This window comes from Chryseobacterium sp. C39-AII1 (assembly GCF_039672645.1).
Taxonomy (GTDB): Bacteria; Bacteroidota; Bacteroidia; order Flavobacteriales; family Weeksellaceae; genus Chryseobacterium.
The window spans coordinates 8,190-65,860 of the sequence record NZ_JBDFPQ010000011.1 but is presented as its reverse complement, the minus strand read 5'-3'; the positions used below and the strand labels follow the sequence as shown (position 1 = coordinate 65,860).

Sequence of the window (57,671 nt, the reverse complement as noted above, 5' to 3'; positions counted from 1 at the left end):
ATATTTCTTCAAAAGAGAAATATAAGCATAAGGACTTTAAAATTATTAAGGCATATATGGAATCTTATAGAACACAAGCTACTGATTATCTTGATAAATGGAACATCCAATTTCTATATACAAATAATGGAACCTTAAAATATCTTTCTAAAGAATCAACAGAAGGTGATCAGTCATTAGAGAAAAAATTAATACTAAATAAAAATAATACGTATAAATATTCTATAAATAGAAATACTGAAAGTAGGTTAATTACTAATACTCAACAGTCATTTACTACTGATAACAAATATTATGTAGATAAAATATCTTCTACACAGGTCGGTCTGGGAAAGGAAACTAATTATGAAATCATACGAACTAATTATAAAATATTTTTATCGGATCAATTAAATTTGAATTCAAAAGTAATTTCAGAAATAAATTCCTCTAAATAAACTTTAAAAAGATTTATCAAAATATTCAAAGTATTTGAGTGTACAAAAAAACTATGAAGCATATTTTCTTATTGATTCAGCTTTTCTTTATACATACTTTTTCGCAAAATTTAGATAAAAAATATGTATTAGAACAAACTCAATATCATATTTATAAAAATGTGAAGACTAAGTTTTTTATCTATAAAGACACTTCAAATATTGAAAAAAGGCTTTTACGGATAGTATTTAAGGATAATAAGATTAGAGAAAATGATAACATTATAACAGGAATTGATAGCAATTGTAGTTACGATGATACTTTACAAGACATAATATTCAAAAATGAGTTTTTTACTATCGAAAGTATCTACTGTTCATCTGATTATTTTAGAAACTGTTATATAACATTTAAATATGACATTAAATATAATAACTATTTTTTATACAAATATTGTGAAGTTTATACTTTTAAAAATAACCCAGATCATCAAAAGAGTTCGAAAGTACTAACTAAAAAAGATTTTGGAAGAATCAAGATTGAAGATTTCAATAGAAAAATATTAGAAGAAATTTTATATAAAACAAATAAAAATCCGAAGTGAGTATCGTTGTACAAAAATTTATTCACACTGAAAATATTAAAATAAGTTTATTGTAAAAAAGTAAAATTTAATGATGGTTAACTTTTTGAAAATAAGTTGTTTAATTGTATTGTTCCTTTCTATCTTTCTATCTGCTCAGAAACAGATAAAAACAGATGCAGTAGTTCAAAGTTCAAATGGCTTATTTACAATTACTTCGAATAAGATTGTGGCTCCCTTTAAAATTAATTTTGAAGATTTACCCATGGAAAATTTAAAAGATAGAATGGGTGAAACATTCGATGGAAAAGATATATATTTTTTGAATGGAGATATAGTTGCATTAGGTAGTTGTTGTGCTTTTAAGGCAAAAGAATTTTTGTATTATAAATATTTGCCTGTATATAAAAATTGGGTATTGTATAAAAGCTACTATGAAGATATAGAGATTGTAGATGGTATAACAGATATTAAAGTGACTTACTATCCTTACTCATTGGGTATTAATAGTAAAGAATATACTCCAAATAAAAAGCTTTATTTACAAGATTCTATAAAAAATAAAACAACAATTGAAACTATTTTTAATAATGAATATGAAAAAATGAGAAATACGAAAAATTTAAAGAGTTATAACTTTAATTATTCGTATGAAAATCTGTTTCTTTTAATAAAAGAAAAGCCTATAACTAATAATACATTAGATAAGTATAATAATCTGGCATTCTATATTGCTCAGACTAAAGAAGGAAGCTTTAAAGCTATTTATTTATATAATGAAATACTAGATAAATTTCCGACAAGAGTTGTGACTTATCTTAATCTTGGAGATTGTTATTGGAATATCGGAATTGAAGATTTAGCCAAAGAAAATTACAAAAAATACATTGCTTTAATGAAATCTCAGAATAAGGATTTGAAAAAAACTCCCCAGCAAGTTTGGGAAAGAGCTAAATAAAGATGAAATATTTATTATTAATTCCTGCCTTCTTTTTATTAAATTTTGAAAAAGACAATTCAGTTACAGGTTTATATAAAACTACCGAAGATAGTTTTTGTAATCCTAAAATGAGTATTAATATCAAAAAGAATCAGAAGGGTTATTATTTTACCATATACAGAAATAGAAAAAATATTACTAGTGGAAAACTTACTATTCGTATTAATGATGATGACGAAAAAGTTTTAAAAATGAAGAACAGTGTTGGAATATTAAGAAGTGACAGTATTATTATTCAAAATTCAGGAAATGAGACGAATCAATATAATAATTTCAAAAATTGTAGTGCAAAATATTTAATCTTTTTAAAAGAAAAATAGAGTTTTAATATTAAGAAAATTTAAATATGAAAAAGGAGGGATAGGGAAAATGCAAAGATTAAATCTCATACTAATAATTTTTCTGTTACAATCATGTAATGGAGACGCCCAAACAAAAGAATTGCACAAAAAAAGTGAAATTGATTCTCAATATTCAATCAGGATGATTGATGATAAGTTATTAATTAAATCTACAGATTCTACAATTATTTATAATAGTAGTAATTTGATTAGAAATGCAGATTTATTTAATACCTATTTTTATAAAGGTACTTCTAAAAATGACTTTTTTCTTGTGTATCAAAACAATGCAAGTGCTAATAAAACCGAGAGTAGTTATCATTTGTTTATTAATAAGAAAGATTTGTTTTTAATAAGTAAGGAACAAGTTGATTTAAATTCAGAAGGAATTTTCATTGCTAGAAATTATATTATTCCTATTAGAGTTACAAACATTGATTATGAAACTATGGATGATAAAATAGTTTTTGCAAATAAGAAAAAATCAGTTGTTTCAAATAATAAATTGAAGAATAATATTTTTTTTAATAATAAAACAGCTTTTGAATTAACTTTCAGTTCTAAAGTGGATGATTTTTTCATAAATTATCCTGTGAATACGTTTGAAATAGTCACGTCTACTGTACTCGATGTAAAGAATAGTAATGACATTGCATATTATTTAGAACAAGCTGGAATACATGAAGAATCCATTTTTATATTAAAAAGTATCATACAAAAAGTGCCGACTCGAGCTGTTGCTTACCTTAATCTAGCGGATAATTATTGGGCAATAAATAAGAAAGATTAGCCAAAGAAAACTATAAAAAATACATTGCTTTCATGAAATCTCAGAACAAAGATTTGAAAAAAATACCTAAGCAAGTTTGGGAGAGGGCTAAATAAAAAATCAAAAAAAATCCGAAGAAGAAAATCTCCGGATTTCAATAATCATTCAAAAATTAAAGACAAGGAATCTTATTAATTATTATTGTTCAGTCTTGTAATTCTGAAATATTTGGTATAATCTTCGGTTGCTTTTTTCAGAATTCCGGAGTTGCTTCCGTAGGCTGGGGCAGACGTTCCGGGTTTTGTAATGACGATTTTAATCCTGTCATTGGCGTTGAAACGCAATATCGTTCTCGGTAAAATAACCGTTTGAAGCTGATTAGAAGTGCCTATATCGTATGGCATGGCCGAACCCGCAACGGCCGTCCATGTAGAACCATTATTGGTAGATTTCATTACGGTAATTGCCACATAAGTGTAATTCGAATTGTCTGTCGTGACACTTCTTTGAGGATTAAAACTATAATTCGAAAGTATTCTGTAATTTCCTTCAGTTTTTATTCTGAAAGTATCGTTGGTGCTTAATAATTCAATATCGGCGGCGTTGTCAATAGAAATTTCATTAGAAGACCAGATCACGGGAACTTCATAACTTTCACTATTGTTGATGCCTGTTACTTGAGCAGCGGTAAAAGTCTGAGCCGTCGTAGACCTCATCACATATTGATTAGACTGTTTGAAAACTGTAATTTCAGACAATGCTGTAAATTTTTGCCATGTCGAGCTTTGCCAAAAATAAATGGAATTTGCGGCTACGGCATCAGTTCCGGTTCCGTTGGCGGTAAGGTTTACAACCATTAATCCGTTTGCCGGGTTGGCAATAGTAGTTACATCATTTCTTCCTGTTAAATTAAGTCTGGGTAAAAGAAATCCTTTATTGGTAGCAGAAACATCTAAAATAGCCGACGGATGTGGAGAAGTAGTTCCTATTCCCACTTGCCCGTAGCAGAATGTGCTTAAAAAGAAAAGGATATATGTGCTTGTATTGTAAATTTTCATGTCGTTTAAATTTTATCGATTCTTTTTAATTCAGTTTTTGGAATCTTAAAAGGCGAGAATAAGCCAATCCTGTGCCCGATTCAATATTCAGAACGCTTGTGGTAGATACCGTTCCGTGATTTACAGTCGATCCTTTCGCAATAACAGCACGTACAAGGTTATTGGCGTTGAGGTTTACGATAAATGGTGCAATCATGACAGATCTGTTTCTGTCTCCCGTTCCCACACCCCACGTAGAGCTGGATTTTGAAATATTCGTCCACGTACTTCCGTTGTCTGTTGAAACTTGAACCATCAGATCTAGCGCAGCAATACAGTTAGCTTCCGTTGCCTGAGTTGTACACGTTGTAGAAACCCACGGATTGTAGCCTACATATCCGGTGATTTCATATCTTCCGGATGATAATATTTTAAAATTATTATTAGCCAGCGAAACACGATTTCCTACATCTACGTTCATCGCTCCTGATGATGCGGAATTAAATGTCACCACAGCACTTTGTCCGTTATTGAAGTTCGTTTTGTTAAGCTCTTGATTTCCCGTGTTTCCTACAATGAAAACCTGCGGATAAAGCTCGGTTTCAAAGGTTTGAGAAGTGGCAAGATCAATCCAGCTGGTTCCCGTCCAATAATAAAACGTATTTGCCATTATTAATGAATCAGATGCGGAATTTGTTGTGTTATAAACCAGCAAACCCACTGCCGGATTAGGAATGGTAACCACATCTGTTCTGTTTTGTAAAGCCACACGAGGAAGCAACAATCCTTTTTTAGCATTACTGGCAAGAGAGCTTACGTCTACATCCAGCATGGCAGAAGGATTAGGGCTGCTGGTTCCAATTCCGACGCCTGGCCCGTTTGTATTTTGAGCCGAAATCATACTTGCGGTAAAGAGAAAGGTTGCCGAAATATTCTTCAGTAGAGTTTTTTTGTATTGTTTATTGTTGAATATCATAGTCTAAAAGGGTTAAGGTTAGGTTTTTTGATATCGGAGTTCTTGCTGATGCCGTAATAGCCGGAAGCGGAGCACTTGGACTGGTCGTAGGATTTTCCCCATGAATACTCGAAGTATCACTTACATCAAACGGATTTTGAACAACCATTCTTAGCGTTTGTCCTGCAGTAAGATTAATGGGTGTTGAAATAAGCGTTGCCGTTTTCAGGAAGCTGTTGGTTCGTACACCCCAGGCAGTTCGGTTCCCGATAACATCCGTCCATGTAGTGCCATTATTGTTAGAAAGCTGAAGTTTAAGATTCAGAAAACAACCTCTTTGTGGTGAGCCGATGGAAGTACGATTCGGATTATAATTCACATATCCCGAAATCTCATAAAGCCCCGTAATGTTAATTTTAAACGTATTCCCGGTTTTTGTGGCAATATTTCCGGTGTTTACTGCAATATCAGAATCGGCAAACGAAACAGGAATTCCACCATTGGCAGCGCTTGTAGAATTAATAGTGCTATACGTAAAGGTTTGACTTGAAGTAGCGTTTAAGCTAATGACTCTATAAGCCAAAAAGCTTTGTAAAACGGTAGTTACTCCAAAATCTACCCATTCTGTCCCGTTCCAGTAATAATAACGGTTAGGATAAACATCGTCCGGAAAAGTTCCGGCGGTTGAAAGATTATACACCAAAAGCCCTACAGCAGGTGATGGAATCGTTTGCACATCTCTCGAGCCGGTGAGGCTTACACGCGGTCCCAGAAAGCCTTTTTTATTCCCTGTTGGTAAGCTTCCCGTATTCACTTCCAAAATAGCGGATGGATGAACTTGTGGTGTTTGAATTCCAACTTGAGCATTTAGGTAAAGACTAAAACATAATAATGAACTTGAGAAAAATAATTTACCCATAATTTAAATTTTACGATAATTGCTTTAATGGTAATTTGAATTTTGGTGGAAATGGTGCGTAAAAACTAGTCGAATGTATAAAATCATATAAGAAGCAGGGGTCTTCTTAACATAGCTTAACAGAAATTATCATTATTGATACTATCAATTATGATTATAGTTTAAATGGAATAATACTTGAAGTATTCAAGAATTTTCCTGATGTAGAAATGTTAATAAAAAGAAATTTTTTATAATCATTTCCAACCTTTTTTCACTTTCTCACATCTTTATCAATACAAACATTGTTCAACTAAAAAAGCATAAGGATATGAGAAGTGTTTATATAAAACTATTGTTGTTTTTCCCTGTTTTGTGTTTGGCACAAATTCCGGTGATCGAAACTCCTGATAAAAAAGGTGGTTTTGAAAAAGATAAAAACGTTATTCTTCAAAGATTAAATATCGAAACCAAAATCACAGGTGGAATTTCCACCAATGTCGTAACGATGGTCTTTAAAAATAATTCTAAAAGAATAATGGAAGGTCGCGTGACGTTTCCGCTTCCGGAAGGGGTAAATGCGAGCGGTTATGCATTGGATATTAATGGTAAACTGCGAAATGCCGTTCCTGTAGAAAAAACGAAAGCTAAAGAAGTTTTTGAAACCATTGAAAAACGCAGAGTAGATCCGGGAATTCTGGAAAAGGTGGAAGGAAATAATTTTAGAACTCGTATTTACCCTATTAATCCCAATGGCGGCGAGAGAACGATTCAGGTAACGTATAATTACGAATTGAAAAAGTCAGGAAAAAATTATCAATATTTTTTACCGTTAAATTATTCGACTGAAATTCCTCAATTCAATGTTAAAACAACAGTTTACCAAAATGCTAATGCTCCTGAGTTAATTGAAAAACCCGACGGAAGTTTTGATTTTACTAAAAAAGGAGATGTCTGGATGGCAGAAACTCATAAGGTGAATTATAAACCTTCTGAAAATTTAAGAATTAATTTTCCTCAGGAAGAAGAAAGTCAAAATATTTTATTGCAAAAAGCTTCAAACGATTCATCTTATTTTTTAGCAAGTATCGGCTTAAATGCCCAGGAAAAACCGAAAAAACTGACCAACAAATTAGCCATTGTCTGGGATAATTCCTTGAGCGGTTCTAAAAGAAATCATAGTAAAGAGTTCGAATTATTAAACGAATATTTTAAATCAAATAAAGATCTGTCCGTAAAAGTTTACTTTATTAACAACGCTTTTGAAGAAGGTAAAAACTTTATAATCAATGATGGAAACTGGTCGGAATTAAAAGCGTATCTGTCTAAGGTTGTTTACGATGGTGGAACAGATTTCGGGCAACTAAAATCCGTTAAAGAACGTGAGATTTTATTTTTTACGGACGGACTTTCTTCTTTTGGAGATTTAAAGTTAAGCTGGAAACAGCCTGTTTATACTATTTCGGCTTCCAATAATTCCAATTTTAGTCAATTGAAATTTATCAGCAATAAAACGGGCGGCGAATTTTTAAATATCAGCGAAAACGAACCGAAAAAAGAGGTGAGAAAACTATTGTTTCAGCCTTTACGATTTTTAGGGATTGAAGATAATACGGAAGTTACAGAGGTATATCCTTCTTTGCCGCAAGCTGTTTCGCAGGACTTTGTTTTAACGGGGATTTTGAAAGGTCAAAAAACGACTTTACATTTAAAATTTGGTTATGGAAATGACGTTTCAGAAACAAAAACAATCGATTTAAATACGAATGAACAAACGGTAAAAGATTGGGAAATCTCACAATTTTGGGCTCAGAAAAAGCTGAACGAGCTGGAAATTTTTGAAAAAGAAAATAAAAATAAGATTAAAGATCTCAGCCGACAATTCGGTTTGGTGAGCAATAATACAAGTTTGATGGTGTTGGAAGATATCGCAGATTATGTGCGCTATGAAATTACACCGCCTTCAGAATTACGCGCAGAATACGATCGATTGGTTAAAAATAATCGGGTTCAGAAAGATCAGAGAGTAAATGATTTGATGCAGAGAGCCGAAAATATAACGGCTAATCTTAAAAAATGGTGGGAAACAGATTTTGAAAACAAACCAAAATCCTATCCAAGAACGAGACGTTCCCAAAACGATACCATGAATCGAGAACTACAGATTGAAGAAGTGGTGATGGTAGGTTATGGGCAGGCAAAGAGAGTTGCTCCTCAGGCTTTGGCTTCAAATTCTGTACAGGCAGAGCAGGTGCTACAAGGCAGCGTGGCAGGATTGAATATCAGAAACAAAGACAAGAAAGTAGATGAGGTTTTAGTAGAAAGTGATATCATCAACAGCGGAAGAATTATCCTGGCTGATATTAAGTCTGATGCAGAATACATGAAATTTTTTGATAATGCTAAATCTTCTGAAGAAATTTATCAGTTATATCTTAATTATAGAAAAGATTACAAAGATTTACCACGATATTATTTTGATATTTCTCAATTGCTTTTCAAACAAAATGATAAAATTTTAGGCTTAAAAGTTTTGAGTTCAATCGCAGATCTTGACCTTGAAAATGAAGAATTATATAAATTATTGGCTTATAAATTGAAGCAGGCTGAGGTGTTTGACAAAGAGCTTTGGATCAGTCAAAAAGTATTGGAATGGCGACCTTTCGATCCTCAAAGCTACAGAGATTATGCTTTGGCTTTGGAAGATAACGGGCAATATCAGGCGGCTTTGGAGAATTTGTACAAAATTTTAAATCAATCTTATACAAGAGAATTGGCGGCTCGCGATTACGGAATTGAAGAAACGATTATCATGGAAATCAACGAATTAATCAGCCGTCATAGAAAAGATTTGAATCTGAAGAAAATCAATCCTAAAATTATGGCAGATCTTCCGGTAAACATTCGCGTGGTCATCAACTGGAATAAAGATAATACCGATATTGATCTTTGGGTAACCGACCCGAATAACGAACGTTGCATGTATTCTCACAAAGAAACGGTGATTGGCGGAAGGTTGAGTAATGATTTTACGGGCGGTTTTGGTCCTGAACAGTTTTTACTGAAAAAAGCAATCAAAGGAAAGTATAAAATTGAAACCAATTTTTATAATGAAAACCAAGTAAGCATTGCAGGGCCAACGGCGATTATGGCTGAGATTTATATCAATTATGCCAGCGGAAAACAGGAAAGAAAAGTAGTTGTTTTTCAGAATAAAAGTGAATCAGACACTCGAAATAGAGATGGTGTGCTTGTGGGCGAATTTGAATTTTAAGTTAGTGAAAGTAAGGGCAGAAATTTCTGCCCTTATTTTTATGAATTGATATAAAATTAGAATTATTTCTATACAGCTTCGATTTCTTTCTACCTATAATTTTTCGTGAAGTGCCTGCAGAAGGGTATTTTTACAACACAAATATTGTTGGATGTCATTCCGAGACAATACATGAGATTATTAGAGTTCGATTGTCGTACTTTTATAATCCTTAATTTTTAAGTTAGGTTTCAAGTCTGTTCATCGAGCAGGCTTTATTCTTTCTCTTATTTCCAATTTCCTTAAAATATTGTTAAATCATTATCTTCAAAGCGGGTTTTTTACATTTAAATAAAATTTATGTTTACTTTTGGAATATTAACTCAACTGAATTAAATTATGTTTATAGTTAAAAATAGGATAACTGGATTGATTTGTGCAATCGGTTGCATTGCTTCCGCTTCTTTGTACGCTCAAAAAACAATTCAGATTACCAATCCATCAGATTTTCCCAGAAATGAAGTCGTTTCAATTCCCGTTTCGGATTTGAGAGCTTTTTTAAAGAAAACGAAAGAAACAGACCTTAGAATAAAAGATGGAAATAATAAATTCATCACCATTCAATGGATTGATTATAACGGAGATAAGAAAAATGATGAATTGCTTTTTCAAGTCAATATAGAAGCAAAAGCGACCAATACGTACACTTTGGTTTCAGATCCTAAGACTCCGGTTCCGGAAAGTAAAATCACCACTTATTCCCGATTAGTTCCTGAAAGAGTAGACGATTATGCTTGGGAAAATGATAAAGTAGCTTTTAGAGTATATGGCCCAAAGGGGCAGGAAGAGGCGCTGGCGGGTGTAAAAGGAAGTACCCTTTCGAGCGGTGTTGATATTTGGTTTAAAAGAACAGATCAGCCCGTAATTAATAAATGGTACAAAGGATATCTTACAGACCCGATGTATTATCACAAAGATACACGCGGTGAAGGTTACGATCCTTATCCGGTGGGCGACAGCCGTGGAACGGGAGGAATAGGAATTTGGTATCAAGATAAACTAGAGGTTTCCAGAAACTTTATTTCTTCTAAAACGATTGCTGAAGGGCCTTTAAGAACTGTTTTCGAATTGACATATAAAGGTTTCAGTACTTTTGATGTAAAGGAAACAAAAAGAATTTCTCTGGATTTAGGATCTAATTTTTCTAAGTTTGAATCTAATTTTAAAAGTGAATTAGGCGCTCCGAATTATACCATCGGAATTTCATTACATAAAAATGAAGGTGAAACAAAACTGAATGACAGAGCTGGATATTATCTTCATTGGGAAAAAATTGATGATGCGTACGTAGGCGAAGGTATTGTGGTGAATCCTAATATTGTTCAAAAATCGTTTGCTTACAGAACGGAAGTTCCCGATCAAAGCAATTTGTTGGTGGTTACGACACCTCAACCTAAGTTAACGTATTATGCGGGATTTGCCTGGGAAAAAAGTGGACAGATAAAAACGAAAGACGATTGGGAAAATATGCTGCAGAAACAGGCTAAAATTGTTGCCAATCCTTTGGTGATTGAACTTAAATAATTTAAAACTAAGAATGAATTTAAAAATCTGCACATTAGCTTTAAGCTTAGTGACTTCGAGTTTTTCGGCTCAGGTAAAAGATACTTTGGCGGAAAAAATCTTGTTGTATCAGCTTCCCATCGGTGGTTGGGGAAAACAATTGGAAGATAAATCTGTGGTAAATTATAATTTGCCGATTGATAAAACGCTTTTAAAAAAGATAAAATCAACAGGAGACGATCACGCTACAATTGATAATAATGCCACTTCAAGAGAAATTAATGCTTTAATTAAAGCATATTCCACCACAAAAAATCCTGAATATCTGAAATCTGCGGAAAAAGGAATCGCTTATCTTTTGTTGATGCAATATAAAAACGGTGGTTTTCCGCAATATTATCCGAATACGGGATTGTACAGAAAGCAGGTGACTTATAACGACAATGCGATGATTAATGCTTTAACGGTTTTATACAACGCTGCTGAAGGGAAAAATGATTTTGATGTTATTGATCTAAAACTAAAAGAAAAATCAAAAGTTGCCGTACAGAAAGGTATTGAATGTATTTTGAAAACTCAGGTTTTACAAAAAGGAAATCCTACAATTTGGGCAGATCAGTATAACGAAATTACCCTTCAACCTGACAAAGCAAGAGCTTTTGAACCGATTTCTTTAGCCACCGGAGAATCTGTAGGAATTGTAAGATTTTTAATGTTACAGCCTTTGAATCCAACAATCGAAAAGTCGATTAACGCGGCATTAGAATGGTTTAAACAAAATAAAATTGAAGGTTATAGTTACAACGTTTCAAAAGTAGATGGAAAAGCAGTACGAACATTAGCAGAAGACAAAAACTCTGTGATTTGGGCAAGATTTTATGACATAAATACCAATAAACCTCTTTTCGGAGATCGCGATGGAAGCGTGAAATACAATTACTACGATGTTTCTGAAGAAAGACGAAACGGCTACAGCTGGTACGGTGATTTTGCTGAAAAACTGATTGCTAAAGAATATCCGAAATGGCAGGAGAAGAATAAGATTGGTAAATAGTGTTTGAGGTTCTAGAGTTGGAGAGCTGTAGAGTAATAGAGTAATAGAGTAATAGAGTTTTGAAAAAAAATAATACAGTCTATATAGTCTTTTATAAGTGAAACGGCTTTGTGAAACTTAAAGAATTAATATTCAATAAAAACTTAGTGGACTTGGTGTTCAAAATTTAAGATTTGTAATACTATGCTTAGATCTCTACTGGGATGACAAATTGTATGGATATAAACTTAATGGTTTCTAACTCCTGTACTTGACCCTAAAAAATCTAAACTAAATTAAAAGACTTTTTCAAAAGCATAAAAAAACGACCGAGATTTCCTCAGTCGTTTTTTTGATCAATAAATAGTATTTAAATTCTTTAGAAAGAATCACACACATTGCCTGTTAATGTAGCTCCAGCATTGGCTGTAACATCAGATTTTACAGAAGATAAAGAAAGGGTTCCGATAGAATAAGGCGGCGTAAATGCCGTTCCGCTTCCCACTTTATTTCCGGTAGTGTTGGTAAATGTATTGTTAGAAGTTACCGTTACTGCGGTGTAACCGCTCATTAAATTGATCGGTTCTTTCACGTTTTCAAAGACGTTTCCATCAACACGAATGTTCGCTTGAACGCCTGCTGCAATACATTTGTTGCTTACAGTACTGTTGAAATAACTGTTCAGAATATGAATTTTTCCAAATCTCACTCTCGGCATACGTTCTCTACATCCCGGCGCCCACCAGCAACGAACAAAAGTGACGTTAAGTTTTCCTGCATCGGCTGTTGCACCATCACTCGAACCGATTAGATTTGAGAATCTGTGATCGTCCGTTCCTCCTGAACCTCCTGCTTTTGGAGCTTTTAGGTAATGGAATTTCGTGTAAGAAACTGTAATAAAATCAGATTTATTTTTAATATCAAAATTTCCGTCTACGCCATCTCTGAATTCACAGTGATCGATCCAAACATTTCTACAATCATCCAAAATAGCATTGTCCCAACCATCGGTATCATACGCTCCCGGGCCTTCAAAGATCAGGTTTCTGATGATGATATTGTTACATCTTTTAATGTTGATAATTCCAGAACCGTCTTTTGTCTGGTCTGTTGAAACCAATTTAGCACCGCTTGCTCCATAAATCGTTTTTCCGGTTTGATCCTGAAATGATAAACGTGTTGTTATGGTAATGGTTCCGGTAACTTTTATCACTTTCACGGCTGTATTTTCAATCGCCGCTTTTAGCTGAGCATAGGTGGAAACCGTAGTTTCTGCTGCAGTTCCGCCACCGGTTGTACCTCCATTTTGAGAAGCCCATCCCGGAGCCACGCAATCTGCCAATGGAATAATTTTACCTGCAATAGAAGTTTTTGATCCCGGTTCAGAAGTGGTTTTATCTGTGTTGATTTCTTCCTGACCGCACCCGATCAAAGCAAAAGTAGAACTTAGAGCTACCGTAAGAAAGGCAGCTTTAAATGTTGTCTTCATAGTTTATATTTTGTGATTTGTTCGGGTGTAAAATTATAAAGTTAATATTAAATTAATTTATATTTTAATATATTAATATTTATATAATTTTAATGTTAAATATTTTATTTATTCAATCGGTTACATATTGTATTATGTGTAAAATAATATTTCTTTTATATTTTAATGAAATTTGAATCAATTTATTAATTGAGAATTTTAACCAATAAAAATCCCACAGATTTCAAAAATTCACAGAAATAAATCTGATGAAATATAAAATCTGCGGGAAACATATTTTTTGAATATTCAATTCAAATTATTTAACGTCAAAAGTATACGTTTTACCTGCTTTTGTATCGATATCAAAAAGCTGAGTTTCAGGAACAGCATATCCTTTCAATTCTGCTTTTTCTGAAATTAAAGGTGTCTTGATTGCATTGACCTGATAATATTCGTTCGGGTTTTCTCCACTTGCTTCCGTAAGTTTAGATCTGAATTGAAGATCCTTTGCCACTCGGATTCTTGCATTGCCACCTAAAGCAGATTTTATGGTCAATTTTTTTAGTTTAGAATCTTTCCAGTCGATATCAATTTCAAAACCGCCTCTCGCTTTTAATCCTTTAACAGAACCTTTCGGTAAAGCATCCGGAAGTGCCGGTAAAATATAAAGATCGCCGTCATAACTCTGAAGCAGCATTTCTGCAATTCCCGAAGTGCAGCCAAAATTTCCATCGATCTGGAATGGTGGATGCGCGTCTAACAAATTCGGATAAGTTCCTCCCGATTGCCCTTTTGTTTCCATTGGAGCCGGAGTTAGTTGATCTGAAATTAATTTATAAGCACGGTTTCCGTCAAGCAATCTTGCCCACCAATTCACTTTCCAGCCCATCGACCAGCCTGTGGATTTATCACCACGATAGATCATAGAATTTTTAGCTGCTTCCGTAAGATCAGGATTTCTGAAAGGTGAAATTTGTCCTGAAGGAAACAAACCGTATAAATGTGAGATATGTCGGTGTTTATCGTCCGTTCTGTCCATATCAGTCAGCCATTCCTGCAATTGCCCGTATTGCCCGATCTGCATCGGCGGAAGTTTATCCAAAGCTATTTTCACTTCATCTGAAAGATCCTGATCTTCATTAATTAGCCTTGAAGCATGAATGAAATTGTTGAAAACATCAAAAACCAACTGATTATCCATTGTGGTTCCTGCAGTAATTCCAACGCCTTTCATATAGGTGTTTTCCGGCGACATGGAAGGGGAAACTACGAGATATTTTCCCGAAGGATCAGGTTGAAGCGTGTCTAAATAAAATAAGGCACAACCTTTTAAGGCTTCGTAGTTTTTCTTTAAAAATTCTAAATCTCCGGTGTATAAATAGTGATTCCAGATATGCTGAGTCAGCCAGGCGCCGCCCATTGGCCACATTCCGTAGAAACCGCCGTCTACAATTCCTGTAATTCTCCACAAGTCGGTATTATGATGCATATTCCAACCTCGTGCGTGGTACATTTCTTTGGCAGATTCCTGTCCGGTTACCGATAGATCCTGAATCATATCAAACAAAGGCTCATGCATTTCGCTGAGGTTGGTATTTTCCGCAGGCCAGTAATTCATTTCAGTGTTGATATTCACCGTGTATTTACTATCCCAGGCAGGATCCAGCTGATAATTCCAGATTCCCTGTAAATTTGCAGGCTGTGTTCCTTGCTGTGAAGACGAAATCAACAAATAACGTCCAAACTGAAAATATAAAGCCACCAAATCCGGATCGCTTGCAGTTGCAAACTCCTGAATTCTGACATCGGTTGTTTTCTTCGTCTGATCCGTTGTCCCTAAATCCAGATTCACACGCTTGAAATATTGTTGATATTTTTCAACATGCGCTTTTAATTCTTCATTAAAACTTTTCTTCAGTGCGCTGTTTAAATATTCCGTAACTCTCGTATGAGGATTTCCCGAAAGATCATCGTATTTTTTGAAATTTGTCGCGGTAGAAACATACAAAATAACTTCATTGGCTCCGGAAATCGTGATTTTACCTTTTGATGAGGTTACTTTTCCGCCTTTCAAAACAGGAACTGCCACGGTTTTAAATTTAACCCTGCCAATTTTATTATCCACAGAACCACTGGTTCCGTTAATAATCAGCTGATTACTTTGTGTGAAAACCGATTGTACTTTGTGTGGAGTCGTGGCACTGATCGAAAAATTTAGATTTCCTCTCTTGCTGGAAGTTAGCCTGATCACCACTACATTATCGGCAAAAGATGTAAAGATCTCGCGTTTGTAAGTCGCCCCTTTTACTTTGTAGGAAACGGTGCTTACTGCATTTTCAATATCTAAAGTTCTCTGATAATGACTGAAATTTTCATGACCTTTAAAATCAATAAACAGATCGCCCATCGTCTGATATGGCATCCCGTAATTCAGATCTTTGGTTGCTTTTCTTGGGTACGTTCTGTTGGAAACATTTTGTGCTTCCTGAAACTGACCGTCATTTAATAATTTTCTGATTTTCTGAATACTGTCAAAGGTATTTTTCGGAACGTTATTTCCTGGTTCACCCGCCCATATCGTTTCTTCATTCAATTGAAGGTGCTCCTGAGCAGCACCACCAAAAACCATGGCGCCTAAACGACCGTTTCCGATGGGTAAGGCTTCATTCCAGTTTTGTGCCGGTTTGTCGTAAGTAAGTTTTAAATTTTTCTGAGCCTGAACGGTAACGGAAATCATGGTTCCGCAGGCGATTAATAAAATTTTATGTTGAAGAATGCTTTTAAACATGATCAAATTAAATTTATAAAGTCTTAAAAAATTATTTATTAATAATCGTTTTCAACCAATCTGTGCAAATTTCTTTCCAATTGTCTGTTAATTCAGATGTATTAGAAATTCCGATGTTGTGTTCGCCTTCAGGAAAAATAAATAATGCGCCTTTTACTTTATGTTTTATCATGGCTTCGTAATACAGAATACTGTTGATAACGGGAACAGCAGGGTCATTCTGAGCATGAAATAAAATGGTTGGCGGTGTTTTTTCATTCACCTTATTCTGCATAGAATATTCTTTTATTTTTTCCGGAGAAGCATCTTCGCCCAATAAATTCACGCGGCTCCCTTTATGCGCAAATTCACCAAGGTCGATCACCGGGGAAACAAGAACTGCAAAATTAGGAATTGTTGAGATGGTAGACAAATCGCCTTTCAATTCTGTATAATCTGTAGAAATATTGCTTGCCATTGCAGCTAAATGTCCGCCCGCGGAAGTTCCTAAAACGCCTATCTGCTCAGGTGAGATACCGTATTGAGCTGCATTTTTTCTGATTAATTTAATAGCTGCCTGAATATCTTGCAAAGGTGCGATCTCTCTTTGTTTCAGATCTGGAGAAGTTGGTAGTCTGTAATTTAAAACGAACGCGGAAATTCCTAATGTGTTCAGCCATTTTGCATAGGAATAACCGCCTAAATCATAAGTTAAATGATGATAACCGCCGCCGGGAATAATGATAATCGCCATCGATTTTCTCTCTTCTTTTGCCGGTAAAAACACAAACAGTTCAGCTTCCTGAATCTGAGTGATTCTGCCTTCCTTTTCTTCAACTGTATTTAATTTTAAACCTTTTGAATTTGGCATTTCGCCTTTTGGCCAAACGGTAATTTTTTGTTGCGCGGATAATTGTGCGCCAAAAAAAATGATGAAAACTAAAAAAATACTTTTCATTACTGTTATTTTATGATTTGTTGGAAAATCGCAAAGACACAAAGTTTTAATTTTATATTGTTTTTAAGGCGCAAAGCACTTCGCCAGGCTCAGTGTGACATTTCTAATACTAAATGTTAATTTCAACACTGCCGTGTCATTATTTTATCGAAGATAAAATCTTTGTGCCTTAATGAATATTTAATAATTCAAAAAATCTTTGCGTCTTTGTATAAACCAACATAATTTGTGAATTACTTATTACTAATACCCAAAAGCCAGTCTGAGCACAATTTTTTCCAGTTTTCGTTCAATGCATCCTTATCGGTTACAAAAAATCGATGACCTCCTTTCGGAAAAATAAATAGAGATCCTTTTACCTTATGCTGAGTCATTGCTTTGAAATACAAAATACTGTTCATCGGAGGAACCGCGGTATCATCCTGATTATGAAATAAAATCGTCGGTGGAGTTTTTTCTGTCACACGATTCTGCATCGAATATTCTTTGATTTTTCCAGCTGAAGCATTTTCTCCGAGTAAACTTTCACGGCTGCCTTTATGAGCATATTCACCAAAATCGATAACCGGACAAAACAAAACGGCAAAATTCGGAATCGTGGAGATACTTTCCCAATCACCTTTTAACTGAGTATAATCAGTCGTAATATTGCTTACGCTTGTGGCTAAATGTCCGCCTGCTGAAGTTCCGACAACGCCTACCAAATCTGGTGAAATGTTCCATTGAGCAGCATTTTTTCTGATGTATTTTATCGAAGCCTGAATATCCTGTAACGGTGCAATCTCTCTTTGAATTAAATCTGATGAGGTTGGTAATCTGTAATTTAAAACAAAAGCGGAAATTCCTTGAGTATTCATCCATTTTGCAATCTGAAAAGCGCCTTCATCGTAAGTTAATTTTGAATATCCACCACCAGGAATGATAATCACTGATATTTGTCTTCTTTCTTTTATAGGAGGAAGAAAAGCGAAAAGTTCTGGTTCTTTTAATGCTTCAAGTTCTTTCTTCTTTTTAGTTTTTGAAGCTAAAATTTTCGAATTCGGCATCTCACCTTTTGGCCAGAACATTATTTTTTCCTGTGCAGAAAATTGAGTAAAAAGAAAAGTAAATAATATGAAAACTGCTTTTTTCATGAGTGACAAAAATTATAAACCTCACAGGTTTCGAAAACCTATGAGGCTTGATTTTTATAAATTAATCTTTTAAAAAATCTTCTCGGAAAGGAGTGAAAGCATCAATTAATCGTCCTGCTTCCAGACATTTTACCCCATGAAAAATATTGGGTTGAGCAAAAAATCCGTCTCCTTTTTGTAATATTTTGGTTTCGCTATCCACGGTCACTTCAAATTTTCCTTCGGCAACATACGTGATTTGTGAATGAAAATGCTGGTGCAAAGCTCCGATCGCATCTTTTTCAAACTTCACAATCACCATCATCACCTGAGAATTGTAGCCCACAAATTGTCTTGAAACTCCGTAGCCTAAATCTTCCCATTCAGAATTACCGTCGAAGAATGGTTCTTTTTTGAAATTCATTTTTTAAATTTTAAATTCATTTTTTATACGCACTGTCATTCTGAACGAAACGAAGTGGAGTGAAGAATCTCTAAAATAAAGTTAAGATTCTTCCTTCGTCAGAATGACAAGCTGACTGTTTTCCTCTCGCAGATTTTGGAGATTACGCAGATTCTAAAAGTTATCATTTGCGAAAATCAGTGGGAAATAATTTATTTAATATACTTTTCCAAACCTGTTTTCAAAGTCTTCAAATCTTTGACCGCTAATTTTGCAACAGATTCAGCGCCTAATCTCGATAGATGCGTGTCGTCTGATTTATCTTTCGTATAATAAGGATTTTCGCCTGCCTTAAAGTGAAGATGTAAAAGCTTCGATTTTTCAGAACCTGCAGCAATTTCCAGTTGCTCGGTTAATAATTGCATATCAACAAAAGGAACTTTCATATCTTTTGCAACCATTCTTACCACCAAAGGATATTCTTTGTGAGTGTCGATTAAAACACCATTTTCATTAAAATTTCTTCTGGTAATAGAGGTCATCAGAATAGGTATTGCTCCTTTAGCTCTCGCTTCATTTACATATCTTTCCAGATTCGCTCTGTATTGAGTGTAAGGATTGGTAAATTTTGTAGAATCTTTCAATTTCTGATCATTATGCCCAAACTGAATAATAACAAAATCTCCTTTTTTTAGTTGTTTTTCCACTTTATCCCATCTTCCTTCTGTTCTGAAACTTTTTGAACTTCTGCCGTTCATTGCATGATTCTGGATTTCAATTCCATTAGTCATGAATTGTCCTAAAACCTGTCCCCAACCGTGTTCTGGGTTTTTATCCGGATTTTCTTTATTCGCCATTGTGGAGTCTCCGATTAAGAAAAGCGTTGGTTTCTGTTGAGCGAAGATGAACATTGAAAGTGCTAAGCTAAATATTAAAAGTATCTTTTTCATTTTAGAATTTATTTTATGTAAACTTGAAAGATGCTTCGACTCCGCTCAGCATGACAACTCTAATACTAACTGTTTTAATGTAACAGAAAATTTGCCGTGATGTCATGCTGAGCCTGTCGAAGCATCTCAATAATTTATTTCATTATTTGTTAGGGTTCCAATCATTAAAAATCTTTTCTAATGTGTAATTTTTTAAATCTTTTTTCGTCAATTGATGAGACCAACTTACACGCTTTGATATATTTCCGCCATCTCCTTTGCTTCCCAATTCTGCGTAATAAGCAGTTTTTTCTTTATCAGGAAACATTTTATCGCCTTTCCAAGGATTCCAGCCTTCGGGAAGAATATGCTTTCCCATTTCGGTATTGATGAAAACCGTTTTCGCATAAGGTCGCCAAGGTCTTCCTAAATAGACTTTGGTGATGCCTTCTTTGGCAATTAATTTACAATCAAAAAATACAAAACCATATTGTCTGTCGGCTTCTGTAGCGGCTGCGGTGATGTAAGAATCTGCTAAACTTTTAATGGTGCAATTTTTAAAAACAACCGTTGCCTGTCCGAAAATGAAATCGGTGGTTCCTTCGATATAACAGTTTTCAAAATATTGTCTGCTGTGGTTGGTAGCAGAATAAATCGTGTCCTGGCAACCCAAAATATTTGAGTTTTTAATCACAAAACGGTCACCTTCCACATGGAGAGAAACCGCCTGTCCTTCATTACAAGAAGAGTTTTTAATCGTTAAATTATTAATTTTAATATCATCGCCCATCACCAATAAAGTATAGGAATTGAAGGTTGTCATTTTTTCATTAAATGAATCCAGTTTTCCTGAAAAATCATTGTTGATAATGATGGTATTGTCTTTATTTTCGCCTTCTAACGTGATTTTATGTTTTGAAGAACCGATAATAATTTTTTCATTATAAGTTCCGGATTTAATGAAAACTAATGCTTCTGCAGGACCTAAGTCTCTGATGGAATTAATCGCTTTCTGGATTGATGTAAAATCTCCGCTCCCGTCTTTGGCAACGGTAATTTTGATGTAAGGTTCATTTCCTGCGAAGAGAAATTGAGCCATTGAAATGAGAAGAATTAAAAATAATTTTTTCATAGGTTGAATTATTTTTTTGACGCAAAGATTTTTATAAAGCCTCATGATTTTTAGGGAGCAAAGGCAAATAAAATTTGCTTCGCGAAGCTATGACGATAACTTCATCAAATCAACTTGTTGATTCATCTTTGCTCCTTTAAGTTTAACATATTTACTAATAAACTTTGCGTTTAAAATTATTATTTCAAAACTTTATTTAAAAAATCAACAGTTAAATTCAATGTTTCTGTAAACCAGGGTTCTGCTGACCAGAATGAATGCGGGGAATCTTTGATTTCATGAAACTCAGTCGGAATATTATAACTCTTTAATTTTTTCATCATATCGTCTCTTCCTGCATGAAAGCGAGGCTGTGAACTGTTGATGAAAAGGGTAGGAGGCGTATTTTTATCCACATATTCCAGCGGTGAAGCTTCTTTCCAGTTTTTTAGATTATTCTCTCTATCGCCTCCAAGCCAATACGCAGCGTAGGTGCTTTCCTCGGCTTCAGGATGAATAAATGAAACGATTCCGTCTACATTTACAATGGCCTGAATTTTATTCTTTTTCTTCACGCCTACTAAAGTTGCCATTTGCGCTCCCGCAGACTCGCCCAAAACCCCCATTTTCTTTTTATTTAAAGAATATTTTCCGTAGTTTTTCTTTAACCAATCAATTCCGGTTTCAATATCTTCAACTCCCGCCGGATATTTTGCGACATCGGCTAATCGATAACCGATTGCGATCACCAAATACCCTTTTGAAGCCAGCTCCATTGCCATGAATTTTTCATTTTCCTTGCTTCCTGAAATCCATCCACCACCGTGAACCATCGCAATTCCCGGATATTTTTTCGATTGATCTGAAGGATAATAAACATCGGCCTTCAAAGAAAGTCCATTGACATTTTTGTATTCCACATCTTGATCGATTTTGATATTTTGTGGAACAGGTCGTTCAATGGAAGTGAGAAAAGGATATTTTTTCTTGAATTTTTCAAACGTACCTTCGGTGGTGTAAGGAGTAGCATTCGGTCGATTTACCTGTCCGAATGCCATTGTCCCCACAAAAAAAATAGAAATATAAGTATGTTTTCTGTTAAAAATCATGTTGTCAAATTTTTAAATTTTGAACCATTAAGAATATTGAAGGAGTTAAGTTTTACTAAGAAAATCATTCTGATTTTATCTTAAAGTAGGATTACTTAATTGTTCTTAACAACTTAATTTATCTTAATGGTTTAAATAATTGATACACTATTTAACCGCGTTTTTCGTTACATCCGTCCCAATAGAAAGTAAATTTTTATCAGACGTTACTTCTTTTGGTAACAATACGGTTCCTGTTTTATTTCCTAAAACCTTCACGTACGGTTTATTTGCAGATTCAAACTTCACTGTTGAAAGGTTGATATTTTTGCTATTATAAACTGTTGCTCCCGTTCCTTCAGTATATTTTAATTTAACATTTTTCAACTGAATTCCGTCGGCATCTACGATGGTTAAAGCTTTTCTTGTATCAAACTGAGAATCTTCAATCACAATATTTTTAAGATTCATTTCTGCTAAACCGAATAAGGTAATCGCTTCATCAGAATTCACCGCATTGATGTTTTTAAAGAAAATATTTCTGAAAATCGGAGTTTCTTCAGTTACAGGATATACCTTTTCAGGAGTTTTGTTGCCTTCCTGTTTCTGTCCGTCTTCCAACACCGGAGAAGCACCTTCATAGAACATATTGAAACCAATCGTCTGTGTAGGAATATTAATCATATCAATATTCTTGATGTAAATATTTTCAACAATTCCTCCTCTTCCACGCGTTGTTTTGAAACGAAGACCGATATCTGTTCCGATGAAAGTACAATCAGAAACATGGATATTTCTTGCGCCACCGGACATTTCACTTCCAATTACAAAACCTCCATGACCGTGGTACACGACGTTATTTTTAATAATTACATTTTCAGTTGGCATTCCTCTTTTTCTTCCGTCCTGATCTTTTCCTGATTTAATACAAATGGCATCGTCACCAACATCAAATGTATTATCATAGATCAAAACATTTTTACAAGATTCTAAATCTACACCATCACCGTTTTGAGAAAACCAAGGGTTTCTAACGGTAAGATTTCTTAAAATCACGTTTGAACACATTAAAGGGTGAAGGTTCCAAGCCGGAGAATTCTGGAAAGTCGGTCCGTCTAACAAGACCTTGTCGCAGCCAACCAAACTTACCATTACCGGACGAAGGAAATCTTTAACTGTATTTAATTCATCTTTAGAAATTTTATCAGGAACATTGAAGCTTGAACTGCTTTCAAATCCTTTTTTATAGCTTTCTGATGGATACCAGTTTTTACCGTCTGTAGATAAAATTCCGCCGGATTTTACGATATTTTTCCATTCAGATTCTGATACTTTACTTTTTTTGATGGCTCTCCACGCATCACCGCTTCCGTCGATTACGCCTTTTCCTGTGATGGCAATATTGGTTGCATTTTTTGCAGAAATCGGAGACTGGCAACGAGTGGTATTTAATCCTTCAAAACTCACATCCACCAAAGGATAATCTGCTTTATCTCTACTGAAAATGATGAAAGCACCTTCTTCTACGTGAAGATTGATATTGCTTTTTAATTCGATAGGACCTGTTAGCCACATTCCTCTAGGAACGACTAATTTTCCACCTCCTTTTTTGCTTAAATCTTCAATTGCTTTTTTGAAAGCTTCTGTATTTTTTACATTTCCGCCTGCAATACCGCCATACTGAGTGATAGAAACGGTATTGGCTGCAAATGAAGTTTCTGCCACCTGAGGCATTTTAAACTCAATGTTTTTATAAATATCAAGGTTCTGAGCATAGATTTGCCCTGAAAACATCATTGCTGCTACTAAACCGATCACTTTAAGAGACTTCTTCATTTTATTATTTTTTGAGTTTTAATTCATTTTTTATTGCGCTTTGCCGTTGCCTATGAAGCATTTGTTTGTGACTGGTATGCAGACAACAGCAAAACGACGAATAAAAATGAAACTATATTGTAAAGTTTTTTGTTCTTAGATTTTTTAATCTAATATTTATTTTTTGCTCGCAGATTAGGCAGATTGCGCAGATTTTTTTGTTATTTAATTCAGATAAAAAATTACACACGATCATCTGCGTTATCTGCTCAATCTGCGAGCGCTTTAAATCTTAATTTTTCGTTATTCTAAACCAATCAAAATCGGCATATCCGCCGCGCGCCGCTTTGGTTGTGCTTATGCTGTATAAACCGACTTTAGCACCAATCCATTTTCCGGGCGTTGATTGGAAAACGTCGCCCACTTTTGTGAAGTTTTTTCCGTTTTCGCTGTAGCTGAACTGACATAAACCATTCGGTTCATTCACATTCACTTTTAAATAAGCTTCGTTTCCTTTTAATTTGGTTTCAAACAAAATCTTCTCTTCGCCGCCTTTATCTGCTTTTTCGGCTCTTCTTAACTGAAGATAAAATCCGTCTGGGTTGTTGGTGATTACAATTGATTCATGATTTAGTCCCATCACTAAAAGTCCTGCAGTTTTTCCTTCTTTAGCATCTTCGGGAGTTAATTTAACTTTTGTAGATGCTGCAAAATTCGGAGCCGGAAATTTTTGAGTCAATAAATTCGGAACGTTCCAAAGATTTTTTTCACCTTCAGGAACTTTTATCGAGAATAATCTTAAAAATTTCTGTCCCGGAAGTTTGGAAGACCACACTATATTTTCGTTCGCGCTCCATTGCCATTGTAATCCTAATTTTTCACCGTCAAATTCATCCGTTTCAGGAGGTGTAACGACAGGATACGTTTGCCCAACGTTTGGCTTTTTGTATGTTAAAACCGGTTCGCCGATTCCGTTTTTATTATTGTCAATTCCAATAACAGGCCATTCTTTTTCCCATTTCATCGGTTGCAGATGAATAATTCTTCCGCCTGCATCCACATCCTGAAAATGATAAAACCAATCTTCACCAGAAGGCGTGTCTACCCAGGCACCCTGATGAGGTCCGTTGATTTTTGTCGAACCTTGCTCCAACACAACTTTTTCCTCGTAAGGGCCATAAATATTTTTTGATCTTAATACCAATTGCCAACCTGTAGCTACGCCACCAGCAGGAGCAAAAATGTAATAATAGCCGTTTCTTTTATACATTTTCGGACCTTCAACGGTTGGATGTGCATCGTGACCATCGAAAACATGAACGCCTTTATCTAAAACTTTCGTTCCTTCAGGATTCATTTTATTTAAAGTTAAAATACTTTTCACTCCGGCACGGCTTCCCGCCCAACCATGAACTAAATAAGCATTTCCGTCTTCATCCCAAAACGGACAGGAATCGATTAGACCTTTTCCTTCCATTACCAAAACGGGCTCTTCCCATTTTCCGAGTGGATCTTTGGTCTTCACCATATAAATTCCATAATCGGGATCACCCCAATAAATGTAGAATTCTCCTTTGTGGAAACGGATGGCAGGTGCCCAAACACCGTCGCCTCTTTTGGGCGTTGAAAAATGTTCACTCGGAAGGACATCCGGAAGGGCATAATTCACCAACTTCCAGTTAACCATATCTTTTGAATGAAGAATTGGTAATCCGGGAGTTTCATTGAAACTCGAAGCTGTCATATAATAATCTTCTCCCACACGAATCGCGTCCGGATCGGAATAATCTGCGTAAAGGATCGGGTTTTTATAAGTTTTTCCCTGATCAGCAGTCCAAACTTCGGAAACGTAGTTTTTTTCTTGAGCATTCAAATAATTTGACGCAATTGAAAAAACAGTTACTGAAAGTATATTTAAAATGTTTTTTGTTTTCATAAATCAGATTTTAGATCTGGTTTAGTTTTAACGCAAAGAGCGCAAAGATTTTTTTGAATTTAATGCTGTTGATTTTTAGTTCGCAAAGGCGTTTCACTCAGCAAAGGCTAATTGTTTAAAATTTTTTACCATTAAGGTTTTATTAAGGAGTTTAGTATAATTAAGTTGAGCTTTGTTTTAAGCAATGAGCTTAATAGAATCTTAACTTCTTAGCTCTTCTTAATGGTTTAAAACATTATTTTTCAAATTCCAAGCTTGCCAGAATAAATGGTCCTGTTCCTTTTCCATCATTAGAACGAATTTCTTCGTTTACGTAATATTCGTAAGAACCGTCTCTGTAAGGTTTTCCTCCTAATCCGGCAACGGCGCAACATTTATTAAGGTTTACGACTCCGTTTTCATCAACCGTAATTAAATTTTTAATGATTCCATCGTAGCCTTTTTTAGCCGCTGCTTTGTATGATTTTGGAAGGTAACCTTCATTCACCGATTTGATGATGGTGTAAACGAACATAGAGGATGCTGTAGCTTCTTCGTAATTCCCTTTTTCCAAAGGCTTGTCCATAATCTGATACCAAAGCCCGGATTTTTTATCCTGAACTTTAATTACGGCATCAGCGTAAGATTTTATATAAGAAATTAATTTTGCTCTTCCAGGATGATCTTTCGGTAAATAATCTAAAACGTCTACTAGCGCCATTCCGTACCAGCCCATTGCTCTTCCCCAGAAATTAGGTGAAAGCCCGGTTTCCTTGTTCGCCCAAGCCTGTTCTTTGCTTTCATCCCAGCCGTGATACAGCAATCCTGTTTTTTTATCCAGCATATTTTTCTGAACAGAATCAAACTGGAAAACAATATCGTCATACGCTTTCTGAGCATCTGCGCCTTTAACAAAATCTTTTGTATAGTGTGTGTAGAAAGGCATTCCCATATACAATCCGTCTAACCAAACTTGGTAAGGATAGATTTTTTTATGCCAAAAAGAACCTTCATTTGTTCTCGGTTGCCCGTCGATTTGCAGACGTAAAGTCTGAAGTGCCTTTAAATATTTCTCTTTTTTCTCTTTTTCATAAAGATAAAGTAAAACATTTCCGCTGTTTAACATATCGATATTGTACTTATCCAAATCATAAGTAAGGATGGTACCGTCTTCTTTAATTAAATCTTTACCGAAATCGCTGATATAATTATAATATTCTTTTTTTCCTGTTTTTGCATATAATTTTTCGGCACCATCCAAAACAATTGCTGATGGATAGGTCCATTTTGGGCTTTTGCTGAAATCCAGCATCCAGGCTTGCGGAAATCTCTGCATTTCGGAAAGCATCATTCTTTCAGACCATTTCAGATTGGTAGGAATAACTTTTCCTGATTTTGATGTTTCAGTAGCCGGTTTTGCAGCGGTTGCTGTTTTTGTCTGAGCACAAGCCAAGAAAATTCCTGAACCTAAGATGGCAACAGCATATGCTTTTATTTTATAATTAATGAAATTCATTTGTTTTAATTTTAAAGTTGATTGTTTTATCTAAAATTGTTCAAGTTAAATATGATATAACCGATTCTAAAGTATTTTCATGGTTATTGTTTTTCGGTTATTTTTTTAACAATATCATTAAAATAGACTTCAATATTATCGTAGTTTTTATTTAAATCTCTTCCGTTGGCATTGGCAACTTTTGGATTTAAACCATTTTTTATCTCCCATTCATCGGGCATTCCGTCGTTGTCTGAATCGGGTAGAGGTGTACCTTGCTTTAAATTCGGAAACCCGCCAACATCTTTCTGAGAATCAATGATTCCGTTAGAACTTCCTTTTGAACCATTATATGTGAAATTTCCGTTTTTTACATCTTTTAATACATGTAAATCGATTGCATCTCTGGTCAAACTTGCTCCTCCAATTTCCAAAATTTTATCATAAGCCTGTTTAGGACTATCTGTTTTAACATTATTCTGAATATCGTGAGGTTTATTGATTTTTATCGAATTTTTATCTTTATCCGTCAAATTATAAGAAGGTTTCATCTGTGCAAAAACTCCCTGTGTCCAGTTGTCTTTTGAGATTTCAGAATTTCCTTCAATTACATTTCCGTTGATGTAATATTTCCCCCAGATATTATAAACTTCGGTTTCCGGCTTTTCGTTTTTATCGATGGCAACAATTCTTTGTCTGGTCATCGTTGCTGGTCCTGGTTTGTAGTAGTTGTTAACGATATTCACATTCATCCCCTCACCACCGTAGACGTTATTGTGTCCCCAGTTGTAGATCACATTATTTCGGAAATCGGTAAGGTCGGTTAAAGCAAATTTACTTCCTGCGTATTCTCCCAATCTCGGGTTTCTGCTGTCGTGGTGCGCGTAGATATTATGATGAAAAGATGCGAATTTTCCGCCTGCAATTCCTCCATATCCGTGAGCGCCTTTCTGATGGGCAGAGTTTCTTAGACTTTCTGCAATGACACACCATTGAAGTGTCGTATTTTCGTTAACATAAATGGAAACGGTCTCGTCTGTAGACCAACTCATCGAACAATGATCAACGATTAAATTTTTAATGAATCTTGCGCCCAATGCATCTCCTTCATAATTTTTCTGATCGCCCATTCTGAAACGCATGTAACGAATAATTACATTATCTGCGCCTACGAAAGTTTCGTAATTGGCAACTGTGATTCCTTCTCCGGGAGAAGTTTGTCCTGCAATAGTTACGTCGCCTTCTTTTATCTTTAAAGGAGATTCCAGATAAATGGTTCCTCCTGTTTTAAACACAATATATCTCGGACCTTTTTGGTCTAAAGCGTATCTTAAAGTCCCTTCTGAACCATCATCCGCAAGTTTTGTCACAAAATAAACCTTTCCTCCACGACCACCGGTGGTATATCTTCCGAAACCTTCAGCACCCGGAAAACTTAACACATTTTGAGCATGAGTTACTGTGGAAATACCGCATAAAATTCCTATCGTGAATAGCTTTGTGAAATGTTTTTTCATGATTGAAAATTTTTTGGTGTTGTCGAGGTTTAGATTAAAAATTTATTTCAAACTTTTCAATGGATTCCAGTTGTCTTTTCCTTTAAGAATAGTATTTATGGTGTATTTTTTTCTTTCTTCTTTTGTTAACTGATGCGACCAAGAAACTCTTTTGGCTGCATTCGCTCCTGAACCTTTTGAATCAAACTCTCCGTAAAAGGTTGTTTTTTCTGCATCAGGCTTGCTCCAATTGTGCCAACCTTCAGGTTTGATAGTTGAATTGATTTCACAATCGATATAAACAGTCTTTGCAAAAGGCCTCCAAGGTCTTCCTAAATAGACTGAATTTTCCTTTGCATCGCCGATAATTTTAGAGTTGATAAAAATAAATCCGAATTCGTTTTCCTGTGGAGTAGAAGCGGCTGTAACGTAGCTCGCCGTTTCTTTTGAGAAAATGATACAGTTTTCAAAAACGGCAGTTCCGGCTCCGAAAATATAATCGGTGGTGCCTTCGATGTAGCAGTTTTTAAAATAGTTTCTTGAAGATCTTGTTTTATCGGGTGAATCCTGAACGCCTTTTAAATATAAAGTATCCTGATTTCCTAAAAATCGGCAATTTTCAAAAGCTATTCTGTCACCTGTCGTTAAAACAGCAACCGCTTGTCCGACTCTTCCTGAACTGTTTTCAAACGAAATATTTTTCGCCGTAAAATCATTAGAATAAATAAAAATTGAGGAAGAACCTGTTGTTCCGATATCTTTTCCTTCAGCATTCTTTTTTGAAGCAAAATCATCAAATGTGATGATGGTATTTTGAGAATTTTCGCCTTCTAATAAAATAGCTCCTTTGCTTTCAGGAACGGTAATTTTTTCTTTGTAAGTTCCAGATTTAATTAAAATTTTTGTTCTTGAAGAAGAACCATTTTCAACGGCATCGATGGCTTGCTGTACTGTGGTAAAGTTGCCTTTTCCGTCTTTTGAAACCACGATCGTTTTATCGGCAGTTTTAAAAGAAAGAAGACTTAACAAGATGATCGAAAAGATTGAAAGTGATGTTAAATTTTTAATAAAAGTGGAAGTTTTCATTGAAAAATTTTTTAGTTAAAATACAGGCTTTTCTTTTGAGGAATAAGCCTGTATTCTTTGATATGAATGTGAAACTTTTTCTAGTATCCGTAATCTTGGGTAAGATTATAGTTTGAATTAACAACATCCAAAGCCAATGGAAGAAGTTCTCTCTTGTTTGGCTGGAAATAATAGGCATAACTCTTAAGAGGGTCGCCACTAATGTATGACTGTGTCATTGCTAATCTCCAGTTAACTTTCGTATATCCGGAAGGTGTCGCCACACTTTGGTTCGGGCTATAGAAAATATCTGCTTTTGCAACGCCTGTCGTAGTATAGAAATCTATATCTGTAATATTCTGTTGAGCCGTTTTAGACTTGTCGTACGCTACTTTTTTATAGAAAATATATTCCGGAACGTTGGCATAAGCGCCTGTACCATTCATGAAATCAGTCAGTTTTTGTCTGGTTTCATTGATTTTTGTTTCTAACAGATTCCAACGGATAAGATCATATTTTCTCAAACCTTCTCCACCAAATTCCAATTGTCTTTCTTTTACAAGATAATTGAAGAACGCAAGTTTAGTGGTAGGAATGGTTCCTACTTGACCAAGATTACCTGTGTAAGCTCTTCTTCTTACCGCCATTACTGCATCGATAGCATCTTGTGAAGGCGCACCATGCAATTCGTTATCTGCTTCGGCAAACATTAACAGGATGTCAGAATATCTTAACAAAGGCCAGTCGATACCAAGGTTCTGAGAAGTTCCTGTAATATTTGACCAAGATTTTCTGAATTTTCCGTCATTCCAGTTGATAGAAGTCTGAAGTTCTTCCTGTTTTGTTGTATTTACTCTAAAGATCGCAACGTTGATGTCTCTTCTTAAATCATATTTTCCGAATTCGTAAAAATAAGTTGGAATCGCACTAATACCTCCGGAAGATTTCCAGTCTGTATCATCGTGTCTCAACCCGTTGTAGTAACCGATTTTAGAGTCAGTTCTTGAATTTCCTCCGAATGCTCCGATGGCATAAATTACTTCGTTTGTAGCATCCTGAGAATTGGTATGCAATGCTCTGAACATTCCTTCATAACTCGGATTTAACTGATGCTGACCAGAATTGATGATATCTTTACATTCATCAAAAGCAATCTGATAATATTTCTGAGGATTAGAACCCTGTAGCATTTGCTGTGGTGCTCTTCTTAATGAATATCCGGCTCTTGCCAAAGCGATTCTTGCTCTTAAACCTTTTACAGCACCTTTTGAAATTCTCTGAGCAGTTGTTCCTCCTTCTGATCTCCAAGGAACTAAGCTTTCAGCTTTCAATAAATCATCAAGAATTTTATCGTAGATGATATCTCTGTCTGTTTTAGGAAGGTATAAATCTGGCAAATCTGCTGAAGGAACGTCTTGGAAAGGTACATCGCCCCAGTTTTTAATAAGATCAGAATAGAATTGAGCTCTCAGCGTTAAAGCTTCACCCAAATATCTGTCCATTAATTTTTTATCTGCATCAGAACCTGTTTTATAAACTGGCGAAAGCGGAATATTTTTAATAACAAGATTCGCTCTCTCGATACCTGCATACGTATCAAGGAAAGGTCTTAAAAGTTCTGTATTTGTAGGTATTGCGCCAAAGCAGCTAACTCCTCTTCTGTCATTGGCATTATAGTCTCCTGAAGTTCTTAAATCGTCTCCTGACTGTGTCAGGATAAGATTCATTCTTTGCCCGTAGGTGTTGTCACCCATTGTGGCGTTGTAGACACCAACCAAGGCTGAGAAAGTATCCGACGCAGAGTCGAACTGCTGAGCTTCTGCGGTATTGGACAAGCTTTCTACATCAAGATATTGATCGCATGAATTTAAAGTGATTAATCCTGCAATGGAAAATACTATAGCTAAAAATTTATTCTTCTTCATAATGTTAGGGTTTAAAAAGTGATGTCAACTCCGGATAAGATAAATCTGCTGCGCGGATAAGCTGCATAATCTACTCCCGGTGTTAAAGGATTTCTTCTTGTATTAGCTTCCGGATCATATCCAGAGTAACCTGTGATTGTAAATACATTGTTCATTGTAAAATACAATCTAAAGTTTGAAAGACCTAATTGTTTAGTAAATTCTTTTCCAAGAGAATAACCGATGGTAACGTTATTTAATCTTAAGAAAGAACCGTCTTCAATAGCATAAGAATGTAAGAAATAGGCACCTGCAGGCGGAGTCCACCCTGTTGTGTTAGCATTTAAAGCAGCTAATGCGGTGGGGTCTGTTACTTTTTCTCCGGCGCTGTTAAACCATTTCCATCTGTCGGCCACTTCCGCCAACATATTATTGTCTCTGTATAAATATTGTGTTGAATATTCGATTTTATTAGCGTTATACACCTTATTTCCGACTGAGAAGTTGAACATCATGCTCATATCCCAGTTTTTGTAACGGAAAGTCTGGCTGAAACCACCATAGAATTTAGGCTGTGCATTTCCTAAATCGGTCATGTCTTTATTATCAATCACTCCATCACCATTCAGATCCTGAAGTTTAAGATCTCCCGGTTGTACTGGTTTAGCTCCATTTGCCGCGGCAGCCGAACTAGGAATTCCTGCTTTTAATGTATAAACCTGCGTTGTTGGGTTATAATCGAAATCACTTACTTCATATCTTCCTGCTGTTTGATATCCCCAGAAAGTACCTACCGGTTTACCAACTTGTACTAAGAAATCATTCAAACTGTTTTGCCATCCGGAAGGGTATAGGTAAGAGAATGAGCTTGGAGAAGCATTATTCCCTAAACTTTTGATCATGTTTTTGTTTGATGAAATATTAGCATCCACTTTCCAAGAAAATTTTTCATTGCTGATAATTGTACTTCCTATGGAGAATTCAATACCTTTATTCGTGGTACTTCCTGAGTTTTGATATTGATATTCGTAACCCGTAGTTTTAGGAATCTGTGCTAAAAGTAATAAATCTTTAGTATCTGTTTGATATAAATCTAACGCACCATAAACTTTCCCTTTAAAAAAGCCGAAATCTAAACCAATGTTTTTAGAAGTCGCTGTTTCCCATTTTACATTTTTATTTGCTAAAATGTTTCCTGTAGTTGCTCCTGGTGTTACGTTTGTTCCAAATGCATATCCGTAATCAGACGATGTTGTAAAGAAAGTATCATACAAGAAAGATCCGATTCTGTTGTTTCCGGAAAGACCATATCCTAAACGAAGTTTTAATTCGCTGATTGTTTGGCTTTCTTTCAAGAAATTTTCCTCAGTGATCTTCCAAGCTGCTGAAGCTGCCGGGAAGTATCCCCACCTATTTCCTGGTCCGAAAACGCTGGAACCATCGGCTCTCATGGAAGCGGTAAGGATGTATTTGTTTTTGAAAATATAATTGGCTCTACCAAAGAATGACGCCAAACGATCCGGGCTTCTTCCTGCTCTCGGTGCATCCTGTATCAAACCTGCTGGAGGCGATGCCGACTGAATATTAGCAAAAGCTTCTTCAGCATTAATTGATTTTGGGAACCATTTAATGGTCATTGCCAAAGATTCTCCATCCGTTTTCACAATTTCCTGACCTACTAATAAGTCTACTTTATGATTTCCGAATGTTTTTCTGTAGTTTAACGTATTGGTGTTGGTAATTCTTCTCGTTTGAGATTTATTTAAAACGACCACCGGCTGATCGTTATTCTGTCTAGCAACAGAAGTTACCGTTCCTGAGAACTGATTGATAAACTCATCTCTCTGAACATAACCAATCACACTTCTAAACGTAAAATCTTTACTGATTTTATATTCTATTGTTCCATTTAGCAATAAATCGTTTCTGCCGTTTTCTTTAATCTCGTTATTCGCTAAAAGAATAGGATTTACAAGATTGGTTTCATTAGCAAATAACGGATCGAAATCATCCACATTTACATTAGAACCTCCTTCAAATGGCTGATATCTTACAGAGTTTCTCAGTCTGTTTGTTCCCTGAGAACCTGTAGAAGATGTTCCTGCCCCGTAGATTGTTTGTCTACTGTATCTGGCATTCAAGCTCATGCTCAACTTCTTAGAAATATCGTAATCATACTTGAAGTTGGCCATGTTTCTTTTAAATCCGGAACCGATCATAATTCCGTCTTCCTGCACATTATTCAATGATAATGAGAAAGATGAATTATCAGATCCGCCCGTTACTGCAAGATTATGCGTAAAGTTGAAGGCTTCTCTTCCGAATACTTCATCCTGCCAGTCTCTTGTTTTTAATTTTTTGTAATCTTCAAGCTTATCATAAGTACCATATCTTGCTACAAAGGCATCTATATCAGTCTGTACACCGCCTTTGTTATAAACTTCGTACTGATAAAGCACGTATTGATAAGGATCTAATACATCAATAGTATTCTGTATTTTTCTTACTCCTAAAAATCCGTTGTAGTTGATGGATGTTTTTGCTCTTTTGCGACCGCCTTTTGTTGTGATTAAAACCACACCATTAGCACCTCTCGCCCCATAAATATTGGTAGAAGATGCGTCTTTTAAAACCTCAATAGATTCAATCTCTTTGGGTGATAAAATAGAAAGTGCGTTGTCCATCTGTACCCCGTCCACGATATAGAGTGGTGCATTACTCCCCGTGATCGAGTTACCACCTCGGATGACGATGTCTACATCAGCACCCGGCGAACCTTCACTTAACGAAACCTGTACTCCGGCCATTCTTCCCTGAATAGCTTCGGCAGCGTTGGTAGAAGGCATATCTTTAATTGCGTCTGCCTTTACAGAAGCCACAGAATTGGTAACATCCTTTTTAGAAACTTTGGTATAACCTACCAAAACCACTTCGTCGATTTTAGTTTCTTTTTCCTTTTTCGGTTCTTTTTCTTGAGCCATAGCAAGGACTGGAAGTAGAAAAACAGTTAAATATAACCACTTTATTGATTGTACTCTTTTATCCATTTTAGTATCCTTATAGTTTTAATTCTTGGTTGAAAGTTTCTTTTCAATTTTTGTGTGTTTTTTGTGGATTTGTAAGTATTCTACGGCGTTTCAGTGGTAAATATTCTTTGAAAGAAATACGCTTTTAGAGTGCAATCGATTGCGTAGTTTTTCATAATAAAATATCCTGGCTTCTAAACTAATATTATTTTCCATTACACAAAGAAAAAAATATTATTTTTTCATTAATTTGATTGTTTAATGTGTTAATTTTTTCAAAACATTTGTTCGTTAGGTTAGTTTAATTTATTGATTATTAAGTGTTTGATAGTTTATGTGTTAACTTTTATTTGTATTTAAAAATCTTTAAAAAATGTATTGTTTAACATTTTAAAACTTAAAAATTCCTTAAAATCTGCCTCATTTTTGGCCTTGAAAAATCCCCAAATTTGTCTTCAAGAATAAAATTTTCACCCTTTTACTGATTTTTGTCAGCTTTCTGGTTAATATTTTTAATCTTATTTTCTACTCAATAAGGATTAATCTTAATATATATAATATGTAGAGTATATTTGGCTTATTATTATCGATTCAATATTGATTGTTTTGTGGTTTTATTTTGGCACGATTTTATATTTAAACCATAGTTAAGCATTAATTTTGGTTAATCTAAATCTTAATATTTTCTTAAAATATTTCAAAATTCCTCTCAATTTTAAATTTTATTAAATTGTATTTCAGTTTATTATAAATTTAAATTAAATTTTTGTTAACTAATTGCAGAATAATTATATATTTATCCCACAAGTATTTCAACAGAATTTTAGTGTAATTTTATGCAATCGATTACGCAATGTTTAACAGGTTTTGATAAAACCGCAAAAAGAAAAGTATAAAGTAGTATGACAAAATCAGAATTTCGTTACGCCCATCATCCAGAAGATGTAAAAAAATATACAACTGAAGACTTGAGAAGGGAGTTTTTGATGAATGATTTATTTAATGAAGATCAGATCAATGTAGTGTATTCTATGTACGATAGAATGATTGTTGGTGGTGTAATGCCTGTAAAAAGTGCTTTGAAACTGGAGCCAACAGACGATCTTAAAGCAGAGAATTTCCTTGACAGAAGAGAATTGGGAATCATCAATGTAGGTTCAGCCGGAAAGGTAACTGTTGATGGCGAAGTTTTCGAACTGGGAAATAAAGAAGCTTTATACATCGGAAAAGGAGCAAAAGATGTTGTTTTTGAAAACGGAAATGAAGGTCAGACTTTATTTTATTTCAATTCTGCACCGGCTCATCACGCTTATCCTACAAAGAAAATCACGAAAAACGAAGCTGAAATTGTAGAATTGGGCGAAACAAAATACGCAAACAGAAGAACGATCAATAAACTGATTGTGAACAGCGTATTAGAAACTTGCCAGCTACAAATGGGTATGACCGAGCTACACGAAGGAAGCGTTTGGAACACAATGCCTTCTCACACGCACACCAGAAGAATGGAAGCTTATTTCTATTTCGATTTGGAAGAAGGTCAGGCGGTAAGTCATTTTTTAGGACAACCGAATGAAACCCGTCATATTTTTATGAAAAACAATGAAGCGGTATTGTCTCCGGAATGGTCGATTCACTCAGGAGTTGGAACTTCCAACTATACATTTATCTGGGGAATGGCAGGAGAAAATATGGATTACGGTGATATGGACGCTGTTAAAACTAACGAACTAAAGTAATTTTTCTAATGAATTTATTTGATTTATCCGGCAAAGTAGCAGTCGTTACAGGCGGCACTCACGGATTAGGAATGGCAATGGCAGAAGGTCTTGCCGCTGCAGGTGCTGAATTGGCGATCACAAGCACAACGCCGTCAAAATTAGAGGAAGCTTTAAACTATTATCATTCCAAAGGATATAAAGCAACCGGTTATCTTTTTGACGTGACGGATGAACTGGAAGCCGCTCAGAAAGTAGCTTTAATGGAAGCTACTCATGGAAAAATAGACATCCTTGTCAACAATGCAGGAATCATCAAACGTATTCCGGCAATTGAGATGGAAGTAGAAGACTTTAGAAAAGTAATCGATGTAGATCTTACGGGGCCTTTTATCATGTCCAAATTAGTTGGAAAATACATGATCAAAAGAAAATCAGGAAAGATCATCAACATCTGCTCAATGATGAGTGAATTGGGTCGTGATAACGTAGTAGCGTACGCTTCTGCAAAAGGCGGTCTGAAAATGCTTACCAAAAATCTGGCCACAGAATGGGCAAAACATAATATTCAGGTGAACGGAATCGGTCCCGGATATTTTGCAACTTCACAAACAGAACCCATAAGAGTGGATGGACATCCTTTTAACGATTTTATCATCAGCAGAACTCCGGAAGGAAGATGGGGAAATCCGGAAGACCTTGCAGGAACGGCTATTTTCTTGGCTTCGGACGCAAGCAAATTCATCAACGGACAGATTATTTACGTTGATGGAGGAATTCTGGCGACCATCGGAAAGCCTGCTAATGAATAACAACAGAATTAGACTAGAATGAAACCTTTTATTACAGATAATTTTTTATTACAGAATAAATACGCTGAAGAATTATACTTCAAGTACGCGGAAAAACAACCCATCATTGATTATCATAATCACTTGATTCCTAAAGATATTGCAGAAGATACGTCTTTTGAAAATATCTCAAAGGTTTGGATTGCGGGCGACCATTACAAATGGAGAGCCATGCGTACAATGGGTGTGAACGAAAAATTCATCACGGGAGATGCTTCAGACAAAGAAAAATTTGAGGCTTGGGCTAAAACAGTTCCGTATACATTGAGAAATCCTTTGTACCACTGGACGCATTTAGAATTAAAAAGATATTTCGGAATTGATGAATTGCTGAATGGTGACAATGCATCAGAAATTTACGATAATATCTCATCTCAGCTTCAAACTCCTGAAAAATCGACAAGAGGTTTATTAAAAATGATGAATGTAGAATCTCTGTGCACAACTGAAGATCCTACAGATATTTTGAATTATCATCAGGACTTGGCGAAAAGCGATTTCAGCATTAAAGTGAGTACAGCTTTCCGTCCTGATAAGGCGATTTTGATTGAAAATCACAATTTTGCAGATTATATTTCTAAACTAGGCGAATCTGCCGGAATTGAAATCAACTCTTATCAAACGTTGTGTGATGCTTTGACGAAAAGAATTGAATATTTCCACGAAAACGGATGCAGATTATGTGACCACGGATTGAACAATATTTCTTTCGAAGAAGCTTCGGATGCTGAAGTGGAGACTATTTTTAACGATAAAATTTCAGGAAAAGTAATCGCTGAAAAGCAGGTAAATCAATTCAAAACAGCCATTTTATTATTCTTAGGGGAGGCTTACCACAAATTTGGTTGGGTTCAGCAGTTCCATTTGGGTGCGTTGAGAAATAATAATGAAAGAATGCACAGAATTTTAGGTCCGGATACGGGTTGGGATTCTATCGGTGACTTCGTTCAGGCTGAAACTTTGTCGAAATTATTAAACACTTTAGACGGTAAAGATAAATTAACGAAAACCATTTTATATAACTTAAATCCTGCCGACAACGAGATTTTCGCGACAATGATCGGAAATTTCAACGATGGAAGTATCAAAGGAAAAGTACAGTTCGGTTCAGGATGGTGGTTCCTTGATCAGAAAGACGGAATGATTAAGCAGATGAATGCCCTTTCCAATATGGGATTAATCAGCTGTTTTGTTGGAATGTTGACGGATTCAAGAAGTTTCCTTTCTTTCCCAAGACACGAATATTTCAGAAGAGTATTGTGTAATTTATTCGGTGAAGAAATGAAGAACGGAGAATTACCGGACGATATGGAACATGTCGGAAAAATAATTTCTGATATCTGTTATCATAATGCTAAAAATTATTTTGATTTTTAAGTAATTAAAAGACTCTCGCAGATTGAGCAAATTTTGCAGATGATTATGTTTAAAAAAATCTGCGTAATCTGTAAAATCTGTGAGAGATAAAAATAAATTTTAAACCATTAAGGAAATTTAAGAAGTTAAGTTTTGATTAAGATAAAATCAAAGATTTTAATTCAGCAAAACGCTTAAAGCGAAGCTCAACTTAATTTTTCTAAACTCCTTAATAAAATCTTAATGGTTTAAATAAAAAAATCTGTAATTTCTACTAATGAAAAGTCTTTGCGGTCTTAGCTGAGTGAAACGCCTTTGCGAACTTAAAGACAGGTAGTAGTTAAAAAAAATCTTTGCGCCCTTTGCGTTAAAAACAGAAACAGATATTCAAAAAATTAAGGTTAGTAAAAACTTATGGGCAAAATACTTACTTTCGGTGAAATCATCATGCGACTTTCGCCTCCAGGAAACAGAACCATGAAGCAAAGCCATGAAATGGAATTTTTCTTCGGCGGTACTGAGCTTAATGTCGCTTCATCATTGGCAACAATGGGTTGTGAAGTGAAGCATGTAAGTGCTGTTTCGGATGATTTTGTGGGAGAATCGGCGCTTTCTTTTGTAAAAAGCTTCGGAATTGACACGAATTTTATTTCTAAAAATGAACATCCTTTAGGTCTGTACTTTTTAGAAGTAGGATCGTCGGTTCGTGCGAGCAGAATTGCTTACAACAGGCTGAACGGTTCTTTTGCCAACATCGAAGCAGAGAAAATCGACTGGAAAAAAGCTTTGGAAGGTTGCGACTATTTTCACTGGACGGGAATTAGTCCGGGAATTTCAAAATCAGCGTATGAAAGTTTGAAAGAAGGATTGAAAACTGCCCGTGAACTGGGAATTGAAGTGACAACCGATCCAGCTTACCGTTCCAATCTTTGGAAATATGGTAAAAACGGAAATGAAGTGTTGAAAGAATTGGTTTCTTTATCAACAATTTTCATCGGCGGAGTAAATGAAATCAACGAAATTTTAGGAACTCAGTTTTCATCAGATAAAGAAGGTTTCATTGAAGCTTGTGAAGAATTAAAAAAACAATGTCCTTCTATTCATAAGATTTTCGACAAAATAAGAATCGGTGTTACAGCAAGTTCTCAGCAAACGCAGGGAAGAGCTTTGATTGACGGAAATTATTTTGAAACTGAATTTTTAGAAATAGACAATGTAGTTGACAGAATCGGAACGGGAGATGCTTTTGCAGCAGGTTTGATTTATGGCTTAATCAATTTCGATGACGAAAAAGCATTAAACTTCGCCAACGCAGCATGTGCAATTAAGCACACCATTTTGGGGGATATCAATTATTGCAGCGCAGAAGATATTCTGGAAGTAATGGCTGGAAATTCCGGTGGTCGTATCAAAAGGTAATTGGCTTTTGACGATTAGCTTTTAGCAAATTGCTTAGAATCAAAATTAAAACCTTTGTGGTCTTATTTAAGTGAAACGCCTTTGCGAACTTAAAAATATGCATGAAGTTTTAAAAGAAAATCTTTGCGCACTTTGCGTTAAAAAAATACAGCATACTAAAGGATGGATTTAATCCTATCAAAGATTATTTTCAACAAATAATTAAAAAAATGACAAAAATTCAATCAGTTACAAACCTCATCATTAATCAGGGAGTTTTACCTCTGTATTATAATGCTGATGAAACGGTAACCATAGACATATTAAAATCGCTTTACAAAGCAGGAATTCGTGCGGTAGAATACACAAGTCGTGGCGAATCTGCATTAAGCAATTTCACTAAAATGGTAGAAATCCGTAACGCAGAAATGCCCGAAATGCTTTTAGGAATCGGAACGATTAAAAATTTACAACAAGCTGAAGAATATTACAAAGTTGGGGCAGATTTCTTTATCAGTCCGGGTTTTGTGTCGGAAGTAGCAGAATTTTTAATTCCAAAAGATCTATTGTACAGTCCGGGTTGTATGACTCCTACAGAAATTATCACCGCAGAAGCTGCAGGAGTAACTTTTATTAAATTATTCCCTGGAAATGTTTTAGGTGCAGGATTTATGAGTGCCATCAAAGATGTGTTCCCAAATCTGAAATTTATGCCGACTGGAGGTGTTGATACCACGAAAGACAGCATTGAAAGTTGGTTCAAAGCTGGAGTAGCTGCAGTTGGAATGGGAAGCAAATTGGTAAGCAAAGAATTGATGGCGGCAAAAGACTATGCAACCATTGAAAATGAAACTAAAAAAGTTTTGGATATCATTCAAACTTTAAAATAATAATGATAAAGCAGAGCAAAAAACTTTGTGCTCTTATTTAAGTGAAACGCCTTTGCGAACTTAAAAATATACATCAAGTTTTAAAGAAAATCTTTGTGTTCTTTGCGTTAAAAACAAAAATTATTATTAAAAAATATTCAAAAAACTAACTAATTCTAAAACTAATATGAGTTCAGTTAAATCTTCAAAACCAACGAATTTTAGATGGACGATCTGCGTTTTGCTGTTCATTGCAACAACGATCAATTATCTGGATCGTCAGGTTTTATCATTAACGTGGAAAGATTTTATCGCTCCCGAATTTCATTGGAATAACAACGATTACGGAAATATCACCGCTTTATTCTCTATTTTCTACGCGATCGGGATGCTTTTCGCAGGAAAATTTGTGGATTGGATGGACACCAAAAAAGGTTTCCTTTGGGCAATCGGAATCTGGTCTGTTGGAGCAATTTTACACGCATTTTGTGGAATTGCAACTTCAGGAATTCTTACCGGAAACTGGTTCGCTGGTTTTCACGGCTCTAAAGAATTGATCGGAACGGTTTCCAATACTTCAGCGATTATCAGTACGAGTGTTTCGTTATTTATTTTCGCACGTTTTGTTTTGGCAATTGGTGAAGCAGGAAATTTCCCGGCAGCGATTAAAACAACAGCAGAATATTTTCCTAAAAAAGACAGAGCTTTATCCACAAGTATCTGGAATGCCGGAGCAACGGTGGGAGCCTTAGCAGCACCGATTACGATTCCTTTCATTGCAAAATCAATGGGTTGGGAATGGGCATTTATCATCATTGGTGCGTTAGGATTTGTCTGGATGGGACTTTGGGTTTTCTATTATAAAAAACCTCATGAACATCATAAAGTTAATGAGCATGAACTGACGTATATTCAGCAGGATGTAGAAGATTTTCCGGTTGAAGAAAACACAGTACAGACAGAAGAAAGAAAATTCTCGTTTAAGGAATGTTTCAGCCACAGACAAACCTGGGCTTTTGCCTTCGGAAAATTCATGACAGATGGTGTTTGGTGGTTCTTTTTATTCTGGACTCCGGCTTATTTGAGCTCGGTTTACAAAATGGATTCAACACAAAGTGCATTCCCGTTATTCGTTCTTTACATGATTACTTTATTGTCGATCATCGGCGGATGGCTTCCAAAATATTTTGTCGAAAAGAAAGGAATGAACGCCTATTCAGGAAGAATGAAAGCGATGTTAATTTTCGCATTTTTCCCTTTACTTGCTTTATTTGCGCAACCTTTAGGCTCAGTTACTTATTGGATTCCGGTTTTAATTATCGGAATTGCAGGAGCAGCACATCAGGCTTGGTCGGCAAATATTTTCTCAACGGTTGGCGATATGTTTCCGAAAAAAGCAATCGCAACGATCACCGGAATTGGTGGAATGGCAGGTGGAATTGGTTCGTTTATCATTAATAAATCTTCCGGAGTATTGTTCGATCACGCCCACAAAGCTTGGTCAACCGTTGATGGAATTCCATTGTTAGAAAAATATCCACAATATATCAACGAAAGATTGCCGGATGGATTCTTTGAACAATTAGAAAAATCAGGCGCAGTAGTGGTAGACGGAATTGATAAAGGATACATGATTATTTTCTCAGTTTGTGCCGTTGCCTATCTAATTGCATGGAGCGTAATGAAAACATTGGTTCCAAAATATAAAGTGATTAAATGATAATTTTTGAACCATTAAGAAGATTTAAGCAGTTAAGGAATATTAAGAATTTGCAGGCAAATTAAAGTCAAGCTTAAGAAATTTATTTCTCTTAAATCATCTTAACTCCTTAATCCAAATCTTAATGGTTTAAGTTAATATAGAAAGTAAAATTGAATTAAAACTCTTTGTAATCTTATTTAAGTGAAGCGTCTTTGTGAACTTAAAAAATATACATCAAGTTTTAAAAAAAATCTTAGCGCCCTTTGCGTTAAAAACAAAATCATCGAGTTAGAAAGATGGAAAATCAGATAAAACAAAAATTAAATCGTGAATTAAACAATTCTCAAGAAAAACTACCAATCAAAATTGTACAATTTGGAGGCGGAAATTTTATGAGAGGATTCACAGATTATGTGATTGATAAATTAAATAAAGAAACCGATTTTAAAGGAGGAATTGTCAATGTACAACCCACTCCAAACGGTTCAGTTCATAAACTGGAAGAGCAGGGTAATTTGTATACGCTTTTCACAAGAGGAATTAAAAAAGGGGAGATCCACGATGAAAAGCAAGTCATTTCTGCGATTCAAAAGTCGATTAATCCTTATGCAAATTATGATGAATTCTTAGCTTTGGCGAAAGAAGAAGAATTAGAATTTGTATTTTCCAACACGACAGAAACAGGAATTGCTTTTGACGAAACGGAAACTTCTTACGAAGGCCCACACAAAAATTTCCCTGCGAAAGTGGCGGTTTTACTTCACGAAAGATTCAAGCATTTCTATGGAGCAGAAGATAAAGGTTTGAGAATTATTCCTTGTGAATTAATTGAAAATAATGCCTTTGCATTAAGAGATATCATCATTAAATATGCTCAACTTTGGAATTTGGAAGAATCTTTTGTGCAATGGATTAACCAATTTAATTATTTCCATAATACTTTGGTTGACAGAATCGTTCCGGGTTATCCGAAAGACGATGTAGAATCTTACGAAGACCAGTTGGATTACGAAGATCAGATGATGGTTGTTTCAGAATGTTTCTTACTTTTTGTCATAGAAGAAGCAGGAAATTTAAATGAAAGGATTCCATTCAATAAAATTAACGAACAGATTTTGGTGGTTGATGATATTCAACCTTATCGTTTAAGAAAAGTGAGAATTCTGAATGGCGGTCACACCTTAATGTTGGCTCCGGCAGTTTTATCAGGAAAAGAAACGGTAAAAGAATCTATTGATGATGCATTTATTGGTCAGTTTTTAAGTGATTCTATTTTCAATGAAGTCAATCAGACTTTAGGTTTAGATATGGCTGAATTGAAAGATTTTGCCGAAGAAGTTTTCGACCGTTTCAGGAATCCATTCATTAAACATCATTTGGCGAGTATTGCTTTATATTTTGTTTCTAAATTTAAAGTAAGAATTCTTCCGAGCTTGTTAGGCTATGTTGAAATCAATAAAAAATTACCGTTGAATTTAGTATTCTCTTTAGCAAGTTTAATCAGATTCTATCAAGGAAGTTTCGGTGAAAAATCGTTGCCAATCAATGATGAAGAAGCTATCGTTGCTAAATTCAAAGAAATCTGGACCAACGAAGATTACGGAAAAGTTGCAGAATTATCATTAAGCGAAACAACTTTCTGGGATACAGACCTTACTCAGGTTGAAGGCCTGAAAGATGCAGTGGCAAAAGCTTTGTGGGAAATAGATCACAACGGCGTGGAAACTGCATATCACAACTTTATACAATTTTATTCTTAGAAAAAATGCAAAAGAAAGTACTGAAAGTAAATCCCAAAGACAACGTTATTGTAGCGCTGTTGGATTTGCCTGCCGGAGAATCGGTACATCTTGACGGTGCAGATTATACGGTTGTAAAAGACATTAAGGCTAAACATAAATTCGCTGCCGTAGATTTTGAAGACGGCGATCATATCATTATGTATGGCGTAATCGTTGGAAAAGCGAATCAATCTATCAAAAAAGGGGAAGTGATTACGACTGAAAACGTAAAACACCAAAGCGCAAAAGTAGAAGGTAAAACCGAAACTTTAGGCTGGACTCCACCAAATGTTGATAAATGGAAAGACCGCACTTTCATGGGATATCACCGCGAGGACGGACAGGTGGGAACAGAAAATGTTTGGTTGTTTTTCCCTTTGGTATTCTGCGAAAACAAAAATATCGAGACGCTTAAAGATATTTTTGAAAGAGAATTATTGCACGAAAAAGCCAGCAAACATCAATTGTTATTAAGATCATTATTAAATGGTGGAGCGACTGATGTTGTTGAGGAGGAAAAAGAAGAAGATACAAGAGTTTTTAAAAATATTGATGTAAGATTCATCACGCATCAAGGCGGTTGTGGCGGAATTCGTCAGGATGCGGAAGCATTGGGAAGACTATTCGCAGGATATGTGAATAATCCGAATGTTGCAGGAGCAACGGTTTTAAGTTTAGGTTGCCAGAATCTTCAGGTGCAGATTTTTATGGATGCGCTGCATGCTTTAGCTCCGAATAATAAAAAACCGATTGTTGTTTACGAACAGCAAAAATCCGGTACGATCGACGAAATGCTAACCGGCGTGATCAAAGATTCTTACGAAGGAATTAAAAAAGCCAACGATATTGAAAGAAAACCTGCACCGATCACAAAACTGAATATTGGTTTGGAATGTGGTGGTTCAGATGGTTTCTCCGGAATTTCTGCAAACCCTGTTTTGGGCGAAGTTTCCGATATTATGGCTGCTGTTGGCGGAACAACCATGCTTGCCGAATTCCCTGAATTGTGTGGAGTAGAGCAGGAGTTGGTCAATCGTTGCATCAATGATGAAGACGGTGTGAAATTCCTTAAACTGATGCAGGATTTTGAAAAATCAGTCGTTGCTGCAGGCTCAGGCTTTGATATGAATCCGTCGCCGGGGAATATTAAAGATGGACTAATAACCGATGCCATGAAATCTGCAGGAGCGGCTAAAAAAGGAGGTGCAGCCCCGATTGTAGAAGTTTTGGATTTTACTGAATACGCTACAAAACCAGGTCTGAATCTTCTGTGTACTCCCGGAAATGATGCCGAATGTACAACGGCTTTGGTAGGTTCTGGAGCAACAGTTGTGCTTTTTACCACAGGTTTGGGAACGCCAATGGGAAATCCAATTTCTCCGGTGGTGAAGATTTCTTCAAATACAGTTTTAGCTGAAAAAATGCCGGATATTATTGATTTTAATGCAGGAACGGTGATTAGCGGAGATAAAGCTATTCCTGAAGCAGCAGACGAATTGTTAGAATACATTATAAAAGTAGCAAGCGGCGAGGTAAAAACCAAAGCCGACCTACTCAATCAGAATGATTTCATTCCTTGGAGAAGGGGTGTTTCTTTATAATTATTGTTTTAATTATATAAATATTAGGGTTGAAAATACTTTCTACATTTGTGGAAAGTATTTTCTTTTTGATTAAGTTGAAAACTTTGTAAATTTAAAGGTTTTACTAAATAGAAATTATGATATTCAACGGAATAAATAATCAAAAAGTGGAATTTAGATTAATACCATTTGATCTACATGAGTTTGAACTTATGACAGGTATTAAACTTGGGGACGATTATGAGCCTTACGATGTAGGTTTTAATCTAATAATTGGGAATAGGGATATGTTAACAAGTATACTTATTTCTGATGTTATAAAGATTGTTGATTGGTTCGAAGATCTTTTATATAATAAAGTTATTGATTCACATCTTTCCGTTTATCACGGTCAATTATGTTTTGATTTATTAAAAAATAATACTAAAAAGATTATTAGAATAACAAACGATGGTTCAATATCTATTCCCGGTGTTGGAGGATATTCAGGAGATTTAGAAGAAATTTTAAAAATGTATTTTGTTGAATGTGAAATAAACGAAATGGAATTGCAAACAATTATAATAGATTTAAAAAATGAATTATATCACTCGTTAAAAAGAAATTAAGTTAGCTCAAAAATCTTATTTAATTATAAATATTAGGGTTGAAAATGCTTCTTGCTTCGGTGAAGAGCATTTTCTTTCAAACACGAGTAAGCACTTTTTTTACACGAATAAACACAATATTATAATTTAATCAAGGTATTTATATCAATAGGAACGGGCTTTAGCCCGTTTAATGAATACACAATTCATATTGGCTTTAGCCAAAACTTAAATTAGTCCTCCATAATAAAAATGTCACGAATTAAAATCCGTGACATCAGTATATTTTACATATTACTTATACTAAAATTATTGCTTAGCAACTTTATTTCCAACTCCTGTCAATGACGTGTTGGGTTTTCCGCTTTTTGTACCGGAAGTTTTATAAAATATGGTATTGTTACCTCCTTCCATTGTAATGTTATCTACTCTATCGATGTACACTTTGTTACCAGTTCCGGAAACAGAAATTTTCTTAGCGCTTCCTTTAATCGTGATCGTATTATCGCCTCCTTCCACTTCTACGATGCCTCCGTTAAGGGTATAATTCAGCTTATGACCGATGCCTTCGACCTGTATTTTTTTATCGTTGTCTGATTTTTCTACGCCTTTGATGGATTCTGTTTTTCTGGATTGAGAAAAAGCGGTACCCGTTCCTAGAAAGAGAATCGCCAAGATGGCTGCTGTTTTAATATTTTTCATAATCAATTTGAATTTAGTTGAAGGTAAATATAAGTATAAAATGAATTCTTATGGACTGTTTAAAAGTTAAAGGATTATAAAATTGGTTAAAGCTTAGATAACGTAGGCTAGGTAGCACAGATTTGTAATCCATGCTTAGAATATGATGTTGGAATAAAGTTTAAATTTTAATTTTTATCGAAAATTTCCAAGTCTTGAGTTTTTGTTTCAAAACAAAAGAAAAACAGCCTCAAAAAGAAGCTGTTTTTTATATAAGTTTAGATTCTTTCACAATGACAAATAGAGTTTTATCAGATATTTGTCTCCGTAAGATCTTTTGACTTTATGCGAAAAGAAAAATTAATCCTTTTTAGAAGACTTTCTGATATAAATCTGCGGAGCCAGCACCACTTTTTTCTCAATAGAAACTCCGGAACCATTTTCCTTTATACTTTCGAGAAACACCTGTCCCGCCATTTTTCCCATAGGTACAGGAGTTTGGTCAACAGAACTTATCGGAAGCTCCATAAATTGGGTAAAAGGCTCGTTGGAGAAACCGATAACGGCCACTTCATCCGGAACTTTAATATTACGTTTTTTAAGTTCCTGACACGCGCCTAATGCGGCAAAGTCACTCGAAGAAAAGATAGCATCCGGAACAGATTTTTTATCCCAAAGCTTTTTAATAGCATCGATACCAGCATCAATAGAACTGCCGGTTTGTAGAATATTGTCTTCTTTTACGGGTAATTGATGATCTATTAAGGCTTGCTTATAACCATTCAGACGGTTTTGATAGATCTCAAGATTCAGATCTCCGGCAAAATGGCAAATGTTTTTGTAGCCTTCTTTTATTAAATGTTCAGTTGCGATATAGCCTCCTCTGTAGTCGTCAATCACCACTGTGCTGATTCCCGAAATATCTTTTTTACGGTCGAAAAAGATGATCGGCGTATTCGTAGTATCTAAAATATTTTGGATGTGTTCTGTATCGATCGTTGTTTTGGAAACCGACATGAAAATACCGTCTACCTGAGCATTGAGCAAAGTGTTAAGATGTCTTTTTTCAATATTTACATCTTCGTGGCTTTGGCAGATAATCACGTGATAGCCGAATGGTGAAAGCTCTTCTTCAATTCCGCGGATGACGGAGGAGAAGAAATTGGTATTTACAAACGGAACAATAATTCCTACATTTTTGGTTTCCCCACTTTTCAGTGCCTTGGCAAGATTATTCTGCTTGTAGTTCATTTCCTTAGCAGTTTTCTTTACCAGATCTTTTGTGGCCTGGCTGATTCTCGGGTGATCGTTTAATGCTCTCGAAACAGTTGCCACACTGACATTTAGCTTCTTCGAAATATCATATATAGTGGCACTTTTTTTATTCATACAAGTTTTTTTCTAGCTGTTTTTCGTACATCAAAATGATATACATTATTGACGTAAATTTAATCAAATTAAGCATATCTGTACTGTAAAAAATTATTATTTTATAAGTATTTTCAATAAAAACATCTGAAAAAGCCTGTACGAATATTTTTATGAATTTTTTAACCCTCTCTTTTTAGAATTGAATAAAAGAATTAGTCTAAAATATACATTTTTTTGTTTTTCAGGCTGATGCCTATTTTTTTTCCGAACCAGTTGATGCTCGTTTTTCCTTCATAAATTAAACCTTCTACAAACATCACTTTGGGATCTTTCAAGGTCACAAATTTGTTGGAAATTGAATGTACAGAACCTTTGTAGAATTTGGTAACTACCTTTTCGTCAAACTCACTTTTCTTTTCCAGAACTTCAAGTTTTTCTTTGTCGATACTTAATGTCTTTAGCAGTTTATCACTTAACCAGAAAGAATTATTTCCTGCTCCTGAATCTAGCAACACCTGAATTTTATATTGATCATTCAGCATAATATAGGTGAAAATATCCAACGATTTATCTGCCTGAGTTGTAATTTGTATATCAAAAACTTTAGCATTTTTTTCTTTGGAAAGATCGGTAAGATTGATTTCTTTTTTATCAAAATCAATGATAAAATCTGTTTCGCTGAACATGGGAAGTGAGATCAAACCATCAATTCCGTTCAGCTTCATATCAAAAGTAGAGTAAGGTATATTGGCGAATTTTTTTCCGGCAAACGAAACTTCACTGCTTTGAAATACAGGGATATCCATTCTCTCGCCAGTCGCACGATAAGCCGTCAGGAAATTATAGGTTGATTTTTGTTTTAAATCTTTAGCAAAACTGTCGAAGAATAAATTGATTCCACCACCAGTATCGAAGATGAAATTTCCTTCTTTTCCTTCAATATTAGCTTTCGCAATAATATGACCGGATGGAAGAATATTAATCGGCGTTTTTTGAGAAAATAAAAAACCGGATGCCGCAACAGCGAATAAGTACAATGTTTTTTTCATGGATTAGTTTAAATTAATGGGTTAAAATTAATAAAATTCAATGAAGTCTTAATCACTAAAAATAATGAAGGACACCAAAAAATGATGTCCTTCACCTAACTAAGTGTGTATGATGTAAGAAATTTTTATTTTTTCCAAAGGGTTTCGATTTCCTCTAATGATTTTCCTTTCGTTTCAGGAACCATTTTCCATACAAAAAGTAAGGATAAAACGCTCATTACTCCATAAAATCCGTAGGTAAATGCCCCACTGAATTCCATCATAAAAGGATAAGTCGATGAAATTAAATAATTGGCAGCCCATTGTGCTGCAACAGCAATTGCAATCGCACCTCCTCGTATTTTATTCGGGAAAAGTTCTGAGATTAAAACCCAGCAAATCGGTCCCCACGACATCATAAAAGATGCCGTATACACAATGATAAACACCAAAGTGGCAATCCCGATAATATGAAGGTAGGAGAAAATAGCAATGGCAAACATACCAATTGCCATTCCGATGGAACCAACGATCAATAAAGGTTTTCTTCCCCATTTATCAACAGTAAAAATTGCGACAACGGTAAAGACTACATTCACTAGTCCCATCACCACAGTCTGTAACATGGAAGCGTCTTTATGAACGCCCATGCTTTCAAAAATCCTCGGTGCATAGTATAAAGCAACGTTGATTCCAACAAACTGCTGAAAAACAGAAAGTAAAATCCCGATAATGATTACTGTTTTTCCGAAAGCGAAAATCTCACTTTTATGTTCGGCAACCGTACCTTTTATTTCGTTAAAAATCTGATGACCTCGAAGTTGTCCATTAATTTTGGTTAAAATTTTAAGCGCTTCATCATCTTTTTTTATCAACGTTAAATATCTCGGTGTTTCAGGTACAAAAAATAATAAAATCCCAAATAATGCTGCAGGAATCGTTAATGATAAAAACATATAACGCCATCCGATATTGTTGATCCATTCTACGGATTTTCCGTCGGCAATTCCCCAGTTGACAAAATACACCACCAACATTCCGAAGATGATTGCAAATTGATTCAGAGAAACTAACCTTCCGCGAACTTCAGCAGGGGCAATCTCTCCAATATACATCGGGCAAACGGCAGAAGCTAGTCCAACTCCGATTCCACCGATAATTCTGTAAAAATTAAAGGCTAGCAAAACTCCCATGGAATGTTCACCGTGCTTAAAGAATAAAAATTCTGGATAAGCAGCTCCTAATGCGCTGATGAAGAATAAAAATGCCGCCAGCATCAAAGATTTTTTTCTTCCTAATTTTGATGAGAAAAATCCTGAAACGGCTCCTCCGATAATACAACCAATCAATGCGCTGGAAATCGTTGCTCCATGGGCAAGAGAGCTCAATCCTAAAGGAATGATTAAATATTCCTGAATCGATTTTTCGGCTCCGGAAATTACAGCCGTATCATAACCGAATAAAAGTCCGCCTAAGGTAGCAACTAATGTTAATACAGTTACATACGTCATATTAATTTCCGCTTTTGCTCCCGAAGAATATTGTGATCCGGAATCTATTATTTGCATAGTGTCATGTAGTTTTAATGATAGGTGATTAATTTTTTATCTTTCAATGTAATCGATTGCACTTTTATATCTCTGTTTCCTAAAAATTAGACTTACTTATTTTCTTAATTTTAGAAATAATTATTTAAAAAGTGTTTTCAATATAAAATAATAATCAATGTTGATGATTTATTAATAATTGAAAGTCTCTAAATGTAATAATTTTAAACAAACTGCAAAGAGATTTTTACAATATCTTACTTTGTATGATAAGGGTAATCGTATGTGTTTGTTTTTTAGTTGAATAATCAATATTTATTGTTTTGTTTTTTACGATAAAAATTAAATTTTGTTAACATTAAGCAGGGTTTCCCTTTCCCAAATTTGTGTTCTGCATTGCGATTTTGAGATTATGTCTTACAAATATCAATTCTAAAACTTAATATTTTTCATTAAAAATTTTACATTTGAGCATGAATAACAGGAACCGTGGAAAAAATACCGGAGATGATGATTTGTTTGGAATAGAAAAGCAAATTGATAAGATGAGAGAGGCTGTTCAGGATGTGAAATATCTTTTGAGCCATGGATATGCAGAAAAGGCAAGTTGTGATTTGGCAGGAAATCGTTATAAACTTAAAACCCGACAAATTCAGGCTTTTCGTGGTGCTTCGGCATCAGAAAATCAGATTCAGACAAGAAAAAATAAGCAACTGAATTTTATCGATCTCAAAGGTAAATCTGTTTTTCTAGATGCCTTCAATATTTTGATTTTGTTGGAAAGTTTGCTTTCCGGAGCATATTTATTTCAGGGATTGGATGGCTGCTACCGTGATTTGTCAGGCGTTCACGGAACTTATAAAAGAGTGAACCAAACTTCTGAAGCAATTGGTTTAGTAGGTCGTTTTTTTCATCAGATAAAACCTGAAAAATTAGTTTGGCTTTTTGATCAACCGGTTTCTAACAGTGGAAGAATTAAGCAGATAATTCTTGATTTTGCTCAGGAAAATTCTTATAATTGGGAAGTATTTTTAGAATTTAATCCCGATAAATTTTTAGTGGAAAATGCTGAAATTGTGGTTTCTTCAGACGGCTGGGTTTTAGATCATTGCAAAAATTGGTTTAATCTCACAGATTATTTAATTACAGAAGAAAATTTGCCTGTTAATCTGATAAAACTCTTTTAAAAAATGAATCTGTTTCAACCCTATATTTCATTGTTTTCGAATGAATGGAAAGATCAATATTCTAAAATTTTAGCTGAAGAATATTTGGAAAACATGAGTAAGAATATTCATCGGTTTAAAGATGGAAATGTAGACTTTGTATTGCCTTATTTTAATGAAGAAAGTCAAATTGAGCGATCTGAAAGTTTTAAATTGTTTATTCAAACTCTTGAAGGTGATTCTTCACAGGAAAATATTGTTCAATCTTTGGAGCAAATTCCTTTTGAACATTGGTTGAATATTTTAGGACAACGGTTGACTTCTGCGAGTATTCGCGATGAATCTGCCATTCCGCCACTAAAAAATATTTTGATTGAGAGTTGTGAAAAGCCTTTTAATAATGAAATCACCATCGCACAACGAGCCTGGGAAAAACATGTCGGAAGAATGGAAGACGAGTTTTGGGGCGAAGTAAAAGGAAATAATCAAGAAAAACAGAAGAAAGTGATGGAAAAAATCCACCATATTTTAGATCACCAAACATGGTGGAATGTATTTTTTCATTACAAACACAATCTTGTATTTGAAGTTCGTGAAAAAGGAGGTCATGGTATTAGATGGAGCCACGGAGGGACTCATTTAATAGGCTTTCTCGAAACTTTTATTAATGATTAAAAGTTGAAGAATAATCTAGCTTTTGTTTTTAATCTGAAAGCAACTTTGGTTTGATACTGTAAAAGATCATAAATATCTTTTTCATTAGTATAAGTCTTGGGAACAGTTTGCCTATTAATCATCTTTATAGAGCGCCTTTTCATCGTGTTAAAGATAACTCTGGCAAAAGATTCTTTCGCTTTTTTCTTCGATTTGAATTGTGAAATTCCGTTAGAATGAAGTCTGTATTTATAAAGATCTTCATCAATAAATGCAGGATTTCCGTGATCTAATATTTTCAGATAAAGATCTTGATCCACAGCACTGGTAAGTTCAGGGTTGATACCTAATGTTTTTTGGTAAATTTCTTTTTTAAAAGTAAAAAAGTGAGCAAATTGAACCGGACAATTAAAAAAATACTTGTCGTTGTAGATTTGTTTTGTTTTTGAAAAAGTTTTGTCAGCCGTCAGATTTTCATCACACATCATCATTCTGGAATACGTAGCAACAATTTCAGGATTATTGTCGTATTCTGCTACCGATTTTTCTAGTGCGGTAGGGTAAAGCGCATCGTCAGGATCCAGATAACCACAGATTTCACCTTCTGCATATTCCATACATTTTCTCTTTGTGAAACCGCATCCTTTGTTAGATTCATTTTCAAACAGTTTGAAACGATCATCTCCCGAAATGATTCTTTTTATAATTTCCACCGAATCATCCGTTGAAGCATCATCCACTATTATCACTTCAAAATTAGTATAAGATTGATTGATAATAGATTCATAGCACTCCTTAAAGTACTTTCCGTTATTATAATTCGCTATAAGAACTGAAAATTTTATCACCATCATTAGAAATATTGTATAATGTAAATTTACGATTTTTTATTTGAAAGTATTTATTATTGGTTAAAATTTAATTTTTAATACTGTAATTTGTTATTATTCAATAAGATTATTTTTAAACGTGGTAGGTTAATGTTTTATATGTTTTTCTTTAAAATAATAAATGCTGTTGTTTGTATTAATCTCAACTTGGCATTTTGTTATTATTATTTGAAATTGAAAATATGATATATAATAATTTATGATTGTGAATAATTATTAATGCATAAAAAATATTTTTTGCTACGTAAAAAGAATGCGTACATGAAAAATAATTTTGCTTTTGTAAATAAAAAGCAATGGATTTTTCTAATCAAAACTTTACGCAAAACGAATGGGAAATATGTCTTAAGGTATTAAATGCCTTAAAAGATGAGCCATTTTCTAATTCTGATAATCAAACTTTTTCGGGATTAATTACGAAAATTCATAAGAATGCTAAAAAGCAAAGTCGTCAGGAAAATTACTTTCAGATGAAATCTCATGATTTAGAGATTAATTCTGAATCTGTACTAATGAAAAAAGCGTTGGCGGGAATTTCTGCTTTTTATGACGACCAAAAAGATGAAACACAACTTACAAAATTACAAATACCTAAAAACTGCTATTGCTGTAACCAAAGTTATCATTACGCCCATTCTTTTTACACGAGACTGTGCCCAAAATGTGCGGACGAAAATTACGAAAAACGTTTTTTGTCAACAGATTTAGCGGGAAGAAATGTAATTTTAACCGGAGGACGTGTAAAGGTAGGTTTCGCAACCGCTTTAAAATTGTTGAGAAATGGTGCCAATTTGGTTTTGACGACCCGTTTTCCGGCTTTGGCATTGGAAACTTTGCAGCAGGAATTAGACTATGGTGAATGGAAAAACAGACTTTGGGTATATGGTTTGGATTTGAGGGATTTAAAGGCAATTAAGGAATTTATAGATTTTTATAAATCGAATTTTGAAACGCTTGATATATTAATCAATAACGCAGCTCAGACGATTAAATATCCGGATCAATATTATTTGCCCATCATCAGACGTGAAAACGAAATGTTGGTTGAGTTTAAAAATAATCAAAAATTAATTCCAAACGCAACAGCAATTTCCTCCGAAATCGGAAAATTGGAATATGCTGAAAATGAAGAAACAAATGTCGCTTTGACGCGTTTCGGGCAACCTGTTGATAATCGGGATAAAACGAGCTGGAATTCTACATTGGAAGAAGTTTCGATGTACGAATTGGTTGAAGTGAATTTAATTAATCATATCGCACCTTATTTTTTGATTAAAGAATTAAAACCTTTAATGAAAAACTCAGTTTTTAAAGAAAAATTTATCGTGAATGTGACGTCTTCTGAAGGTATTTTCAGCTACGATAATAAAACGATTTTCCATCCACATACAAATATGACAAAGGCTGCTCTGAATATGATGACGCTCACTTCGGCAAAGGAATTTGAAAAAGATCAGATTTATATGACAGCAGTTGACGTTGGTTGGATTTCCACGGGAGCAAAGGAAAGTTTAAGAAAGAAACAGTTTGAACAAGGATATATTCCACCATTGGATTCTGTGGATGGAGCTGCGAGAATTTTACATCCGATTGTGGAAGGAATTAATGGAAATTATTTCAGTGGAGTTTTATTGAAAAATTATAAAATTAATAACTGGTAAAATATAGGAAGCGTTAGTTCAGCTGGAAGAATTTTGTCATTGCGCGGCAAAGGTCGTGGGTTCGAGTCCCACACGCTTCCAAAATGGAGATAATAGTTATAATGGAAAAATACATTTTGCTAAAGTGAGTTGCAGGTTCGATTCCTGCTTATCTTCCAAAACAGAAACGTTAGCTCAAAAGGAAGAGCCCTGATTTTCCAGGTCAGATGTTGCGGGTTCGAGTCCCGTACGTTTCGCAAGGAATACGAAGTTTATAGAGGGAATAAATACTTTCGCTAACATGCGAAAGAGTATGCAGGTTCGAATCCTGCGGTATTCCCATCTTAGATTTCAAGGCAAACGAAATTAATTCATATTTAATTCAAAAGCATGAAAAACATTTATAACAAGGGAACTTTCAGAAGTTATGAATGGGGTAAAATCGGACCTTATTTAAAAAAGTATGGGAATAAAAAATGGAGAAGGACTGAAAGATTAGAAATAGAAGATCAACTTAGAGAAACAACTCAGTTTTTTAAATGGAGAAGAAAAAAGCGAAAATTAATTTGGGCTAAAATTACAAGAGAAATCAATGGAAGAATAACTTCGAATTATAGGAGCTTTTACTCTGAAAAATCTTTTAAAAGCTCGATAAGCAGAGCCCATATAACAAGATATTTTTTAATAAATAATGATAAAAAAAGAAAAAAATGAACACATTTATTGATATTGGTATCAACTTAACCAATAAACAATTTTATAACGAACAAGAAGAAATCATCAACCGCGCCCTTGACAATGGAGTAGAGCAAATGATTCTCACAGGAACGAGCGTTCGTGGAAGTAAAGAGTCAGCAGAGATTGCAGAAGATTATCCCGAAATTTTATTTTCAACTGCTGGAATTCATCCGCATGATGCAAAATCTTTCAACAATGAAAGTCTTCATGAATTAAGAAAACTTTTAAAGCTCGAGCAAGTGGTTTCCGTTGGAGAATGCGGACTGGATTTCGACAGAGATTTTTCGCCAAGATCCATTCAGGAAAAATGCTATCGCGCTCAACTTGAACTATCAATCGAAGTGAATAAACCTCTTTTTCTTCACGAAAGATCGGCTTTCAAAAGGTTTAATGAAATTACAGACGAATATTTATCAAAACTTCCAAAAGCAGTGGTTCATTGTTTTACCGGAACTTTAGAGGAAGCGAAAATTTATTTGGATAAAGGTTTTTACTTAGGTTTTACTGGAGCTATTAGCGATCAAGGTAGATTCAAATATTTGGAAGAAGTCATTAAATATGTTCCCCTCGACCGAATGATGATCGAAACCGATGCGCCTTTTATGCTTCCGAAAAATATGCCTCGAATGCAAAACCGTAGAAACGAACCTTCATTTTTGCCTTATGTTGCCCAAACGATTGCCAATGTAAAGAAAATCAGTATTTCTGAAGTTGCCGATGAAACAACAGAAGTTGCAAAAAGTTTTTTCAGAATATAAAAAAAGAGTTCTACATCACTGTAAAACTCTTTTTTATAAATATTTTCAAACGAAGGATGTTTGCTTTTTATAAACTTTTAAGTGCTGATTCCAACGCTAATTCCATCATTGGTTTCAACGCTTTTTCTCTTTCGTCGGCAGAGATTTTTTCGTGAGTCGGGATAATGTCTGTTACCGTAAGAATGGTTGCGGCATTTTTTCCTAAATATTGAGCATTGGCGAATAATCCAAAAGCTTCCATTTCTACAGCAGGACAGTTATATTTCGTTGCAATGGCAGGAACTGCAGGATCTTTTCTGTAGAAAATATCACTACTGTGAACATTGATTGCTTTTGCTTTTAACGAAAGTTCTTCAGCAGTTTGGTTGATTGTATTGAAAATATTTCCTTGGTGAGAAAGAATTTCATCTTCAATTTCCCAAGCATATTTTGCATACGTACTTTCACTGGCTGCATTTTCAACATTTAAAATATCAAAAAGCTGAAGCTCTGTATTGTAAGCGCCACAAGTTCCGATTCTGATGATCGTATCTACATCATATTCTGTAAACAACTCAAAAGAATAGATTCCGATGCTTGGGAAGCCCATTCCGCTGGCTCCCACAGAGATTTCTTTTCCTTTGTAAAGCCCTGTATAATAGAAAATACCTCTTGTTTTACTTACCAGTTTGGCATCTTCTAAAAAATTTTCGGCAATATATTGTGCGCGAAGCGGATCTCCGGGTTGTAACAAAACTTTAGCAATTTCTCCTTTTTTTGCGCTAATGTGAATACTCATAATTTTATTTTGAAAGTGCAAAGATAGCAAATATGTGCATAGCTAATTTCTAATCTTTATATGCGGTAAATATCAATGTGATAAAATTATTTAATCAGTTTTTTTGGAGCTTTTTCGCGCTTTCCGCACTCGCTATTTCTTTGTTTCGGGCTGCGGCTGGCAAAGCCAGCC

At 34.9% G+C, this 57,671-nt stretch carries 46 protein-coding genes and 3 tRNA genes (1 of these 49 only partly in view); 25 read left to right on the top strand and 24 right to left on the bottom strand.

What is annotated here, in order from left to right; genetic code table 11:
• The 5 genes from ABEG63_RS15870 to ABEG63_RS15850 form a co-directional block, all read left to right on the top strand.
• A protein-coding gene (locus ABEG63_RS15870; protein ID WP_346586146.1) for a hypothetical protein crosses the window boundary here: on the top strand, window positions 1–437 show its 3' portion. 502 nt of this gene lie to the left of the window's left edge; only the last 437 of its 939 coding nucleotides appear in the window; its start codon lies off the left edge, out of view; its stop codon occupies window positions 435–437.
• A 53-nt stretch (window positions 438–490) separates the two neighbouring features.
• Window positions 491–1,021, top strand: coding sequence for a hypothetical protein (locus ABEG63_RS15865; RefSeq protein WP_346586145.1), 531 nt, complete (start codon window positions 491–493; stop codon window positions 1,019–1,021).
• Window positions 1,022–1,091: 70 nt separating this feature from the next.
• Window positions 1,092–1,958, top strand: coding sequence for a hypothetical protein (locus ABEG63_RS15860; protein WP_346586144.1), 867 nt, complete (start codon window positions 1,092–1,094; stop codon window positions 1,956–1,958).
• A gap of 2 nt (window positions 1,959–1,960) precedes the next feature.
• Window positions 1,961–2,320, top strand: a complete 360-nt coding sequence (locus tag ABEG63_RS15855; protein ID WP_346586143.1) for a hypothetical protein — start codon at window positions 1,961–1,963, stop codon at window positions 2,318–2,320.
• Window positions 2,321–2,369: 49 nt separating this feature from the next.
• A complete protein-coding gene (locus ABEG63_RS15850; RefSeq protein ID WP_346586142.1) occupies window positions 2,370–3,131 on the top strand; it encodes a hypothetical protein in 762 nt (253 codons plus the stop codon).
• Between the two features lie 170 nt (window positions 3,132–3,301).
• Here ABEG63_RS15850 and ABEG63_RS15845 read toward each other — a convergent pair whose 3' ends face one another.
• The 3 genes from ABEG63_RS15845 to ABEG63_RS15835 are packed head-to-tail and all read right to left on the bottom strand — an operon-like array spanning window position 3,302 to window position 6,021.
• Window positions 3,302–4,168, bottom strand: coding sequence for a hypothetical protein (locus ABEG63_RS15845; RefSeq protein ID WP_346586141.1), 867 nt, complete (start codon window positions 4,166–4,168; stop codon window positions 3,302–3,304).
• 25 nt (window positions 4,169–4,193) lie between these two features.
• Complete coding sequence (locus ABEG63_RS15840) at window positions 4,194–5,123, bottom strand: hypothetical protein (protein WP_346586140.1); 930 nt, start codon at window positions 5,121–5,123, stop codon at window positions 4,194–4,196.
• Window positions 5,107–6,021, bottom strand: coding sequence for a hypothetical protein (locus ABEG63_RS15835; protein WP_346586138.1), 915 nt, complete (start codon window positions 6,019–6,021; stop codon window positions 5,107–5,109). The genes ABEG63_RS15840 and ABEG63_RS15835 overlap by 17 nt, the downstream gene beginning before the upstream one ends.
• 310 nt (window positions 6,022–6,331) lie before the next feature.
• Here ABEG63_RS15835 and ABEG63_RS15830 point away from each other — a divergent pair, with 310 nt between their 5' ends.
• The 3 genes from ABEG63_RS15830 (at window position 6,332) to pelA (ending at window position 11,870) form a co-directional block, all read left to right on the top strand.
• The gene (locus ABEG63_RS15830; RefSeq protein WP_346586137.1) at window positions 6,332–9,274 is read left to right on the top strand and encodes a VIT domain-containing protein; all 2,943 of its coding nucleotides are present in this window, start codon (window positions 6,332–6,334) and stop codon (window positions 9,272–9,274) included.
• Window positions 9,275–9,652: 378 nt separating this feature from the next.
• Window positions 9,653–10,837 carry a DUF4861 family protein gene (locus tag ABEG63_RS15825; protein WP_346586135.1) on the top strand — a complete coding sequence of 395 codons (1,185 nt, stop codon included), beginning with the start codon at window positions 9,653–9,655 and terminating at the stop codon, window positions 10,835–10,837.
• A gap of 13 nt (window positions 10,838–10,850) precedes the next feature.
• Window positions 10,851–11,870, top strand: a complete 1,020-nt coding sequence (gene pelA, locus ABEG63_RS15820; RefSeq protein ID WP_346586133.1) for a pectate lyase — start codon at window positions 10,851–10,853, stop codon at window positions 11,868–11,870.
• Between the two features lie 358 nt (window positions 11,871–12,228).
• Here the strand turns inward: pelA and ABEG63_RS15815 are convergent, their stop codons facing one another.
• The 15 genes from ABEG63_RS15815 to ABEG63_RS15745 all read right to left on the bottom strand — a co-directional run bounded on the left by ABEG63_RS15815 (window position 12,229) and on the right by ABEG63_RS15745 (window position 34,425).
• On the bottom strand, window positions 12,229–13,338 hold the full coding sequence (locus tag ABEG63_RS15815; RefSeq protein WP_346586132.1) for a pectate lyase-like adhesive domain-containing protein: 1,110 nt from the start codon (window positions 13,336–13,338) through the stop codon (window positions 12,229–12,231).
• 298 nt (window positions 13,339–13,636) lie between these two features.
• On the bottom strand, window positions 13,637–16,108 hold the full coding sequence (locus ABEG63_RS15810) for a glycoside hydrolase family 95 protein (protein WP_346586131.1): 2,472 nt from the start codon (window positions 16,106–16,108) through the stop codon (window positions 13,637–13,639).
• A 31-nt stretch (window positions 16,109–16,139) separates the two neighbouring features.
• Window positions 16,140–17,045 (bottom strand): alpha/beta hydrolase, encoded by a 906-nt coding sequence (locus ABEG63_RS15805; protein ID WP_346586130.1) that lies wholly within the window; start codon window positions 17,043–17,045, stop codon window positions 16,140–16,142.
• Between the two features lie 233 nt (window positions 17,046–17,278).
• On the bottom strand, window positions 17,279–18,178 hold the full coding sequence (locus ABEG63_RS15800) for an alpha/beta hydrolase (RefSeq protein ID WP_346586128.1): 900 nt from the start codon (window positions 18,176–18,178) through the stop codon (window positions 17,279–17,281).
• 61 nt (window positions 18,179–18,239) lie between these two features.
• The gene (locus ABEG63_RS15795; protein ID WP_346586126.1) at window positions 18,240–18,581 is read right to left on the bottom strand and encodes a cupin domain-containing protein; all 342 of its coding nucleotides are present in this window, start codon (window positions 18,579–18,581) and stop codon (window positions 18,240–18,242) included.
• Between the two features lie 191 nt (window positions 18,582–18,772).
• Window positions 18,773–19,510 (bottom strand): rhamnogalacturonan acetylesterase, encoded by a 738-nt coding sequence (locus tag ABEG63_RS15790; RefSeq protein WP_346586124.1) that lies wholly within the window; start codon window positions 19,508–19,510, stop codon window positions 18,773–18,775.
• Window positions 19,511–19,652: 142 nt separating this feature from the next.
• Entirely contained in the window at window positions 19,653–20,621 is a 969-nt protein-coding gene (locus ABEG63_RS15785; RefSeq protein WP_346586122.1) for a pectinesterase family protein, read from the bottom strand.
• A 179-nt stretch (window positions 20,622–20,800) separates the two neighbouring features.
• Window positions 20,801–21,709 (bottom strand): alpha/beta hydrolase fold domain-containing protein, encoded by a 909-nt coding sequence (locus ABEG63_RS15780; RefSeq protein ID WP_346586120.1) that lies wholly within the window; start codon window positions 21,707–21,709, stop codon window positions 20,801–20,803.
• Between the two features lie 147 nt (window positions 21,710–21,856).
• Window positions 21,857–23,524 carry a glycoside hydrolase family 28 protein gene (locus ABEG63_RS15775; protein ID WP_346586118.1) on the bottom strand — a complete coding sequence of 556 codons (1,668 nt, stop codon included), beginning with the start codon at window positions 23,522–23,524 and terminating at the stop codon, window positions 21,857–21,859.
• A gap of 271 nt (window positions 23,525–23,795) precedes the next feature.
• Window positions 23,796–25,439, bottom strand: coding sequence for a glycoside hydrolase 43 family protein (locus tag ABEG63_RS15770; RefSeq protein WP_346586117.1), 1,644 nt, complete (start codon window positions 25,437–25,439; stop codon window positions 23,796–23,798).
• 235 nt (window positions 25,440–25,674) lie between these two features.
• Window positions 25,675–26,934 carry a glycoside hydrolase family 88 protein gene (locus ABEG63_RS15765; protein ID WP_346586115.1) on the bottom strand — a complete coding sequence of 420 codons (1,260 nt, stop codon included), beginning with the start codon at window positions 26,932–26,934 and terminating at the stop codon, window positions 25,675–25,677.
• A gap of 83 nt (window positions 26,935–27,017) precedes the next feature.
• Window positions 27,018–28,430, bottom strand: coding sequence for a pectate lyase (locus tag ABEG63_RS15760; protein WP_346586114.1), 1,413 nt, complete (start codon window positions 28,428–28,430; stop codon window positions 27,018–27,020).
• Between the two features lie 42 nt (window positions 28,431–28,472).
• Window positions 28,473–29,495, bottom strand: a complete 1,023-nt coding sequence (locus tag ABEG63_RS15755; protein WP_346586112.1) for a pectinesterase family protein — start codon at window positions 29,493–29,495, stop codon at window positions 28,473–28,475.
• 80 nt (window positions 29,496–29,575) lie between these two features.
• A complete protein-coding gene (locus ABEG63_RS15750; RefSeq protein WP_346586110.1) occupies window positions 29,576–31,399 on the bottom strand; it encodes a RagB/SusD family nutrient uptake outer membrane protein in 1,824 nt (607 codons plus the stop codon).
• Window positions 31,400–31,410: 11 nt separating this feature from the next.
• Window positions 31,411–34,425 (bottom strand): TonB-dependent receptor, encoded by a 3,015-nt coding sequence (locus ABEG63_RS15745; RefSeq protein ID WP_267404147.1) that lies wholly within the window; start codon window positions 34,423–34,425, stop codon window positions 31,411–31,413.
• A gap of 881 nt (window positions 34,426–35,306) precedes the next feature.
• Between ABEG63_RS15745 and kduI the strand changes: the two genes are divergently transcribed.
• From kduI to ABEG63_RS15700, 9 genes are all read left to right on the top strand, one after another.
• Window positions 35,307–36,143 (top strand): 5-dehydro-4-deoxy-D-glucuronate isomerase, encoded by an 837-nt coding sequence (kduI, locus tag ABEG63_RS15740; RefSeq protein WP_346586108.1) that lies wholly within the window; start codon window positions 35,307–35,309, stop codon window positions 36,141–36,143.
• 8 nt (window positions 36,144–36,151) lie between these two features.
• Window positions 36,152–36,934 (top strand): gluconate 5-dehydrogenase, encoded by a 783-nt coding sequence (locus tag ABEG63_RS15735; RefSeq protein ID WP_267404144.1) that lies wholly within the window; start codon window positions 36,152–36,154, stop codon window positions 36,932–36,934.
• Window positions 36,935–36,952: 18 nt separating this feature from the next.
• On the top strand, window positions 36,953–38,350 hold the full coding sequence (gene uxaC / locus ABEG63_RS15730; protein ID WP_346586106.1) for a glucuronate isomerase: 1,398 nt from the start codon (window positions 36,953–36,955) through the stop codon (window positions 38,348–38,350).
• Between the two features lie 393 nt (window positions 38,351–38,743).
• Complete coding sequence (locus ABEG63_RS15725) at window positions 38,744–39,748, top strand: sugar kinase (RefSeq protein WP_346586104.1); 1,005 nt, start codon at window positions 38,744–38,746, stop codon at window positions 39,746–39,748.
• A 209-nt stretch (window positions 39,749–39,957) separates the two neighbouring features.
• The gene (locus tag ABEG63_RS15720) at window positions 39,958–40,617 is read left to right on the top strand and encodes a bifunctional 4-hydroxy-2-oxoglutarate aldolase/2-dehydro-3-deoxy-phosphogluconate aldolase (protein ID WP_346586102.1); all 660 of its coding nucleotides are present in this window, start codon (window positions 39,958–39,960) and stop codon (window positions 40,615–40,617) included.
• Between the two features lie 166 nt (window positions 40,618–40,783).
• On the top strand, window positions 40,784–42,316 hold the full coding sequence (locus tag ABEG63_RS15715) for an MFS transporter (RefSeq protein WP_346586100.1): 1,533 nt from the start codon (window positions 40,784–40,786) through the stop codon (window positions 42,314–42,316).
• Window positions 42,317–42,594: 278 nt separating this feature from the next.
• Window positions 42,595–44,058 carry a tagaturonate reductase gene (locus tag ABEG63_RS15710; protein WP_346586098.1) on the top strand — a complete coding sequence of 488 codons (1,464 nt, stop codon included), beginning with the start codon at window positions 42,595–42,597 and terminating at the stop codon, window positions 44,056–44,058.
• Window positions 44,059–44,063: 5 nt separating this feature from the next.
• Window positions 44,064–45,680 carry an altronate dehydratase family protein gene (locus ABEG63_RS15705; protein WP_346586096.1) on the top strand — a complete coding sequence of 539 codons (1,617 nt, stop codon included), beginning with the start codon at window positions 44,064–44,066 and terminating at the stop codon, window positions 45,678–45,680.
• A gap of 119 nt (window positions 45,681–45,799) precedes the next feature.
• Window positions 45,800–46,270 (top strand): hypothetical protein, encoded by a 471-nt coding sequence (locus ABEG63_RS15700; RefSeq protein WP_346586094.1) that lies wholly within the window; start codon window positions 45,800–45,802, stop codon window positions 46,268–46,270.
• 288 nt (window positions 46,271–46,558) lie between these two features.
• On the opposite strand, the gene ABEG63_RS15695 is transcribed toward ABEG63_RS15700, so the two are convergent.
• From ABEG63_RS15695 to xylE, 4 genes are all read right to left on the bottom strand, one after another.
• Window positions 46,559–46,951, bottom strand: coding sequence for a DUF3060 domain-containing protein (locus ABEG63_RS15695; protein WP_267404135.1), 393 nt, complete (start codon window positions 46,949–46,951; stop codon window positions 46,559–46,561).
• A gap of 339 nt (window positions 46,952–47,290) precedes the next feature.
• Window positions 47,291–48,319 (bottom strand): LacI family DNA-binding transcriptional regulator, encoded by a 1,029-nt coding sequence (locus ABEG63_RS15690; RefSeq protein WP_267404134.1) that lies wholly within the window; start codon window positions 48,317–48,319, stop codon window positions 47,291–47,293.
• 194 nt (window positions 48,320–48,513) lie between these two features.
• Window positions 48,514–49,350 carry an aspartyl protease family protein gene (locus ABEG63_RS15685; protein WP_346586092.1) on the bottom strand — a complete coding sequence of 279 codons (837 nt, stop codon included), beginning with the start codon at window positions 49,348–49,350 and terminating at the stop codon, window positions 48,514–48,516.
• Window positions 49,351–49,475: 125 nt separating this feature from the next.
• Window positions 49,476–50,897, bottom strand: coding sequence for a D-xylose transporter XylE (xylE, locus tag ABEG63_RS15680; RefSeq protein WP_346586090.1), 1,422 nt, complete (start codon window positions 50,895–50,897; stop codon window positions 49,476–49,478).
• A 452-nt stretch (window positions 50,898–51,349) separates the two neighbouring features.
• Here xylE and ABEG63_RS15675 point away from each other — a divergent pair, with 452 nt between their 5' ends.
• Both ABEG63_RS15675 and ABEG63_RS15670 read left to right on the top strand, forming a co-directional pair.
• A complete protein-coding gene (locus ABEG63_RS15675; protein ID WP_346586089.1) occupies window positions 51,350–52,063 on the top strand; it encodes a DUF434 domain-containing protein in 714 nt (237 codons plus the stop codon).
• A 3-nt stretch (window positions 52,064–52,066) separates the two neighbouring features.
• Window positions 52,067–52,717, top strand: coding sequence for a hypothetical protein (locus ABEG63_RS15670; protein WP_346586087.1), 651 nt, complete (start codon window positions 52,067–52,069; stop codon window positions 52,715–52,717).
• Here the strand turns inward: ABEG63_RS15670 and ABEG63_RS15665 are convergent.
• Window positions 52,714–53,550, bottom strand: a complete 837-nt coding sequence (locus ABEG63_RS15665) for a glycosyltransferase (protein ID WP_346586085.1) — start codon at window positions 53,548–53,550, stop codon at window positions 52,714–52,716. The genes ABEG63_RS15670 and ABEG63_RS15665 overlap by 4 nt on opposite strands.
• 332 nt (window positions 53,551–53,882) lie before the next feature.
• Here ABEG63_RS15665 and ABEG63_RS15660 point away from each other — a divergent pair, with 332 nt between their 5' ends.
• From ABEG63_RS15660 to ABEG63_RS15635, 6 genes are all read left to right on the top strand, one after another.
• Window positions 53,883–55,247 carry an SDR family oxidoreductase gene (locus ABEG63_RS15660; protein WP_346586083.1) on the top strand — a complete coding sequence of 455 codons (1,365 nt, stop codon included), beginning with the start codon at window positions 53,883–53,885 and terminating at the stop codon, window positions 55,245–55,247.
• Window positions 55,248–55,254: 7 nt separating this feature from the next.
• Window positions 55,255–55,327: transfer RNA gene (locus ABEG63_RS15655), tRNA-Ala, on the top strand.
• A 5-nt stretch (window positions 55,328–55,332) separates the two neighbouring features.
• Window positions 55,333–55,404, top strand: a tRNA-Ser gene (locus tag ABEG63_RS15650).
• A 6-nt stretch (window positions 55,405–55,410) separates the two neighbouring features.
• Window positions 55,411–55,483 (top strand) — tRNA-Gly (locus ABEG63_RS15645).
• A 133-nt stretch (window positions 55,484–55,616) separates the two neighbouring features.
• On the top strand, window positions 55,617–55,940 hold the full coding sequence (locus tag ABEG63_RS15640) for a hypothetical protein (RefSeq protein ID WP_346586081.1): 324 nt from the start codon (window positions 55,617–55,619) through the stop codon (window positions 55,938–55,940).
• On the top strand, window positions 55,937–56,722 hold the full coding sequence (locus tag ABEG63_RS15635) for a TatD family hydrolase (protein WP_346586079.1): 786 nt from the start codon (window positions 55,937–55,939) through the stop codon (window positions 56,720–56,722). Before ABEG63_RS15640 ends, ABEG63_RS15635 begins: the two co-directional genes overlap by 4 nt.
• A 67-nt stretch (window positions 56,723–56,789) precedes the next feature.
• Here the strand turns inward: ABEG63_RS15635 and deoD are convergent, their stop codons facing one another.
• On the bottom strand, window positions 56,790–57,500 hold the full coding sequence (gene deoD / locus ABEG63_RS15630; RefSeq protein WP_267404116.1) for a purine-nucleoside phosphorylase: 711 nt from the start codon (window positions 57,498–57,500) through the stop codon (window positions 56,790–56,792).
• Window positions 57,501–57,671 lie beyond the last annotated feature (171 nt).

Excerpts from the sequence above, each read along its gene's own strand:
- ABEG63_RS15685 (WP_346586092.1), bottom strand. The coding sequence starts at position 49,350 with ATGAAAAAAACATTGTACTTATTCGCTGTTGCGGCATCCGGTTTTTTA.
- uxaC (WP_346586106.1), top strand. The coding sequence starts at position 36,953 with ATGAAACCTTTTATTACAGATAATTTTTTATTACAGAATAAATACGCT.
- ABEG63_RS15665 (WP_346586085.1), bottom strand. The coding sequence starts at position 53,550 with ATGATGGTGATAAAATTTTCAGTTCTTATAGCGAATTATAATAACGGA.
- ABEG63_RS15660 (WP_346586083.1), top strand. The coding sequence starts at position 53,883 with ATGGATTTTTCTAATCAAAACTTTACGCAAAACGAATGGGAAATATGT.
- ABEG63_RS15690 (WP_267404134.1), bottom strand. The coding sequence starts at position 48,319 with ATGAATAAAAAAAGTGCCACTATATATGATATTTCGAAGAAGCTAAAT.
- ABEG63_RS15760 (WP_346586114.1), bottom strand. The coding sequence starts at position 28,430 with ATGAAAAAACATTTCACAAAGCTATTCACGATAGGAATTTTATGCGGT.
- ABEG63_RS15640 (WP_346586081.1), top strand. The coding sequence starts at position 55,617 with ATGAAAAACATTTATAACAAGGGAACTTTCAGAAGTTATGAATGGGGT.
- ABEG63_RS15860 (WP_346586144.1), top strand. The coding sequence starts at position 1,092 with ATGATGGTTAACTTTTTGAAAATAAGTTGTTTAATTGTATTGTTCCTT.
- ABEG63_RS15780 (WP_346586120.1), bottom strand. The coding sequence starts at position 21,709 with ATGATTTTTAACAGAAAACATACTTATATTTCTATTTTTTTTGTGGGG.
- ABEG63_RS15635 (WP_346586079.1), top strand. The coding sequence starts at position 55,937 with ATGAACACATTTATTGATATTGGTATCAACTTAACCAATAAACAATTT.
- ABEG63_RS15785 (WP_346586122.1), bottom strand. The coding sequence starts at position 20,621 with ATGAAAAAATTATTTTTAATTCTTCTCATTTCAATGGCTCAATTTCTC.
- ABEG63_RS15865 (WP_346586145.1), top strand. The coding sequence starts at position 491 with ATGAAGCATATTTTCTTATTGATTCAGCTTTTCTTTATACATACTTTT.
- ABEG63_RS15765 (WP_346586115.1), bottom strand. The coding sequence starts at position 26,934 with ATGAATTTCATTAATTATAAAATAAAAGCATATGCTGTTGCCATCTTA.
- kduI (WP_346586108.1), top strand. The coding sequence starts at position 35,307 with ATGACAAAATCAGAATTTCGTTACGCCCATCATCCAGAAGATGTAAAA.
- ABEG63_RS15845 (WP_346586141.1), bottom strand. The coding sequence starts at position 4,168 with ATGAAAATTTACAATACAAGCACATATATCCTTTTCTTTTTAAGCACA.
- ABEG63_RS15710 (WP_346586098.1), top strand. The coding sequence starts at position 42,595 with ATGGAAAATCAGATAAAACAAAAATTAAATCGTGAATTAAACAATTCT.
- ABEG63_RS15855 (WP_346586143.1), top strand. The coding sequence starts at position 1,961 with ATGAAATATTTATTATTAATTCCTGCCTTCTTTTTATTAAATTTTGAA.
- ABEG63_RS15755 (WP_346586112.1), bottom strand. The coding sequence starts at position 29,495 with ATGAAAACTTCCACTTTTATTAAAAATTTAACATCACTTTCAATCTTT.
- ABEG63_RS15815 (WP_346586132.1), bottom strand. The coding sequence starts at position 13,338 with ATGAAGACAACATTTAAAGCTGCCTTTCTTACGGTAGCTCTAAGTTCT.
- deoD (WP_267404116.1), bottom strand. The coding sequence starts at position 57,500 with ATGAGTATTCACATTAGCGCAAAAAAAGGAGAAATTGCTAAAGTTTTG.
- ABEG63_RS15840 (WP_346586140.1), bottom strand. The coding sequence starts at position 5,123 with ATGATATTCAACAATAAACAATACAAAAAAACTCTACTGAAGAATATT.
- ABEG63_RS15850 (WP_346586142.1), top strand. The coding sequence starts at position 2,370 with ATGCAAAGATTAAATCTCATACTAATAATTTTTCTGTTACAATCATGT.
- ABEG63_RS15700 (WP_346586094.1), top strand. The coding sequence starts at position 45,800 with ATGATATTCAACGGAATAAATAATCAAAAAGTGGAATTTAGATTAATA.
- ABEG63_RS15770 (WP_346586117.1), bottom strand. The coding sequence starts at position 25,439 with ATGAAAACAAAAAACATTTTAAATATACTTTCAGTAACTGTTTTTTCA.
- ABEG63_RS15825 (WP_346586135.1), top strand. The coding sequence starts at position 9,653 with ATGTTTATAGTTAAAAATAGGATAACTGGATTGATTTGTGCAATCGGT.
- ABEG63_RS15800 (WP_346586128.1), bottom strand. The coding sequence starts at position 18,178 with ATGAAAAAAGCAGTTTTCATATTATTTACTTTTCTTTTTACTCAATTT.
- xylE (WP_346586090.1), bottom strand. The coding sequence starts at position 50,897 with ATGCAAATAATAGATTCCGGATCACAATATTCTTCGGGAGCAAAAGCG.
- ABEG63_RS15790 (WP_346586124.1), bottom strand. The coding sequence starts at position 19,510 with ATGAAAAAGATACTTTTAATATTTAGCTTAGCACTTTCAATGTTCATC.
- ABEG63_RS15830 (WP_346586137.1), top strand. The coding sequence starts at position 6,332 with ATGAGAAGTGTTTATATAAAACTATTGTTGTTTTTCCCTGTTTTGTGT.
- ABEG63_RS15810 (WP_346586131.1), bottom strand. The coding sequence starts at position 16,108 with ATGTTTAAAAGCATTCTTCAACATAAAATTTTATTAATCGCCTGCGGA.
- ABEG63_RS15715 (WP_346586100.1), top strand. The coding sequence starts at position 40,784 with ATGAGTTCAGTTAAATCTTCAAAACCAACGAATTTTAGATGGACGATC.
- ABEG63_RS15695 (WP_267404135.1), bottom strand. The coding sequence starts at position 46,951 with ATGAAAAATATTAAAACAGCAGCCATCTTGGCGATTCTCTTTCTAGGA.
- ABEG63_RS15735 (WP_267404144.1), top strand. The coding sequence starts at position 36,152 with ATGAATTTATTTGATTTATCCGGCAAAGTAGCAGTCGTTACAGGCGGC.
- pelA (WP_346586133.1), top strand. The coding sequence starts at position 10,851 with ATGAATTTAAAAATCTGCACATTAGCTTTAAGCTTAGTGACTTCGAGT.
- ABEG63_RS15795 (WP_346586126.1), bottom strand. The coding sequence starts at position 18,581 with ATGAATTTCAAAAAAGAACCATTCTTCGACGGTAATTCTGAATGGGAA.
- ABEG63_RS15745 (WP_267404147.1), bottom strand. The coding sequence starts at position 34,425 with ATGGATAAAAGAGTACAATCAATAAAGTGGTTATATTTAACTGTTTTT.
- ABEG63_RS15720 (WP_346586102.1), top strand. The coding sequence starts at position 39,958 with ATGACAAAAATTCAATCAGTTACAAACCTCATCATTAATCAGGGAGTT.
- ABEG63_RS15705 (WP_346586096.1), top strand. The coding sequence starts at position 44,064 with ATGCAAAAGAAAGTACTGAAAGTAAATCCCAAAGACAACGTTATTGTA.
- ABEG63_RS15675 (WP_346586089.1), top strand. The coding sequence starts at position 51,350 with ATGAATAACAGGAACCGTGGAAAAAATACCGGAGATGATGATTTGTTT.
- ABEG63_RS15835 (WP_346586138.1), bottom strand. The coding sequence starts at position 6,021 with ATGGGTAAATTATTTTTCTCAAGTTCATTATTATGTTTTAGTCTTTAC.
- ABEG63_RS15750 (WP_346586110.1), bottom strand. The coding sequence starts at position 31,399 with ATGAAGAAGAATAAATTTTTAGCTATAGTATTTTCCATTGCAGGATTA.
- ABEG63_RS15805 (WP_346586130.1), bottom strand. The coding sequence starts at position 17,045 with ATGAAAAGTATTTTTTTAGTTTTCATCATTTTTTTTGGCGCACAATTA.
- ABEG63_RS15775 (WP_346586118.1), bottom strand. The coding sequence starts at position 23,524 with ATGAAGAAGTCTCTTAAAGTGATCGGTTTAGTAGCAGCAATGATGTTT.
- ABEG63_RS15670 (WP_346586087.1), top strand. The coding sequence starts at position 52,067 with ATGAATCTGTTTCAACCCTATATTTCATTGTTTTCGAATGAATGGAAA.
- ABEG63_RS15725 (WP_346586104.1), top strand. The coding sequence starts at position 38,744 with ATGGGCAAAATACTTACTTTCGGTGAAATCATCATGCGACTTTCGCCT.